Here is a 56,705-nt window from a genome sequence, read left to right as displayed (position 1 = left end):
TCCTATCGCAGAGATCATTGCCAAAAATAATAATATGACATTAAGGTATTTTGGCAAATTTCACTTAGCCCTAGAAAATGGTCATGTTGTTGAATCCGAAGGAGTATTCGAAAACAAACAACTGACTGATGATGAAAGACAACTGGCAAACACTTTATGCAAGAAAACTGGGGCTATTTTTGATGGAATGCGCGATGCTTGGCTTAATTACGCAAAGAAGTATGTCGCCTCTAACACTGCACCTATCACCCCGGATTTCGATAGACAGCATGACTTTTCTCCTAGATCTTCCCGCATAAATACATGTTCCATATCTCAAGAAATTATTCAACAAGCAGTTACTGAACACCTACAAAAAACAAAAAATCATGAATTTTTCAAATGGCTGCATAAAAGTGATATCGATAGTCTTCAAAAAATACAAAGTTTTATTCCTTTATGGATTTTCTCAATTATGGAATATAGAGATTTAAACAAGTATGTTTTTAACTATCAGTCACCCAATAATAATGAAGAAATTCTGCTTAATAAGTATGTCTCTATATCATCACAAAGTAGTGCATTATTTCTAGAAGATTGGAAATCCTTAAATCTTGATGACGTCTTAAGATGGACGGCTAGCGATACCCTTGAGTTTATTTTTCTTCACCCCGCTATGGATTTTCATAGAAAAACACACATTGCCTTTTGTCTGGAAGGGTTAAGGCATACAAATCCGAATATCCGTTTTTGGTTTATGAATATTATTGAATTGGCTAACGATCTATTTTCAGATGGACTAAGTAGCGTAGTGAGGAAAGCAGAACAAGAAAATTCAGTTATCTTGGACTATCTTGCCGGAAGGCATTATTTTAAAAACACTGAAAATGAGAAAACCTGCATTGAGCAGTATTTTTACAATAAAAACTTGAATGATGCTCAAATACCAGTGATTCTGAAGTTTATTGAATCATTTTTTAATGCCCTTAATGAAAGTCTTAATCTGTTTTTATATTTTGGACGAGATAATCTCTTTGCAATTCGATATAATCTTTAAGGGAACTAATATATTCGAAGAATATATTTCATAATTATTATTTTGGAGGTTTTATGGAAGTTACTGCCGGCAGATCATGGCATTTAGCACAAGATGAGTCAGAAACAGAAGTCACCAATTTTGAATTACAATTATGGCGAGTTTTTTATGGTTTTGTGCGCTGGCAAGAAGAGTGCGAAAAAAGTACCAATGACACAAATCTGACTGGACATGAATTAGCAGTACTACATGTAGTGCGAATGAAAGACAAACCCAAAACCATCTCTGATATAGGGCGAATATTGAATAGAAATGATATGTTTAATATCAATTATAGTCTGCGCAAGCTAATGCAAAAAGGTTTAGTAAAAAAAAGCAGATCAGGCAAAGGCGTCAAAGCATTTTTTTATGAGATCACAGCAAAAGGTATAGAGGACACTGATGCATGGTCTAAGATGCGCCGCGATGTATTAATCAGCGCTTTTATGAAAGACAAAACTATACCATTGAAAGAAATGGCAAATAACTTAATGAAGATAAAATCAATCTATGATGAAGCAGATAGCATAGTAGCGTATACCAGTCTAGAAAAAACAGATGAAAACGAAATACCTAAAAAAATTAAGAAAAAATAGTTAAAAAACTTCTAATCAAAAGTGAGATACCCGTGGAAAGAAAGATAGCCATTATAGGAGCCGGACAGTCTGGCTTACAACTCGCCATCGGATTGGCAAAAAATAACTTTTCTGTGTCTTTATTTTCAAATAAAACTGCGGAACAGATATTGCAAGGCAATATTCTATCGAGTCAATGCATGTTTGGTTCTGCTTTGGCTTTTGAGAAAGCCCTGCAACTGAACTTCTGGGATACGCTAGCACCAAAGAATCAAGCCTTTACTTTCTCAAAAATCGACGCAAAGACTTCAGAAAGAATGATTTATTGGCAAGGCGTAACCGATCAACCCCATCAGTCTGTAGACCAACGCCTAAAATTTTCCCAATGGATGAACTATTTTGAAGAAATTGGCGGTAATCTTTACATTCAAGAGCTGGGCTTAGACAACATAAATCAGATTGCAGCAGAACATGAACTCACTATTATCGCCAGTGGCAAAGGCAGTATCAGCCAGCTTTTTTCTAAAGATAGTTCCCGATGTCACTTTGATGAACCACAAAGGGTTTTATGTTGCCTTTATATGCATAAGACCAAACCAGCTGAAGGACTACCTGGGGTCAGGGCAAATCTAATCCCAGGCATAGGTGAATGCTTCGCCTTCCCCGGCCTGACTATGACTGGACCCTGCGAGATGGTTTTATTTGAGGGAGTCCCAGGAGGAGCATTTGATTGTTGGAAAAAAACACAAAGTGTTACAGAAAAGTTGGAGGTTGCTAAAAAGCTGCTTAAAAAGTTTATCCCATGGGAATATGAGCGCTACATCCATGCAGAACCCACAGATGAACAGGCTAGCTTAACAGGTGAATATACTCCCATAATCAGACAGCCGTTTTTTAAATTGGCTGATGGAAAATATGTATTGGGCATGGGTGATACCCTGGTATTAAATGATCCCATTGCCGGTCAAGGCGCAAACAATGCCAGCAAGGCTGCTCATGTCTATATGGAAAATATCATTAAACGTGGTCACTTACCTTTTGATAACATCTGGATGCACAAAACTTTTGAAGATTATTGGGAAAGATATGGTAGATGGTCTACGCAATGGAGCACAATGTTACTTTTGCCGCCACCACCTCACGTTGTTTCATTGCTCAATGCTGCAAGCCAATCACAAACTGTTGCTAATTTATTAGCTAATAGTTTTGATAATCCAGCCACTTTATTTCCTTGGATTACAGACAATAATTGTACATCATCAAAAATTAAATCTATACTCGAATTGGGGCTCAGCTCCTAAACGACGGTGGATATTAACAGAAAGGCGAGTAGCAGATATTTTATTTTTTCCATCCACTTAACTCGATAAAATTCAGCTCTCCAACGATTACCAATAATCCCTATTCGATCAAATAAAATTTCCCTTGTTGTAAAAAATTTAGAATTGCTGTTCTTGCTTTAGGATGATTCATGATAAAGGTATGTGCCGAATTAACCATAAGAAAATCGCTTTGCTGAACCAGGTGAGTTACCGCTGGTGGTGCTTTGATATCAAATCTGCCGGCTATCGTGCCTATTTTTATTTGATCGGGTACGGGGACTTGATGGACATAGGCATCAGGATTGCAACTTAGTTCAGCTAGCGGTTTTATCCAAAGAGACAGAAAAGGCGCAATAGCTAAAGCTAATTTTGCAAATAAAGATCCTTTATTGGGCGGAGCTAGCATGATTAAAGAATTGCATCGGTCTAGATTTTGTTGAGAGAGTTGGCTTAAGGCTTTTCTGGCTATAATTCCGCCTAAGCTGTGCGTGATGAAATTTAAATTTTTATTGGGATGGGTTAATAATAAATTTGCAATATAGTTGTTTAAATGTGCTCCATGTTCCTCAATTGTAAATTGAGTGGACGGATAATTATAGTTATAAGTTTCATAGCCATTTTTATTTAAATATTTTTCTAAAAAGCGCATGCTTCGATGCGTGCGCATTAGACCATGCATTAATATAATTATTTCATTTTTTGGCTCATGATAAGGCATGAAAGTTATATCCCATTATTAATGAAAAAATGTCTCTACAAGCTACCAATATTTACTAAATAAAAATCCGCAATTTTCTTACATATATTTAAATTGGGCTATGGTTTAATGATTCGGATTAATTTTATTAATCAGTTTTTATTTATGCAATGGAATGCATATAACAATCAAGGAGATACCCAATGTCCAATCATTATTTTGATTTTGATTCAGAAAAAGTTATCAGCCTACGCTTACAGGATTATGACCAATATCCTGACACCAGTGCCGGTAAAGTTAGAACCTCCTCCAACAGAAGTCGCTATCGCACAGCAACTGGAAGCGACGATTACACTCGAAGCAATAACTCCAGAAAAAATAAACTAAATAATCCTGAAAGAGCTGCAAAGACCCGTAGCAGATAAAAAATTCTGAAATAACTATTGAGAGAAAACACAGTGGGCTGAAATATTGCCCTTTTTTCTCTCTAGTTATTTCTATATTTTTCATTCGCTTACAGCTCTTTCTTGTGAAATCAAATTAACTTTATGTGTCGTATGAATCAGATGTGTAATGTATTTTTGATTTCATTTTTTATGAGTTTCAACTCCTCATAAATCTTTTTTGTAACGACCCATTTGTAGTCCTCGACATGGAAGGAAGACCTAGGAGAAACCCGCCCCCATGCTACAGACAACAAAGCGTCCAGTTACTTTTTTTTAATAATTCCATTGCAATTTTTGTAAATACTGTGTTATTATAAAATCTGATAATCAGGATGATTATCCTTCAAAACTTTCAAATATTTAAGGAGAAATATTATGAGTTACCAAAATTATGGCAATAACCAAAACCAAAATCCTCAACAAAGAAACGAAAAAGACGCTAACGTTAATCAAAAACAGTCTCAGTTTGACCCTAAAAAATCAAGCAACAAATCCGGCAACAACCAAGGCAACTCCAACTCCCGTAATCAAAAGGACAATGGAAGAGCTAACCGAGGTTAAGATATAACGGTTAATTTTACATTACCCTGAGTTTGTATGAGACTTAAACTTTTCTTGTACAAATTCAGGGTTTTTTTTGCAAATTGTGAACTGATTCTCTTGTTTACATTTTTTTTGGATTGTAACAGATAATGAGTAACAACTGCGATGCTGTTACATAATTGTTGTCATTCCCGCGCTGGCGGGAATCTATTTCTTTTCTGACACAGAACTAAAATCAGGATAGATTCCCGCCTACGCGGAAATGACAGTATTTTTGTAGGAGTGAGAAATTACTAAGAACGGATATCGCAAAGTAGATTAGGTTTTATCAGCTCCCTAACCTACCTTGCCTATCTGAGTGCACACTAAAATTACCTATTCCTAAAATTTTTCATGTGCACATAACTATCCATATTTTCTAGCCATAACTGCGCTAGCCAATGTCCACCTTGTGCTGCTTCATGAAAATATGACATCGCATCTGGATAGTTTTTTTGTTGTAAACAGGTATATCCCAAAGTATATAGTTGATTAATGTTCATTAGTTAAATCCTTTTGACAAATAAACAATTTTTAAAAGAGCCTCATCTTAATCAGATGGATATGGCCACTATTCACAAACATAAGTTAAACTGACAACAATACCATACAGGATGCTCTATAGCCTATAATCACTTGTAAAGTGTTAGCCTGAATGGTGTATTGCTTATCAGAATGGTTGTAAATGGTATTTGCGTGAGAAAAATGCAAGAATCGAATTTTAAAAAAATATTTCCAAGAATCCGAACTTCACTATTTGGATAGACTGAGGTAACTTAGTAACACCGCTGTTATATAGCTTTTCTAAGACAAATCTCATGCCGCAACTATTTAAATTATTTTCATCCTTGGCCCCCCATCCCTGGAGAGCAAATCTGTATTAACAGATTTTCCTTAAAACCATGTTACCTGATTATTAAAGCATATCAGTCGATAATAAAATGTAAGCTATTGGCCTGATTTTAAAATTTTTATATCCTAATGGAGTATCAACAAGATGTTTATAAATATTATTTAAAATAATCGCGTCATACGCGCAAAAAAGATATTTTTATAATCTCGAATCACAGCTTCCCACACTGCTATAACTCATGAGGTTTAAGATGGTTTTTTCAAAACAGGATCGAGCGAATACATTAAGTGGTTTATTGTTTGTTGCTTTGTTTGCTTTGTCGAGTTTATATCTGGCAGAAATATCCTTTATAGCCAATGCCGGAATTAGTTCGCTGGTATTGGCGATCGTCCTTGGCATTATTTATAGTAATACCCTGCGTCACCGGCTACCCGATGAGTGGGTGCCTGGTGTACATTTTTCTGCAAAGCAATTATTGCGCTTAGCTATTATCCTGTATGGTTTCCGAGTGAGTTTTCAACAAATCGCTTCAATTGGTATTGAAGGGATAGTTATCGATATTTTTGTCGTTGTGTCTACTTTGTTACTGGGCTACGTGGTGGGAGTGAAGCTGTTTAAATTAGATCGTCATCTAGCACTTTTAATCAGCGCAGGTTCTGCTATTTGCGGTGCTGCTGCGGTGTTAGCTGTAGAAGATGTCTTAAAAAGTGATGCGTATAAGGCAGCGGTTGCAGTAGGAACTGTGGTGTTATTTGGCACAACGGCTATGTTTGTGTATCCCTTATTACAACATGCTGGATGGCTGAACTTTACACCTATTCAGTATGGCATATTCGCAGGTGCCAGTGTGCATGAAGTAGCCCAAGCGCTGGTAGCAGGCACTAATGTTAGCATTGAATCAGGCAATGTGGCGGTTGTTGTTAAAATGTGCCGTGTATTGTTATTAGTTCCAGTTTTACTTTTTCTTTCATTCAATGAAAATCGCATCAATGCCGGCACTTCCCAAAAAAGTACGAAATTAACTATTCCCTGGTTCGCAATCCTTTTTATCGTTATGATTGGCTTTAACTCTTTGCAGTTATTGCCTGCGCATATGGTAACGTTAATCAATCAATTTGATGTTTTTTTACTGACGATGGCCATGGCTGCAATAGGCATGGAAACTAATTTAAATAAGATTAAAAAGGTAGGATTAAAACCGCTTTATTTGGCTGTTTTATTGTTTGCTTGGTTAACGCTGACAGTTTATTTAGCTGTGAGGTTTTTTTAACAAATCATGAGGAATCCATTCATGGAAATTACTTACGCCGATGTCAAAACGAAAGCTAAAAATTTGCGCTTTAAGAATCAGGCCTTTATTAATGGTCATTATGTTGCTTCGGCCTCGGGCAACACCTTTGACTGTATTAATCCGGCTACCGGACAGGTACTCACCCACGTTGCTGCCTGTGACCGTGAGGATGTGGATAAAGCCGTGTTAGCAGCGCGCCATGCTTTTGATAAAGGGGTTTGGTCACAAACAGCACCGGAAAAACGCAAACAAATATTACTGGCTTTTGCAGATAGCATAGAAAAGCATCAATTGGAATTAGCTTTACTTGAAACTTTAGATATGGGCAAACCCATCAGCGATAGCTTAAATGATGTGACTTATGCCGTGAAATCATTACGCTGGAATGCAGAAATCATTGATAAAATTTACGACCAAATTGCACCGACTGATCCTAACGTCCTCGCGTTGATTACGCGTGAACCCATAGGCGTCGTTGGTGCAGTCACCCCTTGGAATTTTCCATTATATTTAGCCTGCGCTAAAATCGGCCCCGCCTTAGTAACGGGTAATTCTGTCATTATTAAACCCGCTGAACAATCTCCGCTCACTACGATTTTCATTGCAGAGTTGGCAGCAAACGCCGGAGTACCTGAAGGGGTGCTTAATGTGATTCCAGGTTTTGGAGAAACTGCAGGTCAGGCGATGGGTTTGCACGCCGGCATTGATGCCATCAGCTTCACGGGTTCCACCGAAGTCGGTAAATTATTTTTAAAATACAGTGCTGATTCGAATATGAAGCGTGTTTCATTGGAATGCGGCGGCAAGTCACCCAATATTGTATTGACGGATTGTGAAAATTTAGATCAAGTCGCAAAACAATCCGCAGCGGGTGCTTTTTTTAATCAAGGCGAAGTCTGTTGCGCCCCCACACGTTTATTGGTAGCGGATTCTATTCGTGATGAATTAGTGACTAAATTAGTTAATTTCAGCAAAGAATTTCAGCCTGGAGATCCGCTAGATCCTAAAACCGTTATGGGCGCCATTGTCGATCAAACCCAATTGCAGCGCGTATTAAAATATATTCAGACCGGAAAGACTGAAGGTGCGACATTAGTGACAGGCGGCAATCAAGTCAGGCAGGATACGGGTGGTTGTTTTGTTGAACCGACTATTTTTTCTAAGGTGCACAATGCGATGACTATTGCACGAGAAGAAATTTTTGGACCGGTGTTATCAGTACTATCTTTTAAAGATGAAGCTGAAGCTATCAAGATCGCGAATGATACGCATTATGGTTTGGCGGCTTCTCTTTGGACTAATGATATTAATAAGGCGCACAGAATAGCTAAAGCGTTACGCGCTGGCGTAGTTTCTGTGAACTGTATTAATTCAGGGGATGTCACGACACCCTTTGGTGGCTATAAACAGTCGGGGATTGGTCGTGAGTCTTCGTTTTATGGATTGGAGCATTATTTGGAAATTAAGACTACGTGGATACAATTATCATAGGTTGTGATTTTTCTTGTGATTCCACTGCATTCGAAAGGGTAAGGCATAAGCAAGAATGGACATAATTATCATTATTACCCCGATAAATTGTATAATGTCAATTTTCTCTCCTAATGTTAACCAAGCAATAGCAATGGTTGCAATTGGCATGAATGCGGTGGAAAGTGCTGCCATAACTGCATCTACTTTTGCAGAGCCGATATACCAGAAAACATAAAATAATCCTGAAGCAATACCCACTACAATTAAAATCAGCCAATCGAAAACCGGTAAATTTAACAGTTTCCAGTTGAGATAGTAGCCTAAAATAGGCAAAAGAATCACTGCGTTAATCAGGTTGATGACTGAAGACATCAAGAATATTGGCAAGCGACTGGGATGAAGTTTAGTTAAAATATAGTAGCTAGCTTCTGGAAGCAATGAGAGAAAAACTAGCAAATTTCCTAACATGGAATAATTTGCAGTATGACCTGAGATATGTGCTGCATTGATGACTACAAGACCTACAGTTGCAAATCCCACGCACACCATCTTTTTTATGGTAAATCGATCTTTAAGCACAATGCAGGACATAATAACAATAATAGCAGGTAAAGCGCTGGTGATAACTCCTGCGATGTTAGCGTCGGTATATTGCAAACCCATTACCATTAAAACGTTGAAGAAAACACCTGCAGTTAAGGCTTGGGCGATGAGAAAACACCAATCTTTTTTACTAAGTTGTTTTAAATAAACTAAGGCATTTTGTTTGCCATCAGGCGTCAGCCAGTGTAATGGTAATAATAACACTGCAGCTACCAAAAAACGTACGGCTAATAAAAATAACACCGGCATTGAGGTAATTAAATATTTGGAGCCGACAATGTTGATACCTACCATCATGGGCGCGAGTATCAAAAATAGATAGGCAATGGACATGTTAGAGTTTTTTTTCTGGCGCATAGAGTGCCCCTTACAAGAAGGTACCTAACACACCGCCTTTTTTAAAGGGTGTGAGTAGTTTGCTTTTTGAAACTATATATCACCTTGTACATTTCATTATATCCCTTGTCGCGTAAATGCTGACTGAGTTCTTCGCTGGGTTTGTAAATACGCTCTTGTTCCTTGATTTTAAAATGCGTTCCATATAATTGTGTTATTTCAAGATATGATACTGAATAAGGTGGACCCTCTACTCTATCCGAAGAATCATAGACTATTAACAGCATCTGACTATCCTGCGTCATCAATTTTGTTAGCTGTAGTGCATAGCGCAAGCGCAAAGTCTCAGGTAAAGCAACCAATGCTGCTCTATCATAAACTGCAGTTATTGCAGGCAACATATTTTCCGGCAAAGTAAAAAAATCACCACAAAATAATTCAATCTGGTTATTATAATAGCGCGTAAAACCACAAATCTCTTGTTTATTAAATGCTAGATCGTTTTCAATAAAAAAAGATTCACAGGCCAGTTGACTCAATTCTACACCAATCACCTGCAACCCTTGCTCTGCAAGGTACAACAAATCTTGAGACTTACCACATAATGGCACGAGGACAGGAGCACCGGGTAATATACCTAATCTTGGCCAATATTTTTCCAGTAAAGAATTGACGCTATTCAGGTGGAAAGGGAGATGATTTTGTTCCCAATGTTCAAGCCAATTGTAGTTCATGTAAATTCCTCTTTATTTATAATTTTTTTATACTGATCGACTCTGAAACTAGAGCACTTCTTCATGGTCTCTATTTATATCATTAGTTAGAATATTTTTTTCTGAAGCCATACTTTCATTTTCAAGCAAATTAATCGCCCATTTAAACGGTGCCGAATCAACATAGGGTTTCCCAGTAAAAGGACTATCCAGAGAAAAAACTAGATAGAAACATAATCCTACAATTAAAGACAGCATCGATAATAATAATGTCCACATTTCAGGTTCTTTAATAACAAACAAACCATGAAATCCAAATAATACAAATGCACCAAAAATGAGTAATGGCCACAATGCCTTGGCGCTATTTCCCTTAGCTATCAGAATACGTGTGCGCCGCGCATCTAACCAATTATTCAGTAAACTTAAGATTTGTCCATAGATGACTATATCCACGTTGCTCACCGGCTTCATAGACAATACGTGATGAATGATCGAAGTAGAGGCGCTGCGACTGATTTCTTGTGGGATGGCTAGCCCACTGCCCATCCGTCCTAGTAACTGCCATTCTTGTTCAACGACCAGTTTTAAATAGGACAACACGGCATGACGGATGTTCTGTGATTTTTCCAAAGCCGAATATTCGATCATGTGTACTAAGTCAGAAATGGTATTGGCTTCAGTTTGTACAGAAAGTATAGCCTTGCTGAAGTTTTGCCAAACCCCTGATACTGCAAATGCGAGTAATACCGCATAGAGGGTGCCTAATACCTGATAAACTGCTGTAATCACATCTATGTTCTTAATTAATATTGGTATTTCAAAAATGCGATTGATGAAAGCTGCTATAAAAAAAGCCATTACCACGGTCATACCGAGTATGGAGATTAACTGCATACTTGCGGATAAAGAGAGTAAAAATTTTCGCATGATTACATCCTTGTTTTCAATGTTAAAATGTTAAGCAATCGCTCACCGCGTCGGGGGTAGTGGCTAGTGATTCTACCTCATTTTTCAGGGCTCGAACATTTCATTATGTAGCATGCTCCCCATCTTTTTAATTCTATCAGTACAGGCTTTAAGGTCATGCCAATATCTGTGAGCGAGTACTCCACTCTGGGAGGCACTTCGGCATAAACTTTACGCTGGATAATTCGATCTTCTTCCAGTTCACGTAGCTGATTGGTCAGCATGCGCTGGGTGACCTTGGGAATCAAGCGCCGTAATTCACCAAAGCGTTTAGTTCCTTCATAAAGGCTGTATAAAATCAGTATCTTCCACTTACCGGTGAGGATTTTTAAGGTTGCATTGATATTTTGATCTTCAGGCATGACGGACATCTTTAACTCCAATAGTATACAAAGGATCACTATAGCACATTTTAATGCGTACTTGATTAAAAATTATACTATATTTAAAATTGTTCTCAACAATCACGCGGAAGTTTTTTAATATGCTAAATACTTATCCTCACAAATGGCCGGCCTTTATCGGGATCGCTTTGCTTTCTTTTGGTTGCTATCTAGACTATACCGTCGTCAATGTTGCACTACCCACAATACAAAAAGAATTACAGACTGATCTTTCACAACTGCAATGGGTGATGAACATTTATTTTTTGGCGCTTTGTGTATTAGCGGCGATCATGGGGCGGTGTGGTGATTTATATGGGCGACGACGGGTGTTTTATCTGGGTGTGGTTATATTTGCGCTATCTTCGCTATTGGCTGGCTTTGCACCCAACATTCACTGGCTTATTTTAGGACGTCTGTTACAGGGAGCCGGTGCGGCTATTGTGTTTCCTTTAGGACCTTCATTACTCCCTGAAGCTTTCCCACCGAATCAACGTGATAAAGCCATAGGCTGGCTCGGCAGTTTAGGCGGGATAGCATTGGCTTTAGGTCCTGTCATCGGCGGCTTAATTGTAACTTATTGGGGCTGGCGCTGGATATTTTTTATTAATATTCCCATTATTATCCTTGGGTTTTTGTTTGCGAAATCTTCAATAAAAGAATCCAGAGCCGCAAGCAAACAAGCTTTAGATTATAAGGGCATGCTGCTTTTAGCCATCATGATGGGAGGAGTCGTGCTGGGTTTGCTGCACAGCGCGTCGGCTGGATGGATTAATACAATAACCTGGTTGTATCTGGTCATTGGCGTTTTAGCGGGTGTGGTCTTAGTTAAAGTAGAGCAGCGTATCGAAAATCCATTAATTGATTTTAGTGATTTTAAAAATTTAATTTTTTATTCGGGTGCGGTGTTATCTATCTTGCCCGGAATGTTAAGTGCCTCGGCTTTATTTTTTGATCCCTTATATCTACAAATTATCCGCGGGGAAACCGTACAAACCTCAGGGATAGTTTTATTTGCCATTCCTATTGCTGTATTAGTTATTGCATTGTTTGTAGGCTGGCTAATCGAAAAACTAGGTATTATCAATACCATCGTATTAGGGCTAGCATTAGGCGCAGCCGCCTGTTTGTTGCAAGCTTTTTTTTCTGAGGCCATTCCTTTATGGTATATCATTATCGCGTTCTTGTGCTTAGGGAGTCTCTGGGCGATGGGCAATACCGTGCCTCTGATCGCAGCACAAGGTGTGGTGAATCCTGAGCGTAAAAGCGTCGCTACAGGCACTATGATTACTATGTTTAATGTTGGCGGATCGCTAGGATTAGCTTTGGCAGTAATGATTTATCATTTAAGCGCTATGCACAGACTCACACAACAAGCACATAATTTCAGCTACACTGAGATGGCAAAATTACAACAATGGGTTATTAATCCAGGGCATTTATTGCAGGAAACTCAGCATGAACTGCATCAGGTTTTTAATGCGGTATTTATCCACGGTTTTACCATGGTAATGCTCTTTTTGTTTGCTCTGTCCTTAGTATTGATTCTTAGTATCCTCGGTTGGCGGTTCGTGCTAGGCAAAAAAACGTGATAAATCATGCGTTATTGTTTGACAAATACTGGGTATCATAGGATTATTATTGTAAAAAAATACTTATACCTGATAAAGTTATAAATAAAACTCTAAATTGCCTGGTTAAAAAAAGCGCAACATCGTTTTTTTAGAAAAATAATAAACAATCAAGGCTCAATTATGTTTCAGCGTGTTCCTTTTTCCAAGTTACCCGAAGATGAATCTCCGCTACCGCCACTATTTCCACAATTATTCACACCTCCTAACAATACCATCAGCCTGTCTCGTGAGTCGACAGAACCTAAAGGCTATCATGCATTAGCAACCCTATTTTGCCTTTCCAACGGCACACTCAAATCGGACCTCAGCAGTGCAATTGTTGCAGTTTCAGGGACGCGATTGACATCATTAGCACTGAGAAATAAATCTGCTCAACGACGCTTGTTAAATCTTTTAGGCGAAGTTTTCAGTAAAGAAATTGACCGAAACATTTCATTAAGTAAAGTGCGACTTATCTTAACGAATGCAACAGGTTTTGATTTCGATAAATTGTCGAAAGTTATAAATGACACCATTGAAACCAACTCATCGTTGAAGCACAAAAATAAACATAATTTTTTGCGCAATGCCGTAGTTTTGCTCGGCATTATTAGGTTATATTCAGAAACTTGGCCGCAATTTCAACTCTATTATGGGATAGAATTTTCAAAGCTCTGCTTGCATTTAAGAAGACATTACAACTCCGAGAATTCACCTCAAGAATTACAAAATCAATCTAGAAAAAGGAAGAAAGCCCCGCCCGCCCAAAATGACAAAAAAGCTAGACAATCTGTTGGGACACCAACTCCGAACACCCAGCCATTTTCTAATGATAAAGATACCTTGGCTAGAGAAAATTTCAATCAAAAATTATTAGTTATGTCTGCAGAAATGATCAAAAATCTCCCCTGTTCTTCTACTTCTCATTTATCAGCCATGACAAGTCTGTTCTATCCTATCCCATTACCACCTACACATTTAGATTGCTCACTAAATCTATATCCAATTTCATTTGTATCTCCGCAAAATCTAACTCCACTTTCATCATCAACATCATCACATAGTTCTATGCTACACAAAATTTCAGATATACATCCGCAAACTTATGCTTATTCTACAAGCCAAAGTTTTTTTTATGAAAATAAGCATAAAACCGCCTTAACAAATACCAAAGCTAAAGCCCTTGAGCAAAACTCCCAAGAAACATTAATTTTATCCAATGATTCCACACTATCGGTCGGATGATAGATATGTTTAGGTTTGTAGATATTTTTTCAATAAATCAATAAATAATTGCAATTTTAGTGGTTTAAACTCTCTCTCTGGATAAAAAGCATAAAGCGGGCTGCGGGGCAAATGGTGATCGGGCAGACAATGAACTAATTTTTTTTTGGCAATAGTTGATTTGACCATAAATTCCGGTAGTACTGCCATACAACAGCCAGACATGACCATTTGCATTATGAAATCCAGATTATTACTTTGGATACAACCATCAACGGTCACATTAATTTTTTCTTTTTTATACATAAATTGGTATTGCTTTATCGAAGTCTGATTACTAAACACGGCAAAGTTATGCTGAGGTAGTTGTGTAGGATGTTTAATTAGCCCATGTTTTTTTAAATAGGCGGGGCTGGCGCAAAGGATGTTAGAAAGCTTGGTAAGTTCCTGCACAATCAAATTTGAGTCTTCAAGCACTGTTGTTCTTAACGCAATATCAAATCCTTGTTGAATCACATCGACGATTTGGCTTTCCAATACGACATTTAATTTGACCTCAGGATAAAGCTTTGTATATTCAATTAAGGGTGTAGTTAATAAATGCAGCACTAAGGCGGGAGGCGCTGAAATCTTCATCGTGCCCATAGGTTGCTGGCGTAAATTGGCCATTGCATCGTAGCCTTGCTGTGCCAATTCAAAGAGTTTTTTGCAATGTTGAAAAAAAACTTCGCCCGCCTCTGTGAGCGACACCTGACGCGTACTACGATTTAGCAATCGGGTTTTCAGATCTGTCTCTAGATGGGTGATTTGTTTACTGACAAAGGATTTGGATACACCTAATTTTTCGGCAGTCTGCGAAAAGTTTTTATATTGGACTACATGGTAAAAAATTAGCATTTCATTTACCAGCATGAGGTATTCCTTCAAAACTTAGATATCAAAATCTAATTATAGTCCTTTTTAGTTTCCCAATGGAAACAATGTTTATCCAATTAAAGCATTATCAGACACAATTTTACATGTTAATATGGCAAAAATAATTAGAAGTGAGAAATTCCTATGCAAATTCAAGAACATAATAGCAAGCGCTGGTGGGCATTGGCTGGAATGAGCCTGTCGAGCTTCCTTGGCTGCATCGATTTTACTATCGTCAATACTGGATTGCCTAATATTCAAGCGGATTTAAGCGCAACTGTCACACAATTGCAGTGGATTATTAACATCTTTCTTGTGGCGCTTGCAGCGCTCATGGTTATCATGGGGCGCCTCTCCGATCTTTACGGCCGGCGTCGCGCCTTGTATATAGGTATGCTGGTATTTGGTTTAGCCTCTTTAGGAGCAGGTTTGTCTCCCAATATTCATTGGTTAATTTTTTTCCGCTTTGCTCAGGCTATAGGGGTTGCGATTTTATATACCGTGCCTGTCGCCATTATTTCCAGCATGTTTCCAATAAACGAACGCGCTAAAGCAACGGGTATTTTATTTGGCGTTAACGGATTTGGTCTGGCCATAGGGCCTGTGGTGGGTGGTTTTATCATCAGCGCCTTGAGCTGGCGTTGGATATTTTTTGTTAATCTTCCCATTGTTATTATCAGCTTTCTGATGTGCGTGCGCACAGTCATCGAATCAAAAAGTTCTGAGCATGGTGATTCCATTGATTGGCTAGGTTTTATATTGCTTGCGATCTCCTTTCCACTATTGATTTTAACTACGGTACAAGCTTCGTCCTGGGGCTGGAATTCACCTCTGGTGTATATTTTGTATGCCGTGGCTTTGGCGTGCTTGGTATTATTCTATTTTGTGGAAAAACACAGCAAATCGCCGATTATTAAATTGAATCTATTGGCGAATCGGATTTTTATTGTCGGCGCAACCGCTAACATGTTGCTGGCATTTTTTTATACTGTTGCGTTTTTTATCTTGCCGCTGTACTTACATAGTATCATGGGGCAAAGCAGTGATTTGATCGGTTTAACCTTATTACCAGCTACGCTTTTAGTGGCTTTGCTATCTCCTGTCGTTGGACATACGGTGGAGAAATATGGGGTAAAAATCAATTTAATGTTTGGTTTTGTATTATTTGCTTTATCGGCTTATCTACAAACACGCTTTAGCAGTGATACGCACTTAACTTTTATTATTACCGCTTTAATATTTTTAGGAATAGGTTGGGCGTTTATTCTAAGCCCCAGTTTTATTGCCGCCCTAATGAATCTACCAGAGAGTGTAGCTGGAGTTGGCATGGGCGCTATGGGCACGCTACATAATTTCGGCGGAGCCCTGGGTCTAGCCTTAGGTACACTGTTATATCACCACCAGGCCAAAGTAGTGCTACTGGAACAAAGTGTCAAACAAAATTTTCCGACGGGAAGCTGGATGGAACAGGCGATTTCTAAACCGGAGGATGCAGTCCAAACCATTGTCCAAGCTACGCACCTGGATACAAACAGCGCCACACGTTTGTTCATGGACTTTTTTACTCATAGTTTTAGCAGCTTGATGTGGCTGTTGGTGGGTATTTCAGTAGCCGGATTTCTTGTGATATTGCTTGGTCTAAAGCGTCCTAACAAGAAGATTTAAGAATAATATTTGTTGCAATTTAAAGATATTAAATGAAAAATTTTGGGATCAACTTGGATTTGTACAGCTGGCTAAACTAGCAGTAAAAAATACCTTAAGACTACAGCCACGATTCGTGCTGTGCAAAAGAAAATCCTGTCAATTCCATCAAACCAAACTTAGTGCACATCCGAATTGAGATGGCTATCTGGTTTGTTACTATTGGAGCAGTTTTTTTGAGAATGTTGATCATACAAAGCTTTTGCTGCAATGAAATTATCTACTTCAAGATAGCAAAGCACTTGTTGTTTGATGGTTTGAGGTAAGTCAGCGAACATAAATATATCCCAGCTTTAAGTTTTTTAACGTTGTTTGTTTGAGAGTCCTAATCTTTTAATCCTTGGCTCTCCATCCATGGAGAGTGAATCTGTAAACAGATTTTCCGCACCCAAGTTACTTGAGATATTACACCACATTCTTGAAGACAAAAATGTAGTCCATTGGCTGAAAATGCGATATTGCTTTAATTTTTTTTGGCTTGACTTTGCTAGTAAAAAATTGGAGTAAAACTTTTTTACAGAAAAAACGTATTATATCTGAATTTATCATGATATTTTAATAATTTATTGTTTTTGGGGTAAATTTATAAAAATTTCGCTGAACTGCTATGGAATTAAAAACATCCAATTGAGAATATTAGAACGGTGAAGCAAACTCTCAGAATTTTTGGCTAAAAAAGTCCAAAAGTTTTTAAATATTTGATATTTTTTATTATGCGGCAAACTAAAGCTCACCTCAATAAAACTTTGCCAATTTAACTATTCAGCTCATGTCGGAAATAGCATTGAACGGTCAGATTTTTCCAAGGTCATCTTCTAAAAATTTTTTAGGGATAGCCTTGGAAAAATCTGACCGTTTTTTCAATCCTGTGGCAAATGGTTACGCCAACTTTTGAATTCCCCCTATCATTAACCAGTGTAATGAAACTTTTAACAATCTGCAGTACAAAATAGCATGCGAAGCTTTGATAGACTGACTGCCGCTTTCATGGCGATAATAGTCATTCATCAAAATTCCATATGTTTCACAGAAACCCTCGGCAGAGCTGTAACCAGCATTTTCCCGAGCTCTTCTAAGACGGCCCGCAATCTCCTTTCTAAGCTGTATTTGACCTAGCATAATAATATTTTCCCTAATAAATTCCATTATTTCCTATCCACCTGGATTTTTGCGACAGGATAGGTAAACTGTCCCTTTTATTATTCTTTTTGAATTATGCACAATATTCAAATAAATTGCTACTATCATTAAAAATCAGGTGATGCTATGGGGCGAGGTGGGGCTCGTATTGGCGCGGGAAGACCCAAAGGGTACGGGCGCTATCAAGAAAAGACAAAACCAATACGTATTCCTGAAAGTATGATTTACTCTGTTTCTCAATTCATAGAACAAAGAGGTTATAAATTGCCACTTTATAGTTCTAAGGTGGCAGCAGGCTTTCCATCGCCCGCTGATGATGATATGGAAGCACGAATTGATCTAAATGAATTACTCATAAAACATCCAGAGCATACCTTCTTGGTTAGGGTGGCGGGTGAATCTATGATTAACATTGGCATTCATGACAAAGATATATTGATCGTGGATCGTCGCATTGAGGTGATACATAACAAGATTGTAGTTGCCGCGATAGATGGCATGTTAACTGTGAAGCGTCTGATAAAAACTGAAAAAGGTAAAATTTATCTCATGCCGGAAAATGAAAACTTTCCCCCTCTTGAGGTTTCAGAAAAAAATAATGTACATATTTGGGGGGTAGTCACCACGGTCATTCATGCTGTTCTCTGAAGCATCTGTGCAACAGATGACACATTTTTCCTTCTCCCGTCTGTGACCGAAGGGAATCCCCTTGCGGGATGGGAGAAGGTGCCCGAAGGGCGGATGAGGAGTAAGCTTGCAGTAACTATAGCCACTAAAAGCTGACCCAAACTCACCCCTCATCCGCCTCTCCCATCCCGCAAGGGGATTCCCTTCGGTCACAGACGGGAGAAGGAAAAAAGCCATAGCTATATGAGAAGCTTTTCATTAAGCCTATGGACTACATCTTTTTAATTTCAGCTGTGTTTTAGTATACTTGCTCAATAGGAACCCAAGCTCTTGGTCTATATGGAATGGAAGAATTTAAATTCTTTCTTTAGGATGAAGAACCAAGAATGCGGGTATTTCGAGCATCCTTTTCAGCTTTCTTTAAAATCCAGATTAAAATATCTGAATTTTTGTGCAAAACTTAATAACACAAACGAGTCCGATTTTTCCAAGGCCAAATAGTTACAATCGCTCTAATTCTTCCCAACGTTCATAAAGTTGATTAACTTTATTCTTGACTATTTGTATTTCCAAACATAATTCTGTCAGCCGCGTTGGGTTACTTTGAATATCCGGTTTCTCCAACTGCAGTTCTAATGCCGCAATTTCAGCCTCAGCTTTATCAATTTTAGCTGGAATGCGACTAAGTTCACGTTGTTCATCATAGCTCAGTTTCTTTACCGCCTTATTTTTGAGTGCGGGCTTAGATTGAGTAGTTTCAGATGTCTCCACTGCTTTTTCCGTTGCAGTTTGCCATTGGCTAAAGTCTGCAAAAAATTCTGTACTACCATCACCAGCCAAATATAATAATCTGTCACTCAGCCTGTCCAATAAAAAACGATCATGGGTAATCAATACCAAAGCTCCAGGAAAATCCTTTAAACTGTCCTCTAATACTTCTAAAGTCTCAATATCTAGATCATTGGTAGGTTCGTCCAAAAATAAAATATCTGCAGGCTTAAGCATTAAATTGGCTATCAACACACGCGCCTTTTCTCCTCCAGATAAATTTTTTACTGGTTGATGGAGTTGTTCTTGAGCAAACAAAAAGCGCTTTGCCCATGCGGCCACATGCATATAATTTCCTTTGTATAACACATAATCTCCGCCAGGGGATAAGGCTTGCATCAACGTCAGGTTTTGATCCAATTGCTCGCGTTTTTGATCAAAAGTGACCATGCGCAAGTTATCAGCACGTTTGATAGTGCCTGAATCAGGCGATATCTCGCCGGTTAGTAAATTAATTAAACTGGTTTTACCACTGCCATTTTTTCCTAGCAATCCTAAACAGCTTCCAGGTGAAAGTTTGAAACTCAAATGCTTGAATAAAGTTTTACTATTACGCACCAAAGATAGATCATTCACTTCCAACAAAATTTTTGTTTGCCTTTCTGTTGCAGAAAAATTGATTGCTGCTGTTTGCTTTTGCAAGTTGAGCGCACTGATTTTACTATGTTCCTCGTGTAATTCGACAGCCCGATCGATGCGATATTGTGCCTTAGTTGTCCTGGCTTTAGGCATTCTTCGCAACCATTCTTCTTCGCGACGCAGTTTATTGGCTAAGGATTGTTCTTTTTGAATTTGTGCAGCAATAAAATCATCACGATGTTGTAGAAATTTGCTGTAATTGCCACTGGCTTTGAAATAACCTTCAGGATAAATTCTATTAAGCTCCATAATCGTGTTGACGGTATTTTCTAAAAAAACACGATCATGTGTTACCACGACAAAAGTAAACTGCGTTTTGTTCAGCAGTCGCTCCAACCATAAAATACCTTCCAAATCGAGGTGGTTAGTCGGTTCATCTAGTAATAATAAATCTGGTTTTTGCAGTAACGCTTGCACAATGGCAAGACGTTTGCGCCAACCACCTGATAAGGTTGAAATTTCACGACTTAAATCGCTAAACAAATTTTCTCCTGTCACCTCCCAGATACGCTGTGGATATTCACCTTCGACTACTTGATGACCTAGCGCTTCGGCTAGTACCGATTTAACAGTCTGTCGACTATCAAAATGATCTTGCTGTCCGAGATAAACCACATGTGTTTGGGTATTTCGATCCACTTTGCCATCATCGGGAGCTTCTAAACCTGCTAATATTTTCAATAGTGTCGATTTACCAGAACCGTTAGGTCCGATGAGGCCAAGTCGTTCTTGTGCAAAAATTCCCAAAGAAATGTGGGTAAACAAACATTTTGACCCATAAGATTTTTGCAGATTATAAGAATTAATAAATATTGACATCACAATAGATTCTTAAAAAAAGTTTATAAGTTATTTAATCGCCATTTATATCTTTCATAAACAAATAACGCGCCATATAGAATAATCAACCAATAGATATATAGCCAAATCAAGAAAATCGGCACAATCGCGATAGCACCATAAATCACACTATAATTTGAAAAGTGTTCTATGTAGAATCCAAATGCACCTTTAGCGCATCCAAATAGCACCGCCGTTAAAAAGCCACCGGCAAAACCATCACGCCACAAAATCCTATGCTTTGGTACAATAATATAAAAGATACCAAAAACTACCGTGTCAATTGTTAAGGACACAATAAACAGCTGTGGGATTTTTATTCCTAGTCGATTGGTTATCTCTAAAAACCAATTTGCTGAGAACAGGTACGAGCTTAAAAATACGCTTATACCAATAATAAACGGTGTTACGGTTATCACTAGCCAACGCAATACAAAAGCAATCAGCTTTTTTTTATGCCGCTCCGTCTCCCAGATATCATTCATCACACCATCAATGGTAATAACTAACAAAATCACAAAAACGGCTAAAAACATAATACTGGTCAAAGGCAAATTCACAGCCTGCATAATAAAATTATGCAAATAATTTTGAATAGCACCACTTGAAGCTGGCAGGAAATTTTCTGCGAGATAAGCTCCAGTTAGGTCACGGATTTTATTAAAAATCGGAAATAAGGTAAGCAAAAATAATGCCACTGATAACAGTGGTACCAAAGTTAATAGAGTACTATAAGCTAACGCCGATGCCCGAAAAGCATAATCTTCTTTTATTAACCGCTTGGCGGCTAATATAAAAAATGTGAGTAATTTCATTGCAAATTCCCTTTTTCCTTTCGTCGTAAACGCTGTAAAAAACGCCATATTAAAAGACATGCCGCACTGATAATAGCTAAAGTCAACGCATACCAAACCCCTATCGCGCCCAAATGCGTATGAAATGCTAAATAATAACCACCACCAATCCCTATCACTAAATAGCAAGCAATACTATACAGCATAGGTATCAGTGTATCCTTGAAACCTCTTAAGATGCCGTTAGTAACTGCTTGCACTGCATCGAAACATTGAAATAAAGCAGCTATCAATAAAAAAGTTGTAGCCGCATTAATTATCTGCTGATAATTCGCTTCATTGATTTTAAGAAACAACTTTGCCAATACTTCAGGTACAAATAAAAATGGCATAACCGTCAGCATAGAAGCTAATAATCCCAGCATCAAGCCGAGCCAAGCAATACGCCGGGCTTTATTAAAATCACCTGCTCCTAAAGCATGTCCTACTTGTAAAGAAGTCGTAATGGCAAATGCCATCGGTACATTAAAAGCAATGGTTATACACTGCATGGCAATTTGAAATGCCGCCAGCGCCACTACACCAAAATAGCCTACTAGTATTACCGCCATCAGGAACATCAGATTATCCAATACTGAAATAATACCCGTCGGAACGCCAACTGACAGAATCTCAGTAATCATCTTCGATTCCAATACCCATTTTTTTCTAATCAAATGCGGCTTTAAATGCGGATGTTTCTTGCTGTAAACCCACAAGCATAAAAACATAAACCACATGACTAGTGCACTTGCATAACCAATTCCTGCAACGCCTAATGCCGGCAAACCTAACTTACCGTAGATTAATACATAATTTGCCACGAAAGTCAGTGGTATTGAGATCAAAGTAACAAACATAACCACACGCATCAATGAAAATGCGCTGATGAATTCTCGGTAGACGAAAAACAATAAAAAGCCAGGCACTCCCCATATCAATCCATACAGGAGTGCCTTCGCATTAGCGACAATAATTACCTGTTGACCCAATAATGTTAAAATATAAGGGGCCGCCCAAATCAATAACATACACGGCAATGAGAGCATGAGTGCCACATATACACTTTGTTGCAAACATGATTTGACATCATCAGTCTGTTCAGCACCACGCGCCCTGGCGATAAAAACGCCAGTCGCACTTAAAACTCCGCGACAAAACATCACCGATGTCATAAAAATACCTGTACCCAAGGCGGCTGCAGCTAATGCTTCAGGACCTATCCATCCCATCATAATGGTATCAATCAGCTGCATCCCTTTTTGAGCGAGAAAAGAAGCAAGCAACGGAATAGTCAGGGCTATTGTTATTCTTATTTCTTGGAATTTGAAAAGCTGCATGAACTTTATCACCTAAATTTTTTTATCTGTTTTACGTTATGAGACTAACTGCAAAAACTAAAAAGGTAAACTAGCAAGTTTCTATGTTGATGTTGACAAAAGTAAACAGAAGACTTAGGATGAAAAAAACTAGTCATCGGAATCTCCCATGGAAGGGGAGGATATACTTGTCCACCTTTCTAGGAGCACTAAATGAACCGAAAAACCCACCCCAGCAAAGAAATTGAAGCAGCTATCCAATACGCAGAAAAAATGGATGGTGCTATAAAGCAACAGGTAATTCAGCTCACGCATGGGGAAGATTACTATGCCCCTTAACTGAAAGGGACGGATGTGGGATGTCAATTTATTCTACACCCAGAAACACTTATGCACATGCAAAACAAATTTTTAGAAAAGTTAATTCCTGTCCACATAAAAAAGGAGGGATTTCCAATGAAAAAAACTTATCAATTCACACTAGTCTTGAAGAATGTTGACGAAAATACAGAAAATCTAGAGGATAGTTTGTTTGAAGCTGGCTGTGACGATGCATTAATTAACTTTAGGAATGGAACAGTATTTCTAGATTTTGATCGAGAATCCAGTTCCCTTGAAGAAGCCGTCATGTCCGCCATCAAAGATGTAGAGTCCGCATCTATTGGAGCTATTGTTGCAACTATTGCGCCCGAAGATTTAGTAACAGAATCAGAGGTTGCAATGCGCCTTGGCATTAAACGCCAAGCTGTTTCCTCATGGATTAAAGGGATTAGAAGAAACAATATACTACCTTTTCCAAAACCTATCATGAAACTTTCAAATAAATCACCATTTTGGAAATGGATTGATATAACCAAATGGCTTCTTTGTAATCACCTTATTAAAGAGAAGGAAATTGTTGAGAATGCTATATTTCTTGAGAATTTAAATGCAGTATTGGAAGAGCGTGATGCAAAGACCAGGAAATTTAGACAACAATTACTAAAGAAATTAGACCATCATTTTAATGAAAGTTCTGCTTGAATCCCCTTCTCTTCAAAGAAGGGGATTACAATGCATCATCTTAAATTAAACATCCACCGCCGGTTCAGCCTTAAGCCCCATGATACTTGGCATATCAGCAAATCCCAGCATTAACCATTTTCCTTGTTTGAGAATGGTTTCCATCAGCACTTTAGCGGGAGAACTCGCCTTTCCAGCCAGTTTATCCAATACCGGCTGATTTAAAGCCACCACTGCTGTAGTATCAGCGGGTGTTGTCGCTGTATTGGCAGCGAAAACCGGCTCATCCGTTTGTGGCGTGTTAGTCTTATCTACCGGCAATAATATTCTATTCGGCGCACCTGAGGTGGTCGCTAATTTATGATAACCTGGGTTCAATTTGCGCATTTGATCTATCGTGATCCCATTAGCTTTTGCTATCACTTTTAAATCCTGATTAGCTGCAACTTGCACTGTCGCCAGCTGCGGGCCAGTTGATATCACTGGCAAATGCACATTGTACTTCGCTGGATTTTTTATAATCGCAGCCAAAGCCATCAATTTGGGTACGTAATCTTTGGTTTCTTTAGGTAAGGGCAAATTCCAATAATCTGGTTTTTGTCCTGGTTGGGTTTTCTTTTTCGCAGCTTTGCGCACATTACCCGGCCCAAAATTATAGGCCGCCAACGCTAAATGCCAATCATTGCTCAGCATATTCTTCAGCTGTTTCAAATATCCCAAGGCCGCATCTGTGGAGGCAACAATATCACGCCGGCCATCATAAGCTTGGTTATTTTTTAAACCTAAATCCGGAGCAGTTTTTGCCATGATTTGCCATACACCACTAGCACCCACTTGGGATTTAGCCATCGGATCGTATTGGCTTTCAACAATAGGCAATAAAGCCAATTCACCTGGCAGCCCAGCTTTATGGGTCTGCTGAAAAACATAGGAAATATAAGGAGCCGCAGCATTTAAGGTACGGTATAAAGCCGCCTGATTCTTCTGCAGAACTGCGATTTGCGCCTGCACTTCAGGACGTTCGAGCGCATGATCCATTGCAAAATCATTACTCATGCTGGCCCACATGGAATTCGAGCTAGCAGCCTGACTTACGACACGGGCTTCTGGGGTTTGAGAGTTCGACGCGCGGGCAATACTGCTACCACTTACTAAACTACTGCACACGACGAGGCTAATTACAAATCTAAAGTTTATGTACGTTTTCATTCCAAGAATTCTACAGATATTGGCCATAAAAATCAAGGAAAATTATATAGTTTTCACTTCTTTTAAGACTATTTTAAGGTTGCGGGCGAAGGCACATGGGGACTGGGTTTGGCGATTTGGTAAAATCAAATTATGCGTTTGTCAAGCGGTATTTTTTAGTTTTTTGTTTGAATGAGGGTCTAGAAAAGGGGAATTATGGAGGATTTTAAGGGCTCTTCAGCTAAGCAAACTTCTTTAACCCCCCTAACTCTTTTCTAAAGGGGAAAAAATTGCTATTAGGCTTTCCCCTAAGCTACAATGATTGTTTGGCATGGAGCATTTCATAGGAGGTCTCAAATTGCTATCCAATCCCTCAGATAAAGAAATCGAACTCAGCATTAACCCGGATATAGTTTGTCAGTTAATCACCAAAGCCCATGAATTCCACGCCCAAGAAGGTGTGGTTATACCTGAGGACAGTTCAGAAGCTGCCATAGAAAATGACCCATTACAGGTTCTGGCTGCTCATGGTAGTGATCTCACTTCGATTGAAATCCTTGACACAATTAATAATCTTGAACCAGATCAACAAGTTAGTTTATTAGCTATTATGTACCTTGGCCGTGGTGATTATAGTTTGGAGGAATGGGATGCCGCACTGAGTGAAGCCAGAAACAATTGGAGTCCCAATTTAGCAAAACATTTACTTTCAAATCCTAATATTGCTGACTTTTTATCAGAAGGTTTAACCTTGCTCGGCTATTCTTGTGAAGAATAAAACTACTGTTATGGAATAGGCATGGAAACTCTACAACATCTAAATTATCAATTATTTAATTTTATCAATGCTGGCAATGGCTTACAGGGTTTTGCGCTGACTTTATCTATTATCGTTGCCAAATATCTGGTTTATTTAATACCATTATGGCTGGTGGTATTGTGGTTTTTTGCTGCACCCAAATACCGTGGCACCCTACTATTTGCCGTTATCGCCGCTGTTCTGTCTTTAATCGTCAACTATTTTATTGGTTTACTTTGGTTCCAACCTCGGCCTTTTATGGTGCCTATAGGCCACACTTACTTAACCCATGCGCCTGATAGCGCTTTCCCCAGTAATCATGTGACCTTCATATGGGCTATTGGCTTCAGTTTATTACTGCAGTCAGGATTACGTGGTCCAGGCAGTATTATGCTACTGATCGCCTTAGCAGTCGGCTGGGCGCGGGTATTTTTAGGCGTACACTTTCCATTAGATGTTCTGGGAGGCCTAGTGGTAGCAACTATAGTTGTTTTAATAATTTCTCCCCTCAAGCCTTTGATTAACCGCACTATTTTACCTGTAGCCGATGCTATTTCCCGAAAAATATTCCCACCGCGAAAAACCATGCATTTTAAAAATTATCGCTAATTGTTTACCCAATCTAAACCAGAGATCCACAAATGACTGCTAGTCAACAACGTTTATTACATATCACCAATGGCGACTTCAGCGCTAATTTATTGAAACAATTACCCTCTGGTGGTGATGTGATTGCCTGGCAGGACATATTGCATGAAGGTCCTGTACCCGGGCATCTCTCTTTAGAAGAATTAAATAGAGTCCGCGCTGAATACTTGAGTAATGCGGGCTATGGCGATTATCAGTCCATTTTGAGTAACTTTTTAAGACGCAATTCGCAACTAGAGAAGTACAACACTTATTCCGAAGTGATACTGTGGTTTGAACACGATTTATATGACCAGTTGCAATTATTGCAACTTTTGGCTTGGTTTTCGGAACATAACCTGACTCAGACGCAGTTAACCCTGGTTTGCATTGGTGAACATCCGCAAATAACACCGTTTTTTGGTTTTGGCCAATTAAACGTCAAGCAAATGGCCGAATTGTTTACAAAACGCCAGCCAATCCCCGAAATCACCCTGATATTAGGTAAAACATTCTGGCAGGCATTTCGCGAATCCAATCCCGCCAACCTTTTTACATTGATGGGCAATGACCTATCAGCATTACCTTTCTTAAGGAATGCTATGCAGCGCTTTTTGGATGAATACCCTTCTTTATACAATGGTTTGAATTGGACTGAACACTATATCCTGCAAGCGTTGGATCAAGGCAAAAGTAACTTGTATGAAATTTTTCAGCAGTTACCAGAGAATGAGGGACAATACTTTATGGGACTCAGCGATAGCTGTTTTTTCAATGTGGTCAAAAGGTTGAGTATTATCACTCACCCTTTGCTGGTAGTTAAAGAATCACCCGCTCAACCAACCAAAATCACGGCAGAATTGACCGAATTAGGGAAGCAGGTTTTGACCGGCCAAGCAGATTGGGTCACAATCAACGGCATCAATCGTTGGCTAGGAGGGGTGCATTTGCAAGCAGATTGCTATTGGCGCTGGGATAAGCCACAAAAACGTTTGGTCATGAAAAGTCTTAAAGCCCCCTGTTTAGAATCGGAATAATCATTCGCCCTTACCATTCACCCCCTTTGAAAAAGGGGGTCGCAGCCGCAAAGGCTGCGGGGGGATTTAGAGAGTTTTGGGTGCCTAACCTAGTTTATATAGTACTCAATTCCTCTCTAAATCCCCCCGCAGGCCTAAGGCCTTGCGACCCCCTTTTTCAAAGGGGGTGAATAGTAAAGGGGGTGAGTGAAATACCCTTTCACCGAATCCCCCTCACCATAGCCAACCTCTTCTCCAACCGATTCATCAATTCTTCCAGCTCATCATCTCCACCGCTACAAGTAATGCGCATAAATCCATCCTGCGGCGACACACCAAAATAAGACAATGGTGTAATCATCAACCCATCTTGAAATAATAAATAATACGCAATATCCTCGTCGGTGGTAATCTTTCCTGTTTTATGCAATGCCCTTTGGGTTTCAGGCGGCAACTCAACCCCAAACAACTCACTTAAGTTTGCCAACACATAAAAAGTTCCATCGACATGATAATCAGGGTCAGGCATGGCCGCACCCATCCTCGCTAAACGTGTCAGCACGTATTTGACTTGCGGATGATAGTAGTTTTTTAGCCTAGCAAGCTCTTGCTCACTTAAATCATTCATTGCTTCTGCAAAAGCAAATTGTAAAGAGCGAGGAGAATGTACCGAGGTCAGTATATTCTCTTCAATCAGCTCAATCATAAAAGCTTCATCAAACACAACCGTCACTGCCATCCTTTCACCTGCGGCAGATAAAGCTTTAGTAGCAGATCGCATCAAAAGGATTCTGTCCTTCAAATCAGGAGCGACGCTCAACAAAGAGGTATGTTTGTGACCGGTAAAGCGTAATTCTGCGTAAGCTTCATCGAGAATGATATAGATATCAGGATATTCCTTGAGCACTTTGGCTATTTTCAAAAGTTCAGTTTCAGTCAGCGCGGTGCCTAATGGGTTATTCGGGTCACACAATAAAAACGCGCTGATCTGTGTTCCTTCCCGCATCGCCTCATACTGTGCTTTTCGCAAACTGACTGAGAGAATATCCGCTGTCAAACGATAACCTTTTTGCGACATAACCGGTATGGGAAAAAGATTATTTTCTCCATGCGCACCTTCATAAGGCGGATAATGTGGAAAAGCTGTGACAATTTTTCCGCGAGGATAGCGTCGGTTAAGTACTTGGAAAATATTATACATTCCGCCAATACCGCCGATGGTAAATAATATATTCTTAGGTTTTATCACCACTTTGTTCATATACCAGCGGGTGAGCGCTGCTGCAAGTTTGGCGCGTGCATCAAGGTCTCCCATCGGGTGACCATAGTCAACGGCAGCTGACATCGTGGCAATTTTGTTACGCACGCTTTTGGAAAGCGTATGGCTACCATCCAGCACCATCTTGGCTTCCCTAGCCTTATAGGCGAGCTTACCCCAGTAAGACAGTGCAGATTGGGCTACAGCCTCATTAATCGGGAAGGTAGGCTTGCCAAGCCCAGCCAGAATAATGCCAGGCCGAGTTTCATCTCCCACTCCCCTCTCCATTTCTTCTAGCAGTTGTTCTGCCCACATGTGCAATAATATAACGCGTGAAATCCCTTTGGCGGGTTTCCAAGAAGGAGTTAATAACATCCAAAACCTCATTGTTAATCGGTTACTATTTTAATGAAGCAACTTTGCTTACTGCCAATCAGCTTAGCGCCAATTAACCGCATTGACATTATAGGCTCAAGCAGTTAGCATTCACCATCACTATTCATTTCTTGAGGTATCAGCCAATGCGAGTCACTAAATTTCCACTGGTTAACTAACTTAGTTTAGTTTATTTGGAAGTTTATGCTTGGCGTTTACCTATCAATTCATAGTCTATTATTTCTTACCAAGTTGATAACCCTGAATTCCATTTCAGGTTCGCTGTATATTACTTCCAAATTTTTTTTAAACCCGCATTTGATTATCAAAGCTTAAAGCCATCTTTTTTTGGCTTTATATTCCTTTTTGAGAAACGATCATGACCGATGTAATAAATAACCCTGTTCTTGACAGGCCTGCTAAAAAATTATTTCGCCTTGCTCTGCCTATGGCTATTACTCAATTAATTACTATGGGTAGCAGTTTTTTATGTATGAGCATGCTTGCTCATCTAGGTCGCGAAGTTCTGGCGGCTAGCGCTTTGATCTTCTCTATCAGTATTTCCGTCTTGGCAACGGTGATTTCTTTACTTTTTGCCTTGAGTATTTTGATAGGACATGCCTACGGGGAAAAACAATATCAAACTGTAGGCAGTTTATTGCAGCAAGGTTGGTTCATCGCTTTTTTAATTAGCTTGCCTTCCGTATTACTGTGTTGGCATATATACCCATTGCTGATATTTTTTGGACAAGACCCGCATTTATCGCGTATCGTTGAACAATTTTTTCAAGCCAGCATTCTGCGAGTACCTCTCATCCTGTTTTGTATCGCCAACCAACAATTATGCTATGGGGTAAACAAGCAAAAAGTGGATATGTATGCCAATATCGCCGGGGTGATTGTGCTAGTCATCAGCGCTTATATCCTAATCTATGGTAAATTAGGTTTACCTGCGTTGGGAGTGATCGGTTTTGGTTACGCGGTGGTATTGCAGGCATTTTTCTATGTGCTTATTAGTACGGCTTGTCTTTATTTTGGGGCATATTTCAAAAAATTTGAATTATTTCGCTTAAGGTTGCATACCAACTGGCACGCTTTAAAACAACTCATTAAAATCGGTTGGCCTATCAGTCTGCAGATTAGTGCGGAAGTGATATCTTTTTCAGTATTTGCCGCTTTTGTCGGCTGGATAGGTACAGAATCCCTCGCTGCATATCAAATTATCATGCAGTATCAATTTTTAATTGTGGTGCCCATTTTCTCTGTTTCACAAGCCTGCGGCATTTTAATCGGCCAAGCATACGGCGCCAAACAGTTTAGCGAAATTACCGTGCTGGGCAAAGCCGGTTTAATTTTTGCTTGCGGTATGAGTTTCATTGTCGCATTTTTCTTTTTAGGCTTACCTAAATGCTTGTCATCCAGTTATATAGATGTACATGCAGCCGGTAATGCAGCCATAGTGAAAATCGCTATATCGCTGTTTGCAGTGCTTGCCCTATCACAACTTTTAGATGGGATTAGAAATATTCTAACCGGATGTTTACGAGGATTGCTGGATACAGGTTTTCCGATGTATATCGGCTTAGCCTCTATGTGGTTAATTGCTTTACCTCTGAGCTACTTTTTTGCCTTCATTTTACACTGGCAAGCACTAGGAGTGATGATAGGATGGACAGTGGGAGTTGGTGCGGGGGCATTGGTGTTATATTGGCGCTGGACTAAAAAAGTCTTAGATTTGAAGCCAACTGAAACTTTATTGGAGACCAATACATGAGGCGTATAAAATTTTTTTGACTACCAATTAATTCTCATGAAAACGATATTATGCTAATATTTTAGCTCAAATTCTATTCTTTGGAGATCTCGTCATGCCAGCTAATAAGAAATCAACAAACACTGCTACAAAGGAACTCATTGATTTACTCAACCAAAGTCTTGCCAATACCCTGGATCTTAAACTTCAGGTCAAGCAAGCACACTGGAATGTGAGAGGGGAAAATTTTATTGCACTACATCAGCTATTTGATGAAGTAGCTGGTGCAGTGGAAGAATATGCTGATATGTTGGCTGAACGCGTATTGCAGTTAGGCGGCATTGCCAAGGGAACTATACAAGTAGTAGCAGAAAATTCTTCCCTAAAACCTTACTCGACAGAAATCTATAAAAGTGCCGAGCATGTGACCGCCCTGACCAGCAGCTTGCGGGCTGTAGCTGATAGTAACCGTGCATTAATTGATGCGTCTGATTCACTCGGAGATAAAGTGACCGCCGATCTTTGTACAGAAATAACCCGCGGTTTGGATAAATGGCGCTGGTTTGTTGAGTCGAATCTCTAACAGTCATGACATTTTCCCTTCTCCCCTTGTGGGAGAAGGAAAAAAGCTAAGGCTGTTAGAGGGCTGATATTAGTAACCTTATTTATTCAACAAAACCTCACCCATTAGCACTAATAGGCAAAGGCATAGTACTTGACACCGGAGGCGTGCTCATGACTACCATGCTTTGCACGCCATTATACTGATAGGTGACCTCATACCCTTGTTGTACTTTTTTACTGGCAGTATGCGTTGTGCATTGAGTTGAATTTTGCACGACCGGCTCAGGTTTATTCATATTTTGCTGTACCGCGTTTCCGCTCAAAGCACCCACAGCAGCGCCAATTCCTATCGCCACGTTTCTAGCGTTACCATGAATTGCTGAACCTGCAAGCCCCCCTGCTACACCCCCAATCACCGCGCCCGCACCAGGGATACCTTGTTTAGAATCTTGATAAACGACATTTTGCGTAGGATAGCAATTACGCACTGGATAACTTTTAGTGACATAATGCGGATTAACGGCAACCACCTGCGCAACCGGGGGAGATGGTGGGGTTGGCGCAACAGCGACTGGCGCTGAAGGCGGAGGTGTTTCGTGCTGTTTATACAATGCTTGTACAGAGATTGTGGCAAACGCGCTAATTAATGCAATGCCTAACGCGCCCCCTATAATTGCTAAGGTTTTTTTGGTTTGTGTGCTCATATCGTTTTCATAAATGGATTGAAAGTTAAGCTAAAGAGTTCCTGATTATCTTCCGTATCGCAATCCCTACATCTTTTTACTGTATTGACTTTAGCCAATTTTTTTAGCTATTATCCGATTTTAGCTCGGAACCTCTGTATTTTATCACATTTTAACTTGAAGGTGGTTATGAAAAAATATTATTTAGTGTTTATAGCTTTATTATGTACTGTACTGGTTGCCTGTAGCCCGAATTTATCTTCCAACACCCTCTCTGCCAACGAAGTAGGCACTGCAAGCAAAGCCGTACCCGGAACCATTATCGGCAAACGCGTGATCAACATCGACAATACGAGTGGTATAGGCGGATTAGCTGGCGCTGGCGCTGGTGCCGCTGCAGGTTCCACCATCGGTGGAGGCACGGCCGCTAATATCCTTGGCGGAATTGGTGGCGCATTAGTTGGCGGCGCAATAGGTTACGGTATTGACAAATCCATCCATTCACAAACTGGATTTGAATATATCATTCGCTTAAACAATAATAAAATCGTCTCAGTCACCCAGGCCAGGGATACTAATTTTGGCGTTGGGCAACGCGTACTGGTGATTTTTGGACCGCGAGCACGTTTAATTCCTACTAATGGGTAAATCGTTAGTTTTTAATTTTACCTTTATTTTCCCCCTTATCACCTTTCCCTATTTTAGCAGGGAAAGGTGATATTATCTGCTCTACCTAAGCTACATTCCCACTAAGGCAAACCAGCTTTTTTTAAGTTATACTAATCCACATTTTTTTCTTGAGAAACAGCTTATGCCAACTCCAATAGAACTGATTACTTCCAAAACTTGCCCCTTCGCACAACGCACCGCTATTATGCTATTTGAAAAAGGAATAAGCTTTACCACCACCTACGTCAATCTGCTTGAAAAACCAGAATGGTTCCTACAAATCTCCCCCTTGGGTAAAATCCCCTTATTACGTATAAATGACCAAGTATTATTTGAATCTGCAATTATTAATGAATATCTGGATGAAACCCATGCGCCCCAAATGCACCCAGAAGACCCGCTGCTACGTGCGCGCCATCGCGCCTGGATTGAATTTAGTTCAGAGCTGATTATGAACTCAGGACGCATGATATACGCAGTAGATGAGCCCACTTTTAAAACCGAACGGCAAATTTTATTGGATAAACTTAGTCGTCTAGAAGGAGAACTCACTAAAACCCCCTATTTCAATGGCGAGACTTTGTCTTTGGTAGATGTTGCTATCGCACCCTTGTTTATCCGTCTTAGAGAGTTTCTCACCTATGATCCACAACCCTTATTTAACCACATGCCAAAAATCCGAGCATGGTCTGAAAATTTATTGAATAGACACAGCATTCAAGCTTGTTTACCCCCAGATTATTCAGAGTTGTTTTTATATGTATTGAAAATAAAAGGAAAATATTTTTTTAAGAAATCGCAACCCTAAAGCAGAAATCATCCTATGGAAGAGTTTTTACCCCAAGCGCTAACTGTCTGGATTACTCAATACGGTAGTTTTGCATTATTTGTATTGCTAGCAGTTGGAATATTCGCCCTGCCCATTCCTGACGAAACCCTCATGGTGTTCGCCGGCTTTTTGGTCGCGCATGGAAAATTGGAGCCTATTCCAACACTGATTGCTGCCTGTGCCGGAGCTTGTTCTGGGATCACTGTCAGTTATGTTTTGGGGCGCACAGCCGGCACTTATCTTCTTAAAAAATATGGGCACTGGATACGCATCACAGAAGCGAAAATGCAACGCGTACATGATTGGTTTGAACGTATTGGGCGCTTTGCGTTGTTGATTGGATATTTTATCCCCGGTGTACGCCATTTAACCGGCTATGCAGCCGGCATCAGTGAACTGGAATATAGCAAGTTTGCTCTTTTTTCCTATAGCGGCGCCTGCATCTGGGTAGTCTGCTTTCTGTCTTTGGGTTATTTTTTAGGCAATCGTTGGGTGACTATCATCGATCACCTAGATCAAAGATGGTATCAACTCATTTTGATTGCCCTGGGGATTGTCTTGCTGCTGGGAATCTACTTCTGGTTACGCATGAAAAAACGTAAACATGATAAGTTAAATGCTAAGATAGAGTGATAAATGTTTACTGGTATTACACAAGGCTTATTTACTGTCACCCAGGTTGAAGTAAAACCCGGGATGATTACTTACAGCGTGCAATTAAATAAGGCCTTACTTTCTGGTTTAGAGATTGGCGCTAGCGTCTCCGTCGACGGTGTCTGCCAGACTGTAATTGCTATTAAGGGACAAGAAGTTACCTTCAACGCAATTGCAGAAACTTGTCGTAAGACCACTTTGGCTGATATCCGCCAAGGTCAAAAAGTCAGCATTGAACGCAGTGCTACTTTTGGCAGTGAAATAGGCGGCCATATGATGGCTGGACATGTATATGGGACAGCAGAAATCCTGCGCCGAGAAATAAATGAAAATAATCTGCAGCTTATTTTACACTGCCCCAAATTGATGATGACGTATTTTTTTAAAAAAGGTTTTGTGGGAATCAATGGTTCCAGTTTGACAGTGAATGATGTTGACTTAATGCACGACACCATCACTGTTGATCTTATTCCGCATACCTTGCAACTGACAGATTTTGCAAATAAGCGCATTGGCGATAAGGTGAATATTGAACTCGATGCGACAACTGTGACTATTGTAGAAACAATTAAGCGGTTGAATTTGGCTGCTCATCCTAAGTAAGTAACCTGACCATAAGCCCCATACGTACCGCAATACCAAAAGTCACTTGTCGCAGAATGACCGATTGTTCTCCATCCGCCACAGCAGATTCAATTTCCACGCCCCTATTCATAGGTCCCGGATGCATGACAATTGCATCTGGTTTTGAGAATTTCAGCTTGTCAGTGGTCAGCCCATACTGTGCGAAATAATCTGTAGCCAAAGGCAATGCTGCGGCTTGCATACGTTCTTTTTGAATACGCAACATAATGATTACATCGGCATCTTTAATGCCTTTTTGCAAATCCTGGTGCAAAGATACATGAGATCCGAGCGGGGTGGTAGGCAGTAATTCTACAGGTCCAACCAGACGAATATCCGTCACGCCTAAAGTAGTCAAAGCCTGTAAATCCGAATGCGCAACCCGGGAATGCTTTATATCCCCCACTATCGCTACACTTAAACGAGTAAAATCATTTTTGTAGCGCCAAATAGTGAACATATCCAACAAAGCTTGCGTAGGATGTTCGTTACAACCGTCCCCCGCATTAATCACCCAGGCTTTTTGCCCTAAATGCGCTGCCACTTTAGCTGGAGCCAGTTCTTCTGGGTGACGAATGACAAATAAGTCTGCGCCCATAGCGGCTAAGTTATCTACGGTATCAAATAGTGTTTCACCTTTACGCACCGAAGATATCCCCGCATTAAAATTCAGCACCACTGCCCCTAAACGTTTCGCTGCCAATTCAAAAGAGCTGCGTGTGCGCGTGCTGTTTTCAAACAATAGATTAATCACGGTTTTATTGGCTAATAGCGGCGCTGGAGCAATAAGTTCATCTGTTGAATTGACCCAGGTTTTGGCCTGCTCTAATAATTGATAAATTTGCGAACGGTTAAAATCATTGATGGAAAGGATATGCTGTGGTTCTATCTGAGAAGGGCTGGAAATGACGTAACTTGCGTTCACTGTGCTGACTCACTGGCAAGGGTGGAATACAGTTTAGCCTCAATATACCTTATGTGATTAAATAGTACCACCTATGGGAGAAAAAATATGAAAGCAGCCTTACGTGGCACAGAAATCTATTTTGATATCGCCGGCATGCAACTAGCACCTGTAGGTGCCAAATTCATTGAACGACCCGTTGTATTTGTATTACATGGCGGACCTGGCGGAGACCATACCCGATTTAAACAACACTCGCTGGAATTGCAGAAAGTGGCGCAATTAGTATTCATCGATCATCGCGGTTGCGGTCGTAGCAAAAAAACCCGCGCAGCTGATTACACGCTTGAAAACAATATTGAAGATATAGAAGCCTTGCGCAAACACTTGGGATTGCAACAGATTTGTATTTTAGGCACATCTTACGGCGGGATGGTGGCCCAAGGCTATGCGATACGCTATCCCAAAAGAGTCAGTAAACTGATTTTAGTGTGCACGGCTCCCAGTTATCGCTTTATAGAAGAAGCAAAAAAAACCTTGCAGCAACGGGGTAATGCTGCACAAATCACTATCACTGAACATCTTTGGAATGGCACGTTTAAAGATGCTGCACATATTAAGAAATTTTTTACTCTGATGGATCCGCTGTACTCCAATTTAGCAAAACAATCAAAAAAATCAGAATTTGGTAAACCAAGCACCCTATGGTCTCCTGCCCCATTAAACCAGGGATTTGCCGGGTTTTTACGCCACTTTGATTTTATTCCTAAACTACGGAAGATTTCTTGCCCTACCTTGATATTAGGTGGTGAGGATGATTGGATCATTAGTCCAAACCAGGTGAAAACCCTGGCTAAACATATTCCCCATGCCACATTAAAAATATTTAAAAACTGCAGCCATGCGGTGGCTACTGATGCGCATGAGGCTTATATTAAAATAGTGACTCGATTTTTGAGAGGTTGAAGTCTCCCCCCTTTTTCAAAGGGGGTGAATACTTGCAGAAAGAACCCTATTTAACCCATCCTCAGTGATAATTTTGGCAGACATGCCATCAATATGCCTCTTACTCAATGCACGTGACCCACCCCGCTCAAATAGATCGCGCCTTGCTTCCAGGGTGGTAAAGCGTTCATCCACTAAATGTACTGGAAAGGGATAGCGCATTTCCAATTCTTGAGCAAAACGCCTAGCATAGCGGGTAATATGATGCTCTGAACCATCTAAGGCATAAGGCAAACCCACAATGAAGGCATCAGGTTTCCAATAAGCCACCAGCTCAGTTACTTTTTCCCACTTGGGTGTACCCTGATGGGCATGAAGACTAGCCAAAGGATTAGCAGTTGCAGTAACGGTCTGGCCTACCGCCACCCCTATGTGTTTTAAGCCAAAATCAAAACCGATAACCGTTTGGTGTTTAAGCATGGCCTACATCTGTTGATAGTCGATTTAAATCAATGCCAGCACGCGCAGCAGCTGTGTGCCATTTGGTCACTGAGCCGTCACCTTCACCATCTTGGTCGCCAAATAAAGTCGTCTCGCTAAATGGCGCAATTAACCAGTCATTATTGACCAATTCTCGGTCTAACTGACCTGCGCCCCAACCGGCACATCCCAGCGCCACCAAGGCATCACCCAACCCTTCGCCATTGGCCAAAGCGATCAAATCCTGCTTGGCCGATGAAACGATCACTTCCGTCAGAGGGTAAGGTTCATCAGCTACAACTTTTTGCTGTCTACGAATAATAAAACCCTGATCTGAGGCCACTGGACCACCTCGCAACACAGGATACTCATTGATACCAGGATCAGCAGGGGAAATATCCAACTGTTGCAGCAACTCACCTAATCGAATATCCATAGGCTTATTGATAATAATTCCCGTTGCGCCTTTTTCATTGTACTCCCAAAGATAGACTACAGACTGAGAAAACACGGGATCATTGAGCTGCGGCATTGCTATTAACAATACATGTTGTAAAGATTGGTAATTTGGCATAATTTTTGATTTTTCTGCTGTCCTTTCAAGTAAAGAGGGGGGTAAAATATTTATTTACACTTTTATAACACAAACTTTCATTTTACCTTAGCTTGTAAATACTGTCACTCAGTTCACAGCTCTAAAACCTTTCCCCTTTCTCTTTGTGGGAAAAGGATCAGGCTATAGGCAAAACACAACTTATCCTCTAAACTACCGAATAATTAGCGTGTCTTTTTCTTTGAAAAAGGGGGAAAATAGTGACACTACTGGCTAATATTCACCACAAAGGATTGCAACATGACGGAACTCACTTTTGCTCACCAACACGTACAAATCATCCCTGATAAACTCATCGAGTTTGCATTAAAGCGCAAAGAAGGCGTGTTATGCGCCAACCAAGCCTTGGCTGTCAATACCGGCAAGCGCACGGGTCGCTCTCCCAAAGACCGTTTTATCGTGCGTGATGCGCTGACAGAACATACCGTCAACTGGGATTTCATTAATCAACCTTTTCCTTTAGAAAAATTTAACCAGCTTTGGCGCAGAACTGCTGATTATTTGTCTGGTAAGGAGTTATTTGTTTCCCGATTAAAAGTCGGTGCCGATCCTAAATATGAACTGCCAATTATCCTGATTTCCGAAACCGCCTGGCAATGTTTGTTTGCAACTCAGTTATTTATCCGCGATAAAGGCGTAGATACAACGAGGCCCAATACCTGGACAATTATGAGTGCTCCCGGATTTTCTACTAACCCAGAACGTGATGGCGTAAATAGTGACGGCGCAGTCATCATGGATTTTACCCAGCAACGCATCCTCGTATGCGGCATGCAATATGCCGGAGAGATAAAAAAAGCCATGTTCACGGTTTTAAATTTTATTCTGCCAGATAAAGATACGCTGCCCATGCATTGTTCCGCTAATGTAGGAAAAGATGGAGATTCAGCGCTGTTTTTTGGATTGTCCGGCACTGGAAAAACTACGTTATCTGCTGATCCTGAACGTTATTTAATTGGTGATGATGAACATGGTTGGAGTTCTGACGGTATTTTTAATTTTGAAGGCGGCTGCTATGCTAAATGCATCAATTTATCACAACAACGCGAGCCGCTGATCTGGGATGCCATCCGCTTTGGCGCCATCATGGAGAATGTCATAATCGATCCCGTCACCCTTGAACCGCATTACGAAGATGATAGTCTCACCGAAAATACCCGCGTGGCTTATCCACGCGAGCACATTAACAATCGCGTCGAAGAAAACCGCGCCAATCACCCCAAATCCGTTATCTTTCTCAGCTGTGATCTTTATGGCGTATTACCACCGGTATCTATCCTAAATCTGGAGCAAGCCGCTTATTATTTCTTAAGTGGATACACAGCCTTAGTTGGCAGTACGGAAGTTGGCTCAAGTGCGGGAATAAAACCTACTTTCAGCACTTGTTTCGGTGCGCCATTTTTTCCGCGCCCACCTATTGTCTATGCACAATTACTGCAGAAACGCTTGCAGGAAACTCGCGCTCCCATTTATCTGATTAATACCGGATGGACGGGAGGCGCTTATGGGCAAGGCGGCCAACGCTTCGATATTCCGGTGACACGAGCAGTCGTTACTGCGGCTCTCGGCGGTCATCTGATTAACGCACCGCTAGAAAAAATTCCTGGATTTGGATTTTCTATTCCTAAAGAAGTCCCAGGCGTAGCAAGCAAGCTTCTCAATCCAAAAAACACTTGGCGTAATGCAAGTGACTACGAACATCAAGCTAAAGCCTTGATGTCTCAGTTTATTGATAATTTTAGAAAATTTCAGGATGTGCCTGCTGCTATTCAAGCAGCAGGTCCAATAATAGGTTAAGCATGCAAAAAGCGATTATTGCAGTCATTGGCGCAGGCAACATGGGCAGTGCTATCATTGGCGGCCTAATTGCTGCCGGCCATGAGCCTTTGAGCATCCGAGCCAGCGGTCGCAGACTATCTTCATTAGACAAATTAAAAGCACTGGGTATTCACATTACCATTGATAATATCGAGGCCGCAATGGACTGTGATGTGCTTATCCTCGCCACCAAACCCCAACAAATCAGCACCGTTCTCACAGAATTAGCCCCATTGATTGAAAAGCAAAAACCGCTTTTGATTTCAGTCGCCGCAGGCAGCGAAGAGGCGCGTTTGCGAAAGCAATTACCAGGTAATCCCAGCATTGTCATCGCCATGCCCAATACACCTGCACTGATTCGTAGTGGCGTGACGACTCTTTATGCTAATGCGTTTGTAACCAAGGCACAAAAACAGCTGGTAGAGGAAATTTTTAACGCAGTAGGGCATACTATCTGGCTAGACAATGAGCAACACCTGCATACCATCACTGCTTTATCTGGCACGGGACCTGCTTATTTTTTCTTACTAATGGAAGCACTACAACAAGCCGCCATACAATTGGGCTTACCTGACAACATTGCAAAAACACTGACTATCCATACAGCGCTCGGCAGTGCGCGCATGGCAGAGGAGAGTCAGCAGGATCTGGACATGCTGCGCAAGCAAGTGACTTCTCCAGGCGGAGGTACAGAACGTGCACTCAGTGTATTGCTAGAATCAAATAAATTTCATACACTGGTTTTTCAGGCAGTACAAGCAGCGCAACAACGTTATCAAGAGATGGCGACGAAAGAATAAAGAGGCTCAATATGTTTATTAACATCGGTTTGTTTTTACTTCAGACGCTCTTTGATTTATATATTTATATTGTTATTTTGCGTTTTTTATTGCAGACCATGCATGTAGGTTATTTCAATCCGTTGTCACAGTTTGCTATTCGGTTTACCCAGCCCATCATTAAACCATTGCAAAAAATCTTCCCAGAAATAAAACATATTGATCTAGCGATTGTATTCTTAATTATCGTTTTAGAATTAATCAAAGTCTCTCTATTGTTAGTGTTGCAACTACAAGCCTTTCCCAATATTGCCGGATTATTATTATTTGCACTCGCTAATCTGATTAATAAATTTATTATGTTTTATTTTTATGCCATTATCATTCGCGTGATTTTAAGTTGGATCACCCCGGTGCATCACAATCCCGTGTTTTTTGCACTGACGCAGCTGACCGAACCCGTGTTACATCCTATCCGCCGCGTCTTACCTATGCTAGGGGGTTTTGATCTATCACCGTTGGCGGCTTTAATTGGATTGCAATTATTATCATTGATTATTGTCACACCATTACTACATGCAGCGGCTTCGCTTATCATCAGTTAACGCTGTTTTAGAAGTTTTGAAGAAAATCGATCACATTAATTTCCAGAATGATGTGTTGAAAAAGCCGCCTTCAATTTTTCCCATCCTAATCCCATATATTCATGAATAACTATATCCATATTGACTGTGTTCTTAGGACTGATGACTTCATTGAGTCGTAAACCATTCCAAATCGGTAGTGCCTGATAACCAGTAGGAGCGGCAATAGGATGCATGTGTAAATTTTCAAAAACTGCCATTGCCCTTGGCATATGAAAAGCTGAGGTCACTAGGATAAAAGGTTTATTTCCAAGAAGTTGTTGCAAATTAACAGCTTCTTCGTGGGTATCTTTAGCTGTCGTTTCCAATACCATATCCTGCAATGGAACTCCCAAAGACAAAGCCGCCTTTTGCATGGTCAACGCTTCGGAGTCATTCAAACCTGAAACGGCTCCCCCTGACAATAATAATCGCGTACCCGGCATGGATTTATAAAGACGAATGCCTTCGATTAGCCGTGATAACGAATGGTCTGTTAACTGATGACTAGCTGTTAAATCGTGATTGAATATTTGGCCGCCGCCGAGGACTACCACATAGGTGGCCTGCGGAAATAACGAGGCGGCAAAGGGCGGGTAACGATTTTCTAAATTTTTAAGTAAGTAATTAGGGATAAAAGGCAAGACGCTGACCAATAACATAAACAACGTGAGCGTGATAAAAATTTTTCCCCATACTTGTTGACGTGTAAACCACAATAAAATCAAACCCAGGATAAGACACAACAGAATCCACGGTATTGGTAATAAGATAGCTGAAATGAATTTTTTAACAATAAAATTGCTTTCCATAAGATCAACTCCAACAAACAGACTTAAAGAAGTAGCTGCTCACCCCTTTGAAAAGAGGAAAAATAGATATTAACCCTAATTACGCATTAATCCTAATTCTGCAAACGACGCCACTTGTTCATCACCAACGACCATATGATCCAACACCCGCACATCGACTAATTGCAAAGCTTTGCTTAATTCACTGGTCACTTTTTTATCTGCTGCACTGGGTACTGCTACTCCAGAAGGATGATTATGCGCCAATATGACTGCTGCGGCATTATAATGCAAAGCACGCTTCACGACTTCGCGCGGATAAACATTTGCGCAATCAATCGTCCCCCAGAACAGCTCTTCAAAACCTAACATATGATGGCAGGTATTCAAAAATATACAGGCAAACACTTCGCGTTTATGATGACGTAAGCGTGATATCAGATAGTGTTTAGTGAGTAAGGTACTGGAGAGTGTGTCAGTATTTTGTAATCTTTCTTGCAAGTGCCTGCGGTTTAACTCTAATATGGCTTGCAGTTGCGCGTATTTCGCTGCGCCTAAACCACGGGTTTCACAAAACCGACTTTGTGTCGCTTCTAACAAATGGCGCAAGCCATTAAACTCTTTGAGCAGTTCACGCGCTAGATCAACTGCGGTTTTACCACCAACGCCGGTTCGCAAAAAAATAGCCAGTAACTCTGCATCTGAGAGCGCATTGGCGCCTAAGGTCAGAAGTTTTTCACGGGGTCGTTCAGTAATTGGCCAATCAGTTATTGCCATTTTGATATCCAGGATGAGGCATGGTGACAATTGCTTAGTAAAGGCTAAAAGTTTACTATCATCATGCGTATTGGCAATACAGTAAAAATTCTCTTTTCTCTCAGCTGTCATCCTGAGCGTAAGCGAAGGATGACAGTTATAGCTTTGAGGCAGAATTTCAAAATGAGTTTCTAAAACCATGCTAAAAAACATCCAACTAAAAATCCTAGATCCACGCATTGGCACAGAATTTCCTTTACCGGCATATGCAACCCCCGGCGCAGCCGGTTTAGATTTGCGTGCTTGTTTGGATCAGGCCTATACCATCACTCCCAATGAAACCGTGTTAATACCCACAGGACTTGCCATACACATTGCCGATCCGCATATGGCTGCCGTGATTTTGCCGCGCTCAGGATTAGGCCATAAACATGGTTTAGTTTTGGGTAATTTAGTGGGATTAATCGATTCAGACTATCAAGGTGCACTGCAAATATCTTGCTGGAATCGCAGTACCGTTCCTTATACCATCCAGCCTGGGGAGCGTATTGCCCAGCTGGTAGTCATTCCAATTTTACGTGCAGGATTTGAAGTCGTGACAGAATTCGCCGCTACCGAACGCGGCGAAGGTGGTTTTGGACATTCTGGTAAGGACTAAAATGTAACTATTCAGCACATTGCCGGAAATAGCACAAAACGGTCAGATTTCTCCAAGATCGTCCCTAAAAATTTAGGAAAAAGCGCAGCATACACAGAGTATGTGAGCATTTTTCCTAAATTTTTAGGGGCGAGGTTGGGAAAATATGGCCGTTTCAGTCCTGTGGCAAATAGTTTACATACTATGCGGTGAAAGCCATCCTAAATAAAACCCCGCCATCAATAGCAAAAACACGCACAGCGACAATATAACACGCCAGGTTAACGCTTTGGCCATTGATCCAGGACGACCTTTGCCGGATAACATGAAGTACATAGCACTTCCCAAACAATAGATTATAATAAGCAACAATAAACTAATGATTATTTTGGCATACACAAACACTCTCTCCATCATGCGATTAAAAAAATGACTTCATTTCCCGAAACGCACTGGTTTCGAAATTTTTTAAGAGACTACCACTTCAAACCACGCTGGTCATTAACTTTAGCGACGGTGGTTCTGCTAGCCTTGTTTATTCTCCTTGGCTGCTGGCAATTGCGACGTGCCGCAGAAAAAAACCAACTCACACAACTCTACCAAAGCCGTGCCCAAGCAGCGCCCCTGCCTTTGCATCAGCTACCGACAAATACCGATCTACGCTATTATCCCATTATCGTCAGTGGGTATTATGATAACGCCCACTCCATTTTATTGGATAACAAAATCCATGAGCATCGTGTAGGATATGAGGTCATTACACCGATGATCGTCGCAAATGAAAAAAAAGCCGTATTAATTAACCGTGGTTGGATTCCAGGAGGCCAGGATCGTCGCCAGCTTCCAGTTTTAACTAGCGTGCCCGGACCTCAGACAGTCCGCGGGGTGATTTATATTTCTCCTGGTAAGCCGTTTACTCTAGGAAAATCTATAGAAACCGTTGGGCAATGGCCGCTCAGGTTACAAAATTTAGATTTCCCCGCGATTACAAATGCATTGCACCAACCAGTTTACCCCTGGGTAGTTCTTTTAAACGCAGATGAAAATAATGGCTTTGTCCGTAACTGGCAAGCTATCAGCTCCCCCGCCCAAAAACACGTGGGTTATGCGGTACAGTGGTTTACATTTGCCGGTGTGCTGATTATTATTTTTGTCGCGCTTAATTTTAGAAAAACTAAATAGCTGTCATGCTGCTATCCGAGACACACATTCATTTTAGGCTCGTCGTCCCGTCAGGATGCAGGGACGACGAACCTTCTCCTTGAGTCTTAAATGAGATGTGTGCATCGGATAGGTCATGCTGAGCGTAAGCGAAGGATGACAGCTCAGTCCCAATAAATCCTTTTAATTTCCAACTCATTTACAGCGACTTATGACACATTCTTCAAAACACCCTGTTAAAAGTAAAAACCCCCTCTGGATCTTATTAATTTTACTCCTCCTCTTCGCCATCCCATTATTACTGGCTTGGTACTTCTCAACAGAAAATGACCAGTTAGGCCAAGGCACCACCAATCACGGTCAGTTATTACAGCCTCCACTAGATTTATCTAAGCTGGATCTTCGTGATACCCAATCTCAACCTATCTCTCCCGACCAATGGAAAGGTCGTTGGTTGATGCTTTATGTTAGCCCTGGCGCCTGTCATGAGATTTGTGCTAAAGGCTTGTATTATCTACGGCAAATCCGTACCGCTACTGGAAAATACAGCGAGCGAGTGCAGCGTGGTGTGCTGACTTTCTCCAATCAGCCAACAGATACCCAATTACAACACCTGTTAAATAGCGAATTCACTGGAACTTTACATTGGGTTACCACTTTCGACACCTTTGCGCAGTTTATTCACAAAACCCCCAATGAAAAGCTTGCGTTACAAGAAGGGGGTATTTATCTTATCGACCCACTGGGAAATGTATTAATGTGGTACCCCCCTAATACTGATCCCATGGGGATCTATAAAGATCTGATGCGACTATTAAAAATTTCAAATATTGGATAACAACATGAATCAAAAATTTTCAGGATATGCCTTACTTGCCGGTATTGCCACCCTACTGGCATTGATTGTGGTGATGCTGGGCGCTTATACACGCCTTGCGGATGCGGGACTTGGCTGCCCTGACTGGCCAGGCTGTTATGGTCACTTAACCGTTCCTAAGAGCACAACAGCAATTGCCCAAGCTCAACAAACTTATCAACAAATAGTGGAGCCTGCTAAAGCCTGGAAAGAAATGATTCACCGTTATTTTGCTGGCACTTTGGGAATATTGATTGTTATTTTGACCTTTTGGGGTCTAATGCGTAAACGCAAACACCCGGAACAGCCCATAGCCATCCCGATTATTTTATTGCTGTTGGTAATTTTTCAAGCTGTTTTAGGCATGTGGACGGTCACCTGGCTAGTGCAACCTTTAGTGGTGAGTTCACATTTACTAGGCGGCCTGGCGATCACAGCACTGCTATGGTCTTTGACCTTAGCCACCAAAACCCAGCAAAGTGAAGCCAAGCCTGCATCAGGATATAAATTCTGGGCAGTGCTAGGTCTACTCATCTTGATTGGGCAATTATTTTTAGGTGCTTGGACTAGCACTAACTATGCGGCATTGGCCTGTTTAAATTTTCCCTTCTGTCACGGCAATTTATTTCCACCCATGAATTTTCATGAGGCCTTCAGCCTGTTTCATCCCATTGGGATAAACTATGAGGGGGGTGTTTTAGACTCCACCGCACGTGTGACTATCCAGATGATGCACCGCTATGGGGCTTTTGTGACCGCGGTTTACCTAGGTATTTTGGCACTGTGTTTGATTTTTTCCAAAGCAGAAAAAAAATTACGTGGCTTAGGTTGGGTATTACTCGGAGTACTCGCACTGCAGTTTGCCTTGGGCGTAGCAAATGTAGAATTGTTATTACCCATTCAGATTGCTGTCGCACATAATGGTGTCGCTTGCCTGTTACTTTTAACCATGGTTACTTTAATTTACCGGCTGTTTTGTCGCGCAAAATCATGAACATGACGACTTCTGTACCCGATCCGCAACAAGTACCCTGGCGTGCCTATTACGAATTATGCAAGCCCAGGGTCGTCATGTTGATGCTGATTACGACGATTGTGGGCATGGTCTTAGCATCACCTGGTCTTGTAGCCTGGCAAATTCTGCTTTTTGGCAACCTTGGTATCGGCTTGACTGCCAGTGCCGGCGCCGTGATTAATCATCTGGCAGATCGACATATTGATGCCGTCATGCGTCGTACGCAAGGCCGGCCATTGCCCGCAGGCAAGGTACCGCCTGCTATGGCAATTCTGTTTGCAGCCGTATTGGCCATTACCGGATTAACGGTATTGCTAGTGCTGGTGAATACCTTGACGGCAATCCTCACATTTTTAAGCCTCGTGGGTTATGCCCTGATTTACACGGTGTTTTTAAAACGCGCCACTCCGCAGAATATTGTCATTGGCGGCCTTGCTGGAGCTGCTCCCCCACTCCTGGGATGGACTGCTGTGACCGGCCATCTGGATTACGGCGGTTTGTTACTGGTCCTGATTATTTTCGTGTGGACGCCGCCACACTTCTGGGCGCTAGCCATTTATCGCGTTGAAGAATATACCAAAGCGCATATTCCCATGTTGCCGGTAACGCATGGCATCGCTTTCACTAAACTCAATATTTTGCTTTATACTTGTTTGCTATTTGCCATTTCATTGCTACCTTTTGTAGTGGCTATGAGTGGTTTAATTTATTTAATTGGTGCGGTGCTACTGGGGGCACGGTTTTTATACTGGGCTCTGAAACTGAAATATACCGATGACCCCAAAGTAGCCATGCGTACATTTCGTTATTCTATTGTTTATTTGATGTTATTATTTGTGGTGTTATTAATGGATCATTTTATTCCTATAGGTATGTAACTCTATGTCAAATTCAAGCCCCCGCGCTCAACTTAGCTTTTTAGTCACCAGCCTCTGTATTCTGGCCTTACTCTTTGGTCTATGGCTGTATCATAATCTAGGTCATCATGAAGACAACTCTGACACTCAGCTCGTTAGCGCTACCGTGTTCCAACAACCGCGTGCGCTGACACCCTTCAATTTGACCGATGATAACGATCATCCTTTTACATTAGATAACTTTAAAGGGCATTGGAGCTTATTATTTTTTGGCTTTACTAACTGCCCAGATTTATGTCCCACGACACTATCTGTTTTAAATCAAGCCTATAAACAACTAGCGAGCACTAATCCTAAAACTATGCCACAAGTGGTATTCATTTCTGTTGATCCCGAACAAGACGATAGTCAAACCATCGCCAAGTATTTGAGCAGCTTTAATCCAAGTTTTCTCGGTGCCACAGGTTCACAATCCACCTTGGATCAACTGACACGTGAGCTCAATGTGCTGTATATGAAAGTAGCGCCACCACAGGCCAATACCGACGAACATTACAGTATTGACCACAGTGGTACGATTTTAATTATTAATCCACAAGGACAATTCTATGGTGTATTCACTACACCGCATGACCCAAACAAAATTGCTAAAGATACACAAACTTTGATGGCGGCTTTGGAAAAGTGAAAAAACTATTTTTAACCATCATACTGATCCTGGCTTGTTTTGCCAGCGCCTGCAATAAACAGCCCGATGCTGTAGACAGCCAAGGCAAGGCCATCAGTTTTTCTGATTATCGCGGTAAATGGCTGGTCGTTAATTACTGGGCTACTTGGTGTAAACCGTGTTTGACGGAATTACCTGAACTGAATGCACTATATGCTGCGCATCAAGATAAATTAGTGGTGTTGGGAATTAGCTTCGATCATTTACCTAATACAGAAATTCAGCAGTTTGCCCAGCCTTTACAATTGAAATTCCCTTTATTAAGCCAATTTCCCACTGAGAAATTTGGCATTAAAGATATCCCCACCCTACCTGTGACTTTTCTGATTTCACCACAAGGCAAATTAACGCAAACCTTATATGGCCCCCAAACCAAAGCCTCTTTATTAACCGCTATGGAGTTAAAGTGACTGCTGTCATTGGACAACATTTTATTATCAGCGGCCGAGTGCAAGGTGTCTATTTCCGCGCTTTTACCAAACAACAAGCCACCAACCTGGGTTTGACCGGCTGGGTGCGCAACCTTCCTGAAGGTCAAGTGGAAGCAAAAGCCTTTGGGACCGCAAACCAACTCACTGCATTTGCAGAAAAACTTCGCACAGGACCGCCTATGGCGCAAGTAGCTACTCTCACAATAGTGGATATCCCTTTAGAATTACATACTAGTTTTAGCGTTAAATGAACGAAAAATCATCATCTTAACAAGCTACAAATCCAAACAAAGCAGGGTAAAAATAAGACTCCGTTGCAGATAAAAGCTTGTTTTTATTTAACTTCGCAGCTTTCTCTTGTATTTGATCAGTTTTTTCTTTCAATGATATTTTTTCTTCAAGTAGTAATACACTTTGGGGGCATTTGACATTTTTGTTTATTTTTTTGCGTATTACATTAGTTAATTTCTGCTCTGCCATAATCATCTCGAAAATATATTTTAAATAAGCCAGTGTGTCGTAGAATCAAAAAATAGTTAGCGATATTTTAGAGCAAGAATTAGGATTTATCAGGTTCTAATTAATACACGATCATAACTACGAATGAGTATTGCACGAAAAATTTCCGGCAACCGACTCAACCTTTATCTGACAACTGGGGTCAATCACTGCTTGATAACTCACTGCGCGGCAATCATTTTCGCCTTGTATTGTTTCTACGATATATGTCCAGTTGGAAGAATTTTCTTGGGTTATCCGTTTAATTGTACGATCCTGTTGCTGTGGATCTTCCGCCACATGGTTTACAACCGCCGTGATGGTCTGTGCGGATCCGCCCATGGCAGTCATCTTGCATGCCATTGCACTGTGGCTACACAGGGTAAGTAAACTACCGAAAATGATGATCTGAATTTTTTTCTGGTTCATGGTCTTCCTTTTAAAATGACAGTTAGGGTGTCACGGCTTTTCCAGCCACTCCTGTTGAGAAGCGACAGCGGCTGCTAGGTTGTCGTATACCAATACATCGTGCCACTTTTTGCTATTTGCTAAGGTACGCGCACCTTTACCGGTTTTAACCAAAATCGCCTTGCAATGAACGGCTTTAGCACTGGCTATATCGCGTTCCGCATCGCCAATAAAGATGGCATCTTGAAAATCGGTATGGAAAAGTTTAGCGATTTGTAAGAGTAATCCCGGCCTGGGTTTGCGACAATCACAATTTTCATCAGGATGATGTGGGCAATAAAAAATACCGTCGATATGTCCACCTACTTTCGCAAGTGCCAGCCGCATTTTATCATGGATCTGTTGCAAATCCTGTTCAGTATAAAGTCCACGCCCAATTCCTGACTGATTAGTGGCAATAACGACAGTATGTCCCGCCTGATTCAGCGCAGCAATAGCCTCAAGACTTCCTGGAATAGGAATCCATTCGGCTGCAGATTTAATATAATCTTCTGAATCTTCGTTAATAACACCGTCACGGTCGAGAATGATTAGCATATTTGGATAGAGTCTTATAGGTTAGTCTTAAAGCTTCGAGTATATACATCAAAACGACTACTTTTTCCGGTAAACACTATATCAGGTTTGCGACCAGCGATCATTGGCGCCAAACGTGGACGCTTAACGACCACGCGGTTTTTGGCATGCTGCAATGCGGTTTGAAGGAGTAAAGGCGCATCTTCATCTGCACCTGCCACTTGCTGCAATATACGCATAGCCTGTTTGCCTAAGGCCGCTTTATTGCGTTCAGGAAACATGGGGTCTAAATAAATGACATCCGGCGTTTCTGATGATGGTTGGGCGTTGAAATAAGAAATTGCATCAGTGACGGTCAACTTTAATTCTAATTGTGCCTCTTTATGTTGCTGTAGAAAACGCATGAAACCATCTTGTAATAGCGCAGCAACTACTTTTGAACGTTCCAGCCAATGTACTTTACAACCTAAACACGCAAGAATAAAACCATCAGTGCCTAAGCCAGCCGTCGCATCTAGGATTTCGGGTCGGTAGGAGCCTTTTATCCCGACAGCTTTTGCTAATAATTGTTTTTTACCGCCTCCAGCTTTGCGACGATAATTTAAGGCTGGACTGGAAAAATCGACATATAGGGGTTTATTTCTGCCTGATGCCTGCCGCAATTCTAGCTGTTGCTCCGTCACGACAAGGTAGTAAATATATTCTGTGTTGATGCTAACCACTTTGGGTATTGATAATTGATTAGCCAGCTGCTCAGCATATAAGTGCCGTGCTTCTAAGTCCGATTCGCAAACCATCGCTATAAATTTGTTTAAATTTCGCACTCAATTGATACCTATGGCGATCATCTACCATTTAATAGTAGGTTACTGCACTCCTGCATAATATGTAACAATCCATGTCGCTCTAATACTTCAAAAATTTCCTTTTTTCTTTTACACTCAAGTTTATCTTTAACGATACCCAAATGTGCCTCTGCCGTACGATGTGAAATATTGAGAATGATGGCAATTTCTCTGCTGGTTCTGCCTGAAAACCATAGACTTAAACAACGTAATTGTTGAATGGTTAAATGAATACCACTGCATTGGAGCTGTTCTAACACTTTATCTAAAAAATAATCATTTCTTCTTTGGATAATCGGTTGTTGCAATATTTCAGCAATATCTACTTTCTGCTCATCAACTAATTGACGAACCACATGTTCCAGATTAGAAGATAGGTGATAATTCGTTATTTTTTCACCATTAGCCCTAAACATGACCAAGCATTCCATTGAAACTCTATTGCCTGTGGCTGGAATAGATTTAAATGGGGCTATATGTTTTACCGTCTCTATAAAGCGGTAAACGACAGACTCGTCTGTCGCTATTTGATCTATCAACTGCATTTGCGGCTCAGCAAAAATACTGAACCAATCATGGATATCTCTTTTTATGGAAAAAGTGCCAATAGCCACACCAAAATCAGTGGAATTAATACTATTGGCCATCAATACCTCATCAACAATATCATAGTTCTGTTCCAATATGACTGTGTTAAGGTAGTTAGCAGTTAATTTAGCATTTTTTTCTGATAATTTAGTCATAACTACTCCTTGTGTCTTGGCCATCCATCCTAATCAAGATTTAATGACCGGCATTGATTACATAAAGTGATTGTAGTCAGTATTTTTATACGTAAGTAATAAAATACGGATACTATCTATTTGAAATAGGAATTACAATATGATGTCTGTCAATTTTTATTCTTCAGTCAATGTAGAGAATAATTCACCTGGCGAATGCTTCAAGAATGATAAAATTTTTGTCAACTCACTGAGAGTCCGGCGTATTATATGTATAAGAATAAAATTGATTTTCTTCAGGAAAGCCCGCACTTTTTTACTAAACAAGGTGCTACGCCCCTAACCGAAATATCGATAATCGGCTCCTAAAAGGCCAAAAGCTAGAAACTATTTCTAGTCTCGTCAGTATAAGTCCTCAGGGTACTAACTCACAAAGGATGTGAGGCTTAAGTTCACAGATTGTGAGTTCCTACGCAAATAGGAATAACATCTCAAAACTATCAAGCTTATTCGTATGGAAACACTTTGTTCCGGTTGTTGGAATTACTGACAACAGGTCGATAGGAACTTCGGAAACTTCGGATTATTTTTAAAGCAAACAAGGAATAAGGAATTATGTATGCTAAAATTATTACAACGTGAATTTGCTTTCTATTACAAGATTGCAATCAAAAAAGCCCCCCAACCTGCGCTCATGAAAAAATCGCAATATGCGAATTATCTAGCCATTCAGATACTCGAAGAAGTCAACAACCATTATCCAACTCAAGCAGAAATAGACTTGATTGAATCTCTGGTGTTACGCCATCTTAATAGTGAAAGAATGCCTAAGCGTCAATCACATAAGTTGAATGATTCAGGGCTGATTGATTCGTGTTATTGAGCTGATAATCAAGTCACAGTGATTGTATCTTTTGAGTACCCTGTGCTTGGTGGGTGTTCTTTGGGTCATTGGGTGTCTGAAACCATAAATTGATCCCCTTCACATTTTACAATTGAGATTTTGTAACTATTCAGCACATTGCTGGAAGTAGCACAAAACGGTCAGATTTTTCCAAGGTCGCCCCTAAAAATTTAGGAAAAAGCGCAGCATACACAGAGCATGTGAGCATTTTTCCTAAATTTTTAGGGGTGAGGTTGGGAAAATATGGCCGTTTCAATCCTGTGGTGAATAGTTACTTGGGAATTAATTATAAGATGTTGAAATATTAAGATCTTTTAATCGGATCATTCTTCTCTGCCAGGCGCACTGACTGATCTAGTTTTAGTCGCGCCATTAAAGTCCTGACTTGAGCAGAAAATTGATTACGGTAGGAGGAAGGAACTGTTTCTTCCGGCAAGCTCACAGTTAAGGGATTCATGGCAACATTATTGACATGAATTTCATAGTGCAGATGCGGACCTGTAGCTAAACCAGTACTGCCGACATAGCCTATCACTTGACCTTGCTGCACGACTGAACCTATATGCAAATTACTGGCAAAATTGGACATATGCGCATAGAGGGTTGAATATTTACTATCGTGCTTGATGACTATCTCTTTACCATAACCGCCAGTTCTTTCTATCTCTGCAATAACACCATTACCAGCTGCTTTAATGGGCGTACCGGTGGGAGCAGCATAATCAACACCTAGATGGGGACGGAAAAAATGTAATAATGGATGGAAGCGACTTTGCGAAAAGCCAGAACTGATGCGCTTATATTGCACAGGTGCTCGCAAGAGCCCGGCACTTTGACTTTCACCATTAGGAGCGTAGTAATTTGTGTTTCCCTTTGGGTCAGTGAAACGTATCATTTGCAGCAATTTTCCAGCGTGAGTCAATTGTGCTAATACCACATTATTGCTGTGCGCTTTATTGGCCGCAGAGCCCTCTTCATAAAGTACATTGAATTTATCGCCTCGCTGCACTTTTCGTCCAAAAATCTGTACTAATTGATTGGCTGCTTTGGTTGATAATCCGGCTTTACGGGCATCAGCAGCTAAGGACTTATGTACTTCGCCAGATGCGTAAGCCAGGGAAGCGTTTTCATTGTTGAGCTCTTTCACAGGTTGTTTCGTGACGGGCGGAGCTGACGAATCAACTACAGAATCATTTATAGTCTTACTAATTTCTGTATTAGCTACTGCTAATTGTGGTTGCTCTAATTGAAATCCTGAAGCCGTACGAATTAAGACTAATTCTTCCTCATCACCAGCTGCATAAGTGAGCTTTTGCAGTTTGTGTTTATCATCAATGATTAACAGCATTTCTTTACCAGGCTTTAGATGCTGTAATGGTTTGGCTGATGATAATGCAGCTAAAGTGGCCGTGTCTTTGGGGCTAATCTTATATTTTTTGAAAACACGTGCTAAATTATCTCCGTGGTGAACCCTAAATGCCTGCCAGGTGGCGTTGGTTGGAATAGTTAACTGTGCGGAAGCTGTTGCAGTAGTTGTTGCTGTGGAAATAACTGGAGATGAGGGGAGGGTGTTTTTAGCTGACGCGGTTAAAGCCGCAGTAGCGGGCGTGGGGGTTGAAACTTCAGCAGGAATGACAACTGGAGTAGTTACAGATGTAGTTTGATTTGATGTAACGTAGTTCTCTTGAGTTGCTTTTGAGATCAAAGAACTCACTTTTTTTCCAGCAATTAAGGGATCAGCAACAGAGTCGATGTGCGGAATATTAACTTGTTTGAGACGCGGTGTTGATGTGGATAAATTGAAGGCACCATTACTCAGCAGTGTAATAATAATTGCTGTTAATAATAAAATAGCAGAAACTATAGGCCTAATTAATACAAACCGGCCAATTTCTGATAATACTTTATCAGCTGGCGCCCAAATTTTTCCCATTAGAAATCCTCGCGCTACATTTATAGCCTTTCAGGTAATTATTTTTTAGAAAATCCTTTTAACGCGGGGAGTTCAAATGAATTATCTGAAAAGCATCAAAGTTAATTAAATTTGAACGTTGAAGACTAACCGGAAAGTGGGAAAATGTCAATCAAAAACTGTGTTAATTTTATACAGGAATTCTGGGTATGAGGAAACGCTTGATCGGTGTAATGGGGCCCGGCGCCACTGCAACAGCAGAGGATTTAACCCGCGCATTCGAACTAGGACGTTTAATTGCCCAGCATGGTTGGATTTTATTAACCGGCGGCCGCAATGAAGGCATTATGGAAGCAGCAAGTCGAGGCGCTAAATCCTGCCAAGGTTTGACTGTAGGGATTCTTCCAGGTGACGAACAGAATGATACTTCATCTGCGGTAGATATCGCTATTTTGTCAGGCATGGGTAGTGCGCGCAATAATATAAATGTCTTATCCAGTGATGTTATCATTGCTTGTGGAATGGGTTTAGGAACAGCATCGGAAGTTGCACTTGCATTGAAGGCAAAAAAATCAGTTATCTTATTAACTGATAATGAATACAGTAAAGTATTTTTTAAAGGTTTGGGTAAAGAATTCTTATATCTGGTTGATAACCCATTTGAAGCTGCGAATTTTTGTCAGAAAATTTTAGCGGCAAAACATAATTAAACTCTGTACAAAAGCTTATTGAATAGGATAAATATGTAGGAAAAATATTTGAAAAAGAAATAAATCTCGCAGATTGCTGCGAGATTTATATTTAAAAAAACCTGGCAGTGTCCTACTTTCGCATGGGGAGACCCCACACTATCATCGGCGCTGAGCGTTTTCACTTCTGAGTTCGGAATGGGATCAGGTGGTACCCGCTCGCTATGGCCGCCAGGAAGACGGTAAGCAGAAAAAATATCTGCTAAAAACATGTGTCAACTAAGCAAGTGCATATCTAAAAGACTTGCTTAAATGGCACGAAAATACAATTTAAATGATGTAGAATTGAATTGTTAAAATATTATGCTTAACTTCACCTAAAACGTTTTTCATATAAACTAATATTCAGTAAATAAGGTTAAAACTACTTTGGTGTTATATAGTCAAGCCTCACGATCAATTAGTACAGGTTAGCTACACGTATTACTACGCTTCCACACCCTGCCTATCAACGTTGTAGTCTCCAACGGATCTTTAGGGACCTCAACGGGTCCAGAGAAATCTCATCTTGAGGGGGGCTTCCTGCTTAGATGCTTTCAGCAGTTATCCCGTCCGAACATAGCTACCCGGCAGTGCCACTGGCGTGACAACCGGAACACCAGAGGTTCGTCCACTCCGGTCCTCTCGTACTAGGAGCAGCTCCTCTCAAATTTCTAACGCCCACGGTAGATAGGAACCGAACTGTCTCACGACGTTCTAAACCCAACTCACGTACCACTTTAAATGGCGAACAGCCATACCCTTGGGACCGGCTACAGCCCCAGGATGTGATGAGTCGACATCGAGGTGCCAAACACCGCCGTCGATATGAACTCTTGGGCGGTATCAGCCTGTTATCCCCGGCGTACCTTTTATCCGTTGAGCGATGGCCCTTCCATACAGAACCACCGGATCACTAAGACCTACTTTCGTACCTGCTCGACCCGTCAGTCTCGCAGTCAAGCACTCTTATGCCTTTGCACACATTGCGCGATTTCCGACCGCGCTGAGAGTACCTTCGTACTCCTCCGTTACTCTTTGGGAGGAGACCGCCCCAGTCAAACTACCCACCATACACTGTCCCCGACCCGGATCACGGGCCTAGGTTAGAACCTCAAACATTCCAGGGTGGTATTTCAAGGTTGGCTCCACCGAAACTAGCGTCTCGGTTTCAAAGCCTCCCACCTATCCTACACAAGAATATTCAAAGCTCAGTGTAAAGTTGTAGTAAAGGTGCACGGGGTCTTTCCGTCTAGCCGCGGGTACACTGCATCTTCACAGCGATTTCAATTTCACTGAGTCTCGGGTGGAGACAGTATGGCTATCGTTACGCCATTCGTGCAGGTCGGAACTTACCCGACAAGGAATTTCGCTACCTTAGGACCGTTATAGTTACGGCCGCCGTTTACCGGGGCTTCGATCAAGAGCTTCTCTTACCTTAGCAAGATAACCCCATCAATTAACCTTCCGGCACCGGGCAGGCGTCACACCCTATACGTCTTCTTACGAATTTGCAGAGTGCTGTGTTTTTAATAAACAGTCGCAGCCACCTGGTCTCTGCGGCCCTTCTACCCCTCATGCGTGCGCACTACAAGTAAAAGGGCGTACCTTCTCCCGAAGTTACGGTACCATTTTGCCTAGTTCCTTCACCCGAGTTCTCTCAAGCGCCTTAGTATTCTCAACTTGTCCACCTGTGTCG

The 56,705-nt window shown here is 40.9% G+C and carries 63 protein-coding genes and 2 rRNA genes (1 of these 65 running past the window's edge); 36 read left to right on the top strand and 29 right to left on the bottom strand.

The genetic code is table 11. The features are described 5' to 3' along the window. The 3 genes in view from VHE99_00375 to VHE99_00365 are tightly spaced (at most 53 nt apart) and all read left to right on the top strand, a layout consistent with a single transcriptional unit that may run on beyond the window. Positions 1-1,036, top strand: partial view of a hypothetical protein gene (locus tag VHE99_00375; protein ID HVV67486.1) — the 3' portion only. It extends 467 nt beyond the left edge of the window; 1,036 of the gene's 1,503 nt are visible here — the last part of the coding sequence; the start codon falls outside the window, past its left edge; it ends in the stop codon at positions 1,034-1,036. Between the two features lie 53 nt (positions 1,037-1,089). Further along, complete coding sequence (locus VHE99_00370; protein ID HVV67485.1) at positions 1,090-1,650, top strand: winged helix DNA-binding protein; 561 nt, start codon at positions 1,090-1,092, stop codon at positions 1,648-1,650. A gap of 32 nt (positions 1,651-1,682) precedes the next feature. Beyond that, a complete protein-coding gene (locus VHE99_00365; protein HVV67484.1) occupies positions 1,683-2,930 on the top strand; it encodes a styrene monooxygenase/indole monooxygenase family protein in 1,248 nt (415 codons plus the stop codon). Between the two features lie 100 nt (positions 2,931-3,030). Here the strand turns inward: VHE99_00365 and VHE99_00360 are convergent, their stop codons facing one another. Continuing rightward, the gene (locus tag VHE99_00360) at positions 3,031-3,669 is read right to left on the bottom strand and encodes an alpha/beta fold hydrolase (protein HVV67483.1); all 639 of its coding nucleotides are present in this window, start codon (positions 3,667-3,669) and stop codon (positions 3,031-3,033) included. Positions 3,670-3,851: 182 nt separating this feature from the next. Here VHE99_00360 and VHE99_00355 point away from each other — a divergent pair, with 182 nt between their 5' ends. After that, positions 3,852-4,073, top strand: coding sequence for a hypothetical protein (locus VHE99_00355; GenBank protein ID HVV67482.1), 222 nt, complete (start codon positions 3,852-3,854; stop codon positions 4,071-4,073). A gap of 396 nt (positions 4,074-4,469) precedes the next feature. Further along, positions 4,470-4,655 carry a hypothetical protein gene (locus tag VHE99_00350; protein ID HVV67481.1) on the top strand — a complete coding sequence of 62 codons (186 nt, stop codon included), beginning with the start codon at positions 4,470-4,472 and terminating at the stop codon, positions 4,653-4,655. 353 nt (positions 4,656-5,008) lie between these two features. Here the strand turns inward: VHE99_00350 and VHE99_00345 are convergent, their stop codons facing one another. After that, entirely contained in the window at positions 5,009-5,179 is a 171-nt protein-coding gene (locus VHE99_00345) for a hypothetical protein (GenBank protein ID HVV67480.1), read from the bottom strand. Between the two features lie 600 nt (positions 5,180-5,779). Here VHE99_00345 and VHE99_00340 point away from each other — a divergent pair. Together VHE99_00340 and VHE99_00335 are read left to right on the top strand one after the other, a co-directional pair. Then, entirely contained in the window at positions 5,780-6,799 is a 1,020-nt protein-coding gene (locus VHE99_00340; GenBank protein ID HVV67479.1) for a YeiH family protein, read from the top strand. Positions 6,800-6,820: 21 nt separating this feature from the next. Then, entirely contained in the window at positions 6,821-8,311 is a 1,491-nt protein-coding gene (locus VHE99_00335) for an aldehyde dehydrogenase (protein HVV67478.1), read from the top strand. Here VHE99_00335 and VHE99_00330 read toward each other — a convergent pair. From VHE99_00330 to VHE99_00315, 4 genes are all read right to left on the bottom strand, one after another. Beyond that, complete coding sequence (locus VHE99_00330; protein HVV67477.1) at positions 8,306-9,253, bottom strand: DMT family transporter; 948 nt, start codon at positions 9,251-9,253, stop codon at positions 8,306-8,308. The genes VHE99_00335 and VHE99_00330 overlap by 6 nt on opposite strands. A 41-nt stretch (positions 9,254-9,294) precedes the next feature. After that, the gene (locus VHE99_00325; protein HVV67476.1) at positions 9,295-9,966 is read right to left on the bottom strand and encodes a thiopurine S-methyltransferase; all 672 of its coding nucleotides are present in this window, start codon (positions 9,964-9,966) and stop codon (positions 9,295-9,297) included. A gap of 48 nt (positions 9,967-10,014) precedes the next feature. Beyond that, positions 10,015-10,875 (bottom strand): hypothetical protein, encoded by an 861-nt coding sequence (locus VHE99_00320; protein HVV67475.1) that lies wholly within the window; start codon positions 10,873-10,875, stop codon positions 10,015-10,017. A gap of 77 nt (positions 10,876-10,952) precedes the next feature. Next, entirely contained in the window at positions 10,953-11,285 is a 333-nt protein-coding gene (locus VHE99_00315; GenBank protein HVV67474.1) for a winged helix-turn-helix transcriptional regulator, read from the bottom strand. A gap of 113 nt (positions 11,286-11,398) precedes the next feature. Here VHE99_00315 and VHE99_00310 point away from each other — a divergent pair, with 113 nt between their 5' ends. Beyond that, positions 11,399-12,889 carry an MFS transporter gene (locus VHE99_00310; protein HVV67473.1) on the top strand — a complete coding sequence of 497 codons (1,491 nt, stop codon included), beginning with the start codon at positions 11,399-11,401 and terminating at the stop codon, positions 12,887-12,889. Between the two features lie 162 nt (positions 12,890-13,051). Then, on the top strand, positions 13,052-14,155 hold the full coding sequence (locus VHE99_00305; GenBank protein HVV67472.1) for a hypothetical protein: 1,104 nt from the start codon (positions 13,052-13,054) through the stop codon (positions 14,153-14,155). Positions 14,156-14,164: 9 nt separating this feature from the next. Here the strand turns inward: VHE99_00305 and VHE99_00300 are convergent, their stop codons facing one another. Continuing rightward, positions 14,165-15,046, bottom strand: coding sequence for a LysR family transcriptional regulator (locus tag VHE99_00300; protein HVV67471.1), 882 nt, complete (start codon positions 15,044-15,046; stop codon positions 14,165-14,167). Between the two features lie 147 nt (positions 15,047-15,193). Between VHE99_00300 and VHE99_00295 the strand changes: the two genes are divergently transcribed. Beyond that, positions 15,194-16,714, top strand: a complete 1,521-nt coding sequence (locus VHE99_00295; GenBank protein HVV67470.1) for an MFS transporter — start codon at positions 15,194-15,196, stop codon at positions 16,712-16,714. Between the two features lie 158 nt (positions 16,715-16,872). Here VHE99_00295 and VHE99_00290 read toward each other — a convergent pair whose 3' ends face one another. Together VHE99_00290 and VHE99_00285 are read right to left on the bottom strand one after the other, a co-directional pair. Then, positions 16,873-17,031 carry a hypothetical protein gene (locus VHE99_00290; GenBank protein HVV67469.1) on the bottom strand — a complete coding sequence of 53 codons (159 nt, stop codon included), beginning with the start codon at positions 17,029-17,031 and terminating at the stop codon, positions 16,873-16,875. A gap of 601 nt (positions 17,032-17,632) precedes the next feature. Continuing rightward, positions 17,633-17,899 (bottom strand): helix-turn-helix transcriptional regulator, encoded by a 267-nt coding sequence (locus VHE99_00285; protein ID HVV67468.1) that lies wholly within the window; start codon positions 17,897-17,899, stop codon positions 17,633-17,635. 120 nt (positions 17,900-18,019) lie between these two features. Here VHE99_00285 and umuD point away from each other — a divergent pair, with 120 nt between their 5' ends. Further along, the gene (umuD, locus tag VHE99_00280; GenBank protein HVV67467.1) at positions 18,020-18,541 is read left to right on the top strand and encodes a translesion error-prone DNA polymerase V autoproteolytic subunit; all 522 of its coding nucleotides are present in this window, start codon (positions 18,020-18,022) and stop codon (positions 18,539-18,541) included. Positions 18,542-19,021: 480 nt separating this feature from the next. On the opposite strand, the gene VHE99_00275 is transcribed toward umuD, so the two are convergent. Genes VHE99_00275 through VHE99_00265 form a run of 3 tightly spaced genes read right to left on the bottom strand, consistent with a single transcriptional unit; the run spans position 19,022 to position 23,000 of the window. Next, positions 19,022-20,806, bottom strand: coding sequence for an ABC-F family ATP-binding cassette domain-containing protein (locus VHE99_00275; protein ID HVV67466.1), 1,785 nt, complete (start codon positions 20,804-20,806; stop codon positions 19,022-19,024). Positions 20,807-20,829: 23 nt separating this feature from the next. Next, positions 20,830-21,642: a YihY family inner membrane protein gene (locus VHE99_00270; GenBank protein HVV67465.1), complete on the bottom strand. Its 813-nt coding sequence runs from the start codon at positions 21,640-21,642 to the stop codon at positions 20,830-20,832. Beyond that, the gene (locus VHE99_00265) at positions 21,639-23,000 is read right to left on the bottom strand and encodes an MATE family efflux transporter (GenBank protein HVV67464.1); all 1,362 of its coding nucleotides are present in this window, start codon (positions 22,998-23,000) and stop codon (positions 21,639-21,641) included. The genes VHE99_00270 and VHE99_00265 overlap by 4 nt, the downstream gene beginning before the upstream one ends. Positions 23,001-23,192: 192 nt before the next feature. On the opposite strand from VHE99_00265, the gene VHE99_00260 reads away from it, so the two are divergent. Beyond that, positions 23,193-23,318: a hypothetical protein gene (locus VHE99_00260; protein HVV67463.1), complete on the top strand. Its 126-nt coding sequence runs from the start codon at positions 23,193-23,195 to the stop codon at positions 23,316-23,318. A 117-nt stretch (positions 23,319-23,435) separates the two neighbouring features. Then, positions 23,436-24,002, top strand: coding sequence for a hypothetical protein (locus VHE99_00255; GenBank protein ID HVV67462.1), 567 nt, complete (start codon positions 23,436-23,438; stop codon positions 24,000-24,002). Between the two features lie 45 nt (positions 24,003-24,047). Here VHE99_00255 and VHE99_00250 read toward each other — a convergent pair whose 3' ends face one another. Beyond that, positions 24,048-25,190, bottom strand: a complete 1,143-nt coding sequence (locus tag VHE99_00250; GenBank protein ID HVV67461.1) for a transglycosylase SLT domain-containing protein — start codon at positions 25,188-25,190, stop codon at positions 24,048-24,050. A gap of 337 nt (positions 25,191-25,527) precedes the next feature. Between VHE99_00250 and VHE99_00245 the strand changes: the two genes are divergently transcribed. From VHE99_00245 to VHE99_00235, 3 genes are read left to right on the top strand one after another with little or no spacing between them, the layout of a single operon-like run. Continuing rightward, positions 25,528-25,947 (top strand): DUF3775 domain-containing protein, encoded by a 420-nt coding sequence (locus tag VHE99_00245; GenBank protein HVV67460.1) that lies wholly within the window; start codon positions 25,528-25,530, stop codon positions 25,945-25,947. A gap of 21 nt (positions 25,948-25,968) precedes the next feature. After that, on the top strand, positions 25,969-26,577 hold the full coding sequence (locus VHE99_00240; protein ID HVV67459.1) for an undecaprenyl-diphosphatase: 609 nt from the start codon (positions 25,969-25,971) through the stop codon (positions 26,575-26,577). Positions 26,578-26,609: 32 nt separating this feature from the next. Continuing rightward, a complete protein-coding gene (locus tag VHE99_00235) occupies positions 26,610-27,632 on the top strand; it encodes a DUF1835 domain-containing protein (GenBank protein ID HVV67458.1) in 1,023 nt (340 codons plus the stop codon). A gap of 199 nt (positions 27,633-27,831) precedes the next feature. Here VHE99_00235 and VHE99_00230 read toward each other — a convergent pair whose 3' ends face one another. Then, positions 27,832-29,244 carry an aminotransferase class I/II-fold pyridoxal phosphate-dependent enzyme gene (locus tag VHE99_00230; protein HVV67457.1) on the bottom strand — a complete coding sequence of 471 codons (1,413 nt, stop codon included), beginning with the start codon at positions 29,242-29,244 and terminating at the stop codon, positions 27,832-27,834. Between the two features lie 379 nt (positions 29,245-29,623). Between VHE99_00230 and VHE99_00225 the strand changes: the two genes are divergently transcribed. Continuing rightward, on the top strand, positions 29,624-31,018 hold the full coding sequence (locus tag VHE99_00225; GenBank protein ID HVV67456.1) for an MATE family efflux transporter: 1,395 nt from the start codon (positions 29,624-29,626) through the stop codon (positions 31,016-31,018). A gap of 94 nt (positions 31,019-31,112) precedes the next feature. After that, positions 31,113-31,580 (top strand): DNA starvation/stationary phase protection protein Dps, encoded by a 468-nt coding sequence (gene dps, locus VHE99_00220; GenBank protein ID HVV67455.1) that lies wholly within the window; start codon positions 31,113-31,115, stop codon positions 31,578-31,580. Positions 31,581-31,677: 97 nt separating this feature from the next. Here dps and VHE99_00215 read toward each other — a convergent pair whose 3' ends face one another. Next, positions 31,678-32,265 (bottom strand): glycine zipper 2TM domain-containing protein, encoded by a 588-nt coding sequence (locus VHE99_00215; protein ID HVV67454.1) that lies wholly within the window; start codon positions 32,263-32,265, stop codon positions 31,678-31,680. Positions 32,266-32,433: 168 nt separating this feature from the next. On the opposite strand from VHE99_00215, the gene VHE99_00210 reads away from it, so the two are divergent. The 4 genes from VHE99_00210 (at position 32,434) to VHE99_00195 (ending at position 34,999) form a co-directional block, all read left to right on the top strand. Beyond that, positions 32,434-32,892 (top strand): hypothetical protein, encoded by a 459-nt coding sequence (locus tag VHE99_00210; GenBank protein ID HVV67453.1) that lies wholly within the window; start codon positions 32,434-32,436, stop codon positions 32,890-32,892. A 163-nt stretch (positions 32,893-33,055) separates the two neighbouring features. Beyond that, on the top strand, positions 33,056-33,721 hold the full coding sequence (locus tag VHE99_00205; GenBank protein ID HVV67452.1) for a glutathione S-transferase family protein: 666 nt from the start codon (positions 33,056-33,058) through the stop codon (positions 33,719-33,721). A 15-nt stretch (positions 33,722-33,736) separates the two neighbouring features. After that, complete coding sequence (locus tag VHE99_00200; GenBank protein HVV67451.1) at positions 33,737-34,375, top strand: DedA family protein; 639 nt, start codon at positions 33,737-33,739, stop codon at positions 34,373-34,375. Between the two features lie 3 nt (positions 34,376-34,378). Beyond that, positions 34,379-34,999, top strand: coding sequence for a riboflavin synthase subunit alpha (locus VHE99_00195; GenBank protein ID HVV67450.1), 621 nt, complete (start codon positions 34,379-34,381; stop codon positions 34,997-34,999). Here VHE99_00195 and VHE99_00190 read toward each other — a convergent pair. Then, positions 34,992-35,945 (bottom strand): aspartate carbamoyltransferase catalytic subunit, encoded by a 954-nt coding sequence (locus VHE99_00190; protein ID HVV67449.1) that lies wholly within the window; start codon positions 35,943-35,945, stop codon positions 34,992-34,994. The genes VHE99_00195 and VHE99_00190 overlap by 8 nt on opposite strands. 87 nt (positions 35,946-36,032) lie before the next feature. Here VHE99_00190 and VHE99_00185 point away from each other — a divergent pair, with 87 nt between their 5' ends. Beyond that, positions 36,033-36,890: an alpha/beta fold hydrolase gene (locus tag VHE99_00185; GenBank protein HVV67448.1), complete on the top strand. Its 858-nt coding sequence runs from the start codon at positions 36,033-36,035 to the stop codon at positions 36,888-36,890. 15 nt (positions 36,891-36,905) lie between these two features. Here VHE99_00185 and ruvX read toward each other — a convergent pair whose 3' ends face one another. Both ruvX and VHE99_00175 read right to left on the bottom strand, forming a co-directional pair. Next, positions 36,906-37,349 carry a Holliday junction resolvase RuvX gene (gene ruvX, locus VHE99_00180; GenBank protein ID HVV67447.1) on the bottom strand — a complete coding sequence of 148 codons (444 nt, stop codon included), beginning with the start codon at positions 37,347-37,349 and terminating at the stop codon, positions 36,906-36,908. Then, positions 37,342-37,923, bottom strand: a complete 582-nt coding sequence (locus VHE99_00175; GenBank protein HVV67446.1) for a YqgE/AlgH family protein — start codon at positions 37,921-37,923, stop codon at positions 37,342-37,344. The genes ruvX and VHE99_00175 overlap by 8 nt, the downstream gene beginning before the upstream one ends. A 279-nt stretch (positions 37,924-38,202) precedes the next feature. Here VHE99_00175 and pckA point away from each other — a divergent pair, with 279 nt between their 5' ends. The 3 genes from pckA to VHE99_00160 are packed head-to-tail and all read left to right on the top strand — an operon-like array spanning position 38,203 to position 41,164. Next, positions 38,203-39,759 (top strand): phosphoenolpyruvate carboxykinase (ATP), encoded by a 1,557-nt coding sequence (gene pckA / locus VHE99_00170; protein ID HVV67445.1) that lies wholly within the window; start codon positions 38,203-38,205, stop codon positions 39,757-39,759. A gap of 2 nt (positions 39,760-39,761) precedes the next feature. Further along, positions 39,762-40,580 carry a pyrroline-5-carboxylate reductase gene (gene proC / locus VHE99_00165; protein HVV67444.1) on the top strand — a complete coding sequence of 273 codons (819 nt, stop codon included), beginning with the start codon at positions 39,762-39,764 and terminating at the stop codon, positions 40,578-40,580. Between the two features lie 11 nt (positions 40,581-40,591). Further along, on the top strand, positions 40,592-41,164 hold the full coding sequence (locus VHE99_00160) for a YggT family protein (protein HVV67443.1): 573 nt from the start codon (positions 40,592-40,594) through the stop codon (positions 41,162-41,164). A 35-nt stretch (positions 41,165-41,199) separates the two neighbouring features. Here the strand turns inward: VHE99_00160 and elyC are convergent, their stop codons facing one another. Both elyC and radC read right to left on the bottom strand, forming a co-directional pair. Next, complete coding sequence (elyC, locus tag VHE99_00155; GenBank protein HVV67442.1) at positions 41,200-41,994, bottom strand: envelope biogenesis factor ElyC; 795 nt, start codon at positions 41,992-41,994, stop codon at positions 41,200-41,202. A 75-nt stretch (positions 41,995-42,069) separates the two neighbouring features. After that, positions 42,070-42,750, bottom strand: a complete 681-nt coding sequence (gene radC / locus VHE99_00150) for a DNA repair protein RadC (GenBank protein HVV67441.1) — start codon at positions 42,748-42,750, stop codon at positions 42,070-42,072. A 178-nt stretch (positions 42,751-42,928) separates the two neighbouring features. Here radC and dut point away from each other — a divergent pair, with 178 nt between their 5' ends. Then, positions 42,929-43,387 carry a dUTP diphosphatase gene (gene dut, locus VHE99_00145; protein ID HVV67440.1) on the top strand — a complete coding sequence of 153 codons (459 nt, stop codon included), beginning with the start codon at positions 42,929-42,931 and terminating at the stop codon, positions 43,385-43,387. Between the two features lie 174 nt (positions 43,388-43,561). On the opposite strand, the gene VHE99_00140 is transcribed toward dut, so the two are convergent. Continuing rightward, the gene (locus tag VHE99_00140; protein ID HVV67439.1) at positions 43,562-43,780 is read right to left on the bottom strand and encodes a twin transmembrane helix small protein; all 219 of its coding nucleotides are present in this window, start codon (positions 43,778-43,780) and stop codon (positions 43,562-43,564) included. 15 nt (positions 43,781-43,795) lie between these two features. Between VHE99_00140 and VHE99_00135 the strand changes: the two genes are divergently transcribed. The 7 genes from VHE99_00135 to VHE99_00105 all read left to right on the top strand — a co-directional run bounded on the left by VHE99_00135 (position 43,796) and on the right by VHE99_00105 (position 48,664). After that, complete coding sequence (locus VHE99_00135; protein ID HVV67438.1) at positions 43,796-44,548, top strand: SURF1 family protein; 753 nt, start codon at positions 43,796-43,798, stop codon at positions 44,546-44,548. 190 nt (positions 44,549-44,738) lie between these two features. Next, positions 44,739-45,365 (top strand): hypothetical protein, encoded by a 627-nt coding sequence (locus VHE99_00130; GenBank protein ID HVV67437.1) that lies wholly within the window; start codon positions 44,739-44,741, stop codon positions 45,363-45,365. A 4-nt stretch (positions 45,366-45,369) separates the two neighbouring features. After that, the gene (locus VHE99_00125) at positions 45,370-46,377 is read left to right on the top strand and encodes a COX15/CtaA family protein (protein ID HVV67436.1); all 1,008 of its coding nucleotides are present in this window, start codon (positions 45,370-45,372) and stop codon (positions 46,375-46,377) included. 2 nt (positions 46,378-46,379) lie between these two features. Further along, positions 46,380-47,276, top strand: coding sequence for a heme o synthase (cyoE, locus tag VHE99_00120; protein HVV67435.1), 897 nt, complete (start codon positions 46,380-46,382; stop codon positions 47,274-47,276). 4 nt (positions 47,277-47,280) lie between these two features. Then, entirely contained in the window at positions 47,281-47,943 is a 663-nt protein-coding gene (locus VHE99_00115) for an SCO family protein (protein HVV67434.1), read from the top strand. Continuing rightward, positions 47,940-48,392 (top strand): TlpA disulfide reductase family protein, encoded by a 453-nt coding sequence (locus VHE99_00110; protein HVV67433.1) that lies wholly within the window; start codon positions 47,940-47,942, stop codon positions 48,390-48,392. Before VHE99_00115 ends, VHE99_00110 begins: the two co-directional genes overlap by 4 nt. Next, a complete protein-coding gene (locus VHE99_00105; protein HVV67432.1) occupies positions 48,389-48,664 on the top strand; it encodes an acylphosphatase in 276 nt (91 codons plus the stop codon). Before VHE99_00110 ends, VHE99_00105 begins: the two co-directional genes overlap by 4 nt. 16 nt (positions 48,665-48,680) lie before the next feature. On the opposite strand, the gene VHE99_00100 is transcribed toward VHE99_00105, so the two are convergent. From VHE99_00100 to VHE99_00080, 5 genes are all read right to left on the bottom strand, one after another. Then, a complete protein-coding gene (locus tag VHE99_00100; protein ID HVV67431.1) occupies positions 48,681-48,893 on the bottom strand; it encodes a hypothetical protein in 213 nt (70 codons plus the stop codon). A gap of 117 nt (positions 48,894-49,010) precedes the next feature. Continuing rightward, on the bottom strand, positions 49,011-49,340 hold the full coding sequence (locus VHE99_00095; GenBank protein HVV67430.1) for a hypothetical protein: 330 nt from the start codon (positions 49,338-49,340) through the stop codon (positions 49,011-49,013). 30 nt (positions 49,341-49,370) lie between these two features. After that, positions 49,371-49,916, bottom strand: a complete 546-nt coding sequence (gene gmhB, locus VHE99_00090; protein HVV67429.1) for a D-glycero-beta-D-manno-heptose 1,7-bisphosphate 7-phosphatase — start codon at positions 49,914-49,916, stop codon at positions 49,371-49,373. Between the two features lie 14 nt (positions 49,917-49,930). Further along, entirely contained in the window at positions 49,931-50,719 is a 789-nt protein-coding gene (locus VHE99_00085) for a class I SAM-dependent methyltransferase (protein ID HVV67428.1), read from the bottom strand. 20 nt (positions 50,720-50,739) lie between these two features. Then, complete coding sequence (locus tag VHE99_00080; protein HVV67427.1) at positions 50,740-51,483, bottom strand: ester cyclase; 744 nt, start codon at positions 51,481-51,483, stop codon at positions 50,740-50,742. Between the two features lie 598 nt (positions 51,484-52,081). Between VHE99_00080 and VHE99_00075 the strand changes: the two genes are divergently transcribed. Continuing rightward, positions 52,082-52,345, top strand: coding sequence for a hypothetical protein (locus VHE99_00075; protein HVV67426.1), 264 nt, complete (start codon positions 52,082-52,084; stop codon positions 52,343-52,345). Positions 52,346-52,670: 325 nt separating this feature from the next. On the opposite strand, the gene VHE99_00070 is transcribed toward VHE99_00075, so the two are convergent. Then, positions 52,671-54,299 (bottom strand): peptidoglycan DD-metalloendopeptidase family protein, encoded by a 1,629-nt coding sequence (locus VHE99_00070; GenBank protein ID HVV67425.1) that lies wholly within the window; start codon positions 54,297-54,299, stop codon positions 52,671-52,673. 188 nt (positions 54,300-54,487) lie between these two features. Here VHE99_00070 and VHE99_00065 point away from each other — a divergent pair, with 188 nt between their 5' ends. Next, positions 54,488-54,988, top strand: a complete 501-nt coding sequence (locus VHE99_00065) for a TIGR00725 family protein (protein HVV67424.1) — start codon at positions 54,488-54,490, stop codon at positions 54,986-54,988. 99 nt (positions 54,989-55,087) lie between these two features. Here VHE99_00065 and rrf read toward each other — a convergent pair. Beyond that, a 5S ribosomal RNA gene (gene rrf, locus VHE99_00060) occupies positions 55,088-55,203 on the bottom strand. A 203-nt stretch (positions 55,204-55,406) separates the two neighbouring features. After that, positions 55,407-56,705 (bottom strand): 23S ribosomal RNA (locus VHE99_00055); the annotation flags it as partial.

Source organism: Gammaproteobacteria bacterium, assembly GCA_035546635.1.
Classification (GTDB): Bacteria; Pseudomonadota; Gammaproteobacteria; order JAURND01; family JAURND01; genus DASZWJ01.
Note: the sequence above shows the minus strand (reverse complement) of the source record. Positions and strands in the feature narration are given on the sequence as shown.

What these genes read in the sequence shown, in the direction of transcription:
- VHE99_00370 (HVV67485.1), top strand. Translation starts at nt 1,090, where the DNA reads ATGGAAGTTACTGCCGGCAGATCATGGCATTTAGCACAAGATGAGTCA.
- VHE99_00360 (HVV67483.1), bottom strand. Translation starts at nt 3,669, where the DNA reads ATGCCTTATCATGAGCCAAAAAATGAAATAATTATATTAATGCATGGT.
- VHE99_00355 (HVV67482.1), top strand. Translation starts at nt 3,852, where the DNA reads ATGTCCAATCATTATTTTGATTTTGATTCAGAAAAAGTTATCAGCCTA.
- VHE99_00350 (HVV67481.1), top strand. Translation starts at nt 4,470, where the DNA reads ATGAGTTACCAAAATTATGGCAATAACCAAAACCAAAATCCTCAACAA.
- VHE99_00345 (HVV67480.1), bottom strand. Translation starts at nt 5,179, where the DNA reads ATGAACATTAATCAACTATATACTTTGGGATATACCTGTTTACAACAA.
- VHE99_00340 (HVV67479.1), top strand. Translation starts at nt 5,780, where the DNA reads ATGGTTTTTTCAAAACAGGATCGAGCGAATACATTAAGTGGTTTATTG.
- VHE99_00335 (HVV67478.1), top strand. Translation starts at nt 6,821, where the DNA reads ATGGAAATTACTTACGCCGATGTCAAAACGAAAGCTAAAAATTTGCGC.
- VHE99_00330 (HVV67477.1), bottom strand. Translation starts at nt 9,253, where the DNA reads ATGCGCCAGAAAAAAAACTCTAACATGTCCATTGCCTATCTATTTTTG.
- VHE99_00325 (HVV67476.1), bottom strand. Translation starts at nt 9,966, where the DNA reads ATGAACTACAATTGGCTTGAACATTGGGAACAAAATCATCTCCCTTTC.
- VHE99_00320 (HVV67475.1), bottom strand. Translation starts at nt 10,875, where the DNA reads ATGCGAAAATTTTTACTCTCTTTATCCGCAAGTATGCAGTTAATCTCC.
- VHE99_00315 (HVV67474.1), bottom strand. Translation starts at nt 11,285, where the DNA reads ATGTCCGTCATGCCTGAAGATCAAAATATCAATGCAACCTTAAAAATC.
- VHE99_00310 (HVV67473.1), top strand. Translation starts at nt 11,399, where the DNA reads ATGCTAAATACTTATCCTCACAAATGGCCGGCCTTTATCGGGATCGCT.
- VHE99_00305 (HVV67472.1), top strand. Translation starts at nt 13,052, where the DNA reads ATGTTTCAGCGTGTTCCTTTTTCCAAGTTACCCGAAGATGAATCTCCG.
- VHE99_00300 (HVV67471.1), bottom strand. Translation starts at nt 15,046, where the DNA reads ATGCTGGTAAATGAAATGCTAATTTTTTACCATGTAGTCCAATATAAA.
- VHE99_00295 (HVV67470.1), top strand. Translation starts at nt 15,194, where the DNA reads ATGCAAATTCAAGAACATAATAGCAAGCGCTGGTGGGCATTGGCTGGA.
- VHE99_00290 (HVV67469.1), bottom strand. Translation starts at nt 17,031, where the DNA reads ATGTTCGCTGACTTACCTCAAACCATCAAACAACAAGTGCTTTGCTAT.
- VHE99_00285 (HVV67468.1), bottom strand. Translation starts at nt 17,899, where the DNA reads ATGGAATTTATTAGGGAAAATATTATTATGCTAGGTCAAATACAGCTT.
- umuD (HVV67467.1), top strand. Translation starts at nt 18,020, where the DNA reads ATGGGGCGAGGTGGGGCTCGTATTGGCGCGGGAAGACCCAAAGGGTAC.
- VHE99_00275 (HVV67466.1), bottom strand. Translation starts at nt 20,806, where the DNA reads ATGTCAATATTTATTAATTCTTATAATCTGCAAAAATCTTATGGGTCA.
- VHE99_00270 (HVV67465.1), bottom strand. Translation starts at nt 21,642, where the DNA reads ATGAAATTACTCACATTTTTTATATTAGCCGCCAAGCGGTTAATAAAA.
- VHE99_00265 (HVV67464.1), bottom strand. Translation starts at nt 23,000, where the DNA reads ATGCAGCTTTTCAAATTCCAAGAAATAAGAATAACAATAGCCCTGACT.
- VHE99_00260 (HVV67463.1), top strand. Translation starts at nt 23,193, where the DNA reads ATGAACCGAAAAACCCACCCCAGCAAAGAAATTGAAGCAGCTATCCAA.
- VHE99_00255 (HVV67462.1), top strand. Translation starts at nt 23,436, where the DNA reads ATGAAAAAAACTTATCAATTCACACTAGTCTTGAAGAATGTTGACGAA.
- VHE99_00250 (HVV67461.1), bottom strand. Translation starts at nt 25,190, where the DNA reads ATGAAAACGTACATAAACTTTAGATTTGTAATTAGCCTCGTCGTGTGC.
- VHE99_00240 (HVV67459.1), top strand. Translation starts at nt 25,969, where the DNA reads ATGGAAACTCTACAACATCTAAATTATCAATTATTTAATTTTATCAAT.
- VHE99_00235 (HVV67458.1), top strand. Translation starts at nt 26,610, where the DNA reads ATGACTGCTAGTCAACAACGTTTATTACATATCACCAATGGCGACTTC.
- VHE99_00230 (HVV67457.1), bottom strand. Translation starts at nt 29,244, where the DNA reads ATGTTATTAACTCCTTCTTGGAAACCCGCCAAAGGGATTTCACGCGTT.
- VHE99_00225 (HVV67456.1), top strand. Translation starts at nt 29,624, where the DNA reads ATGACCGATGTAATAAATAACCCTGTTCTTGACAGGCCTGCTAAAAAA.
- dps (HVV67455.1), top strand. Translation starts at nt 31,113, where the DNA reads ATGCCAGCTAATAAGAAATCAACAAACACTGCTACAAAGGAACTCATT.
- VHE99_00215 (HVV67454.1), bottom strand. Translation starts at nt 32,265, where the DNA reads ATGAGCACACAAACCAAAAAAACCTTAGCAATTATAGGGGGCGCGTTA.
- VHE99_00210 (HVV67453.1), top strand. Translation starts at nt 32,434, where the DNA reads ATGAAAAAATATTATTTAGTGTTTATAGCTTTATTATGTACTGTACTG.
- VHE99_00205 (HVV67452.1), top strand. Translation starts at nt 33,056, where the DNA reads ATGCCAACTCCAATAGAACTGATTACTTCCAAAACTTGCCCCTTCGCA.
- VHE99_00200 (HVV67451.1), top strand. Translation starts at nt 33,737, where the DNA reads ATGGAAGAGTTTTTACCCCAAGCGCTAACTGTCTGGATTACTCAATAC.
- VHE99_00195 (HVV67450.1), top strand. Translation starts at nt 34,379, where the DNA reads ATGTTTACTGGTATTACACAAGGCTTATTTACTGTCACCCAGGTTGAA.
- VHE99_00185 (HVV67448.1), top strand. Translation starts at nt 36,033, where the DNA reads ATGAAAGCAGCCTTACGTGGCACAGAAATCTATTTTGATATCGCCGGC.
- ruvX (HVV67447.1), bottom strand. Translation starts at nt 37,349, where the DNA reads ATGCTTAAACACCAAACGGTTATCGGTTTTGATTTTGGCTTAAAACAC.
- VHE99_00175 (HVV67446.1), bottom strand. Translation starts at nt 37,923, where the DNA reads ATGCCAAATTACCAATCTTTACAACATGTATTGTTAATAGCAATGCCG.
- pckA (HVV67445.1), top strand. Translation starts at nt 38,203, where the DNA reads ATGACGGAACTCACTTTTGCTCACCAACACGTACAAATCATCCCTGAT.
- proC (HVV67444.1), top strand. Translation starts at nt 39,762, where the DNA reads ATGCAAAAAGCGATTATTGCAGTCATTGGCGCAGGCAACATGGGCAGT.
- VHE99_00160 (HVV67443.1), top strand. Translation starts at nt 40,592, where the DNA reads ATGTTTATTAACATCGGTTTGTTTTTACTTCAGACGCTCTTTGATTTA.
- elyC (HVV67442.1), bottom strand. Translation starts at nt 41,994, where the DNA reads ATGGAAAGCAATTTTATTGTTAAAAAATTCATTTCAGCTATCTTATTA.
- radC (HVV67441.1), bottom strand. Translation starts at nt 42,750, where the DNA reads ATGGCAATAACTGATTGGCCAATTACTGAACGACCCCGTGAAAAACTT.
- dut (HVV67440.1), top strand. Translation starts at nt 42,929, where the DNA reads ATGCTAAAAAACATCCAACTAAAAATCCTAGATCCACGCATTGGCACA.
- VHE99_00140 (HVV67439.1), bottom strand. Translation starts at nt 43,780, where the DNA reads ATGGAGAGAGTGTTTGTGTATGCCAAAATAATCATTAGTTTATTGTTG.
- VHE99_00135 (HVV67438.1), top strand. Translation starts at nt 43,796, where the DNA reads ATGACTTCATTTCCCGAAACGCACTGGTTTCGAAATTTTTTAAGAGAC.
- VHE99_00130 (HVV67437.1), top strand. Translation starts at nt 44,739, where the DNA reads ATGACACATTCTTCAAAACACCCTGTTAAAAGTAAAAACCCCCTCTGG.
- VHE99_00125 (HVV67436.1), top strand. Translation starts at nt 45,370, where the DNA reads ATGAATCAAAAATTTTCAGGATATGCCTTACTTGCCGGTATTGCCACC.
- cyoE (HVV67435.1), top strand. Translation starts at nt 46,380, where the DNA reads ATGACGACTTCTGTACCCGATCCGCAACAAGTACCCTGGCGTGCCTAT.
- VHE99_00115 (HVV67434.1), top strand. Translation starts at nt 47,281, where the DNA reads ATGTCAAATTCAAGCCCCCGCGCTCAACTTAGCTTTTTAGTCACCAGC.
- VHE99_00100 (HVV67431.1), bottom strand. Translation starts at nt 48,893, where the DNA reads ATGGCAGAGCAGAAATTAACTAATGTAATACGCAAAAAAATAAACAAA.
- VHE99_00095 (HVV67430.1), bottom strand. Translation starts at nt 49,340, where the DNA reads ATGAACCAGAAAAAAATTCAGATCATCATTTTCGGTAGTTTACTTACC.
- gmhB (HVV67429.1), bottom strand. Translation starts at nt 49,916, where the DNA reads ATGCTAATCATTCTCGACCGTGACGGTGTTATTAACGAAGATTCAGAA.
- VHE99_00080 (HVV67427.1), bottom strand. Translation starts at nt 51,483, where the DNA reads ATGACTAAATTATCAGAAAAAAATGCTAAATTAACTGCTAACTACCTT.
- VHE99_00075 (HVV67426.1), top strand. Translation starts at nt 52,082, where the DNA reads ATGCTAAAATTATTACAACGTGAATTTGCTTTCTATTACAAGATTGCA.
- VHE99_00070 (HVV67425.1), bottom strand. Translation starts at nt 54,299, where the DNA reads ATGGGAAAAATTTGGGCGCCAGCTGATAAAGTATTATCAGAAATTGGC.
- VHE99_00065 (HVV67424.1), top strand. Translation starts at nt 54,488, where the DNA reads ATGAGGAAACGCTTGATCGGTGTAATGGGGCCCGGCGCCACTGCAACA.